Source organism: Streptomyces sp. SS1-1, assembly GCF_008973465.1.
Taxonomy (GTDB): domain Bacteria; phylum Actinomycetota; class Actinomycetes; order Streptomycetales; family Streptomycetaceae; genus Streptomyces.
Genome location: NZ_WBXN01000004.1, coordinates 2,283,124 through 2,340,289, shown reverse-complemented (window position 1 = coordinate 2,340,289; position 57,166 = coordinate 2,283,124). Strand labels below are relative to the sequence as shown.

Annotated in this window: 51 protein-coding genes and 1 pseudogene (2 of these 52 running past the window's edge); 31 read left to right on the top strand and 21 right to left on the bottom strand. The window is 72.3% G+C overall.

Annotation, left to right across the window (positions count from 1 at the left end):
- Nucleotides 1–272: the end of a DNA polymerase III subunit delta gene (gene holA, locus F8R89_RS11880; RefSeq protein WP_192806100.1), read on the top strand. The gene continues 718 nt to the left of window position 1, outside the view; the window shows 272 of its 990 coding nt (coding positions 719–990); its start codon lies off the left edge, out of view; its stop codon occupies nt 270–272.
- A gap of 121 nt (nt 273–393) precedes the next feature.
- Nucleotides 394–789: a nuclear transport factor 2 family protein gene (locus F8R89_RS11875; RefSeq protein ID WP_151783951.1), complete on the top strand. Its 396-nt coding sequence runs from the start codon at nt 394–396 to the stop codon at nt 787–789.
- 221 nt (nt 790–1,010) lie between these two features.
- Here the strand turns inward: F8R89_RS11875 and rpsT are convergent, their stop codons facing one another.
- Nucleotides 1,011–1,277 (bottom strand): 30S ribosomal protein S20, encoded by a 267-nt coding sequence (rpsT, locus tag F8R89_RS11870; RefSeq protein ID WP_015660447.1) that lies wholly within the window; start codon nt 1,275–1,277, stop codon nt 1,011–1,013.
- 239 nt (nt 1,278–1,516) lie between these two features.
- Here rpsT and lepA point away from each other — a divergent pair, with 239 nt between their 5' ends.
- On the top strand, nt 1,517–3,385 hold the full coding sequence (lepA, locus tag F8R89_RS11860; protein ID WP_151783949.1) for a translation elongation factor 4: 1,869 nt from the start codon (nt 1,517–1,519) through the stop codon (nt 3,383–3,385).
- A 240-nt stretch (nt 3,386–3,625) separates the two neighbouring features.
- Nucleotides 3,626–5,500 carry an AMP-dependent synthetase/ligase gene (locus F8R89_RS11855; RefSeq protein WP_151783948.1) on the top strand — a complete coding sequence of 625 codons (1,875 nt, stop codon included), beginning with the start codon at nt 3,626–3,628 and terminating at the stop codon, nt 5,498–5,500.
- 64 nt (nt 5,501–5,564) lie between these two features.
- Here the strand turns inward: F8R89_RS11855 and F8R89_RS11850 are convergent, their stop codons facing one another.
- Nucleotides 5,565–6,140 carry a two-component system response regulator gene (locus F8R89_RS11850; RefSeq protein WP_151783947.1) on the bottom strand — a complete coding sequence of 192 codons (576 nt, stop codon included), beginning with the start codon at nt 6,138–6,140 and terminating at the stop codon, nt 5,565–5,567.
- Between the two features lie 216 nt (nt 6,141–6,356).
- On the opposite strand from F8R89_RS11850, the gene F8R89_RS11845 reads away from it, so the two are divergent.
- From F8R89_RS11845 to F8R89_RS11835, 3 genes and pseudogenes are all read left to right on the top strand, one after another.
- Complete coding sequence (locus tag F8R89_RS11845) at nt 6,357–8,567, top strand: SpoIIE family protein phosphatase (protein WP_225994370.1); 2,211 nt, start codon at nt 6,357–6,359, stop codon at nt 8,565–8,567.
- 27 nt (nt 8,568–8,594) lie between these two features.
- Nucleotides 8,595–9,827 carry a radical SAM family heme chaperone HemW gene (gene hemW / locus F8R89_RS11840; protein ID WP_151783946.1) on the top strand — a complete coding sequence of 411 codons (1,233 nt, stop codon included), beginning with the start codon at nt 8,595–8,597 and terminating at the stop codon, nt 9,825–9,827.
- A 99-nt stretch (nt 9,828–9,926) separates the two neighbouring features.
- Nucleotides 9,927–10,440 (top strand): annotated as a pseudogene (locus F8R89_RS11835) (Uma2 family endonuclease).
- Here F8R89_RS11835 and F8R89_RS11830 read toward each other — a convergent pair.
- Nucleotides 10,409–11,230, bottom strand: coding sequence for a DUF3097 domain-containing protein (locus tag F8R89_RS11830; protein ID WP_151783945.1), 822 nt, complete (start codon nt 11,228–11,230; stop codon nt 10,409–10,411). The pseudogene F8R89_RS11835 and the gene F8R89_RS11830 overlap by 32 nt on opposite strands.
- Nucleotides 11,231–11,261: 31 nt before the next feature.
- Nucleotides 11,262–12,002: an MBL fold metallo-hydrolase gene (locus tag F8R89_RS11825; RefSeq protein WP_151783944.1), complete on the bottom strand. Its 741-nt coding sequence runs from the start codon at nt 12,000–12,002 to the stop codon at nt 11,262–11,264.
- Between the two features lie 167 nt (nt 12,003–12,169).
- On the opposite strand from F8R89_RS11825, the gene hrcA reads away from it, so the two are divergent.
- From hrcA to F8R89_RS11785, 8 genes are all read left to right on the top strand, one after another.
- Nucleotides 12,170–13,186, top strand: a complete 1,017-nt coding sequence (gene hrcA, locus F8R89_RS11820) for a heat-inducible transcriptional repressor HrcA (RefSeq protein WP_151783943.1) — start codon at nt 12,170–12,172, stop codon at nt 13,184–13,186.
- Nucleotides 13,187–14,323, top strand: a complete 1,137-nt coding sequence (dnaJ, locus tag F8R89_RS11815; RefSeq protein WP_151783942.1) for a molecular chaperone DnaJ — start codon at nt 13,187–13,189, stop codon at nt 14,321–14,323.
- Nucleotides 14,324–14,400: 77 nt separating this feature from the next.
- On the top strand, nt 14,401–15,483 hold the full coding sequence (locus tag F8R89_RS11810; RefSeq protein ID WP_151783941.1) for a nitronate monooxygenase: 1,083 nt from the start codon (nt 14,401–14,403) through the stop codon (nt 15,481–15,483).
- Nucleotides 15,480–16,226, top strand: a complete 747-nt coding sequence (locus F8R89_RS11805; protein ID WP_151783940.1) for a 16S rRNA (uracil(1498)-N(3))-methyltransferase — start codon at nt 15,480–15,482, stop codon at nt 16,224–16,226. Before F8R89_RS11810 ends, F8R89_RS11805 begins: the two co-directional genes overlap by 4 nt.
- A 59-nt stretch (nt 16,227–16,285) precedes the next feature.
- Nucleotides 16,286–16,819, top strand: coding sequence for a hypothetical protein (locus F8R89_RS11800; RefSeq protein ID WP_383655997.1), 534 nt, complete (start codon nt 16,286–16,288; stop codon nt 16,817–16,819).
- Between the two features lie 75 nt (nt 16,820–16,894).
- Nucleotides 16,895–20,110, top strand: coding sequence for a S41 family peptidase (locus F8R89_RS11795; protein WP_151783939.1), 3,216 nt, complete (start codon nt 16,895–16,897; stop codon nt 20,108–20,110).
- Nucleotides 20,111–20,213: 103 nt separating this feature from the next.
- Nucleotides 20,214–20,567 carry a histidine triad nucleotide-binding protein gene (locus tag F8R89_RS11790; RefSeq protein WP_151783938.1) on the top strand — a complete coding sequence of 118 codons (354 nt, stop codon included), beginning with the start codon at nt 20,214–20,216 and terminating at the stop codon, nt 20,565–20,567.
- Between the two features lie 6 nt (nt 20,568–20,573).
- Nucleotides 20,574–21,485: a ribonuclease Z gene (locus F8R89_RS11785; protein WP_151783937.1), complete on the top strand. Its 912-nt coding sequence runs from the start codon at nt 20,574–20,576 to the stop codon at nt 21,483–21,485.
- Here F8R89_RS11785 and F8R89_RS11780 read toward each other — a convergent pair.
- The gene (locus F8R89_RS11780; RefSeq protein WP_151783936.1) at nt 21,482–22,747 is read right to left on the bottom strand and encodes an MFS transporter; all 1,266 of its coding nucleotides are present in this window, start codon (nt 22,745–22,747) and stop codon (nt 21,482–21,484) included. The genes F8R89_RS11785 and F8R89_RS11780 overlap by 4 nt on opposite strands.
- Before the next feature lie 199 nt (nt 22,748–22,946).
- The gene (locus F8R89_RS11775; RefSeq protein WP_151783935.1) at nt 22,947–23,735 is read right to left on the bottom strand and encodes an IclR family transcriptional regulator; all 789 of its coding nucleotides are present in this window, start codon (nt 23,733–23,735) and stop codon (nt 22,947–22,949) included.
- A gap of 94 nt (nt 23,736–23,829) precedes the next feature.
- Between F8R89_RS11775 and F8R89_RS11770 the strand changes: the two genes are divergently transcribed.
- Nucleotides 23,830–24,831 carry a 5-dehydro-4-deoxyglucarate dehydratase gene (locus tag F8R89_RS11770; RefSeq protein ID WP_151783934.1) on the top strand — a complete coding sequence of 334 codons (1,002 nt, stop codon included), beginning with the start codon at nt 23,830–23,832 and terminating at the stop codon, nt 24,829–24,831.
- 89 nt (nt 24,832–24,920) lie between these two features.
- Entirely contained in the window at nt 24,921–26,078 is a 1,158-nt protein-coding gene (locus F8R89_RS11765) for a carbohydrate kinase family protein (protein WP_151783933.1), read from the top strand.
- Between the two features lie 49 nt (nt 26,079–26,127).
- On the opposite strand, the gene F8R89_RS11760 is transcribed toward F8R89_RS11765, so the two are convergent.
- Both F8R89_RS11760 and F8R89_RS11755 read right to left on the bottom strand, forming a co-directional pair.
- The gene (locus F8R89_RS11760) at nt 26,128–26,481 is read right to left on the bottom strand and encodes a cytidine deaminase (protein WP_151783932.1); all 354 of its coding nucleotides are present in this window, start codon (nt 26,479–26,481) and stop codon (nt 26,128–26,130) included.
- 28 nt (nt 26,482–26,509) lie between these two features.
- Nucleotides 26,510–27,328, bottom strand: a complete 819-nt coding sequence (locus tag F8R89_RS11755) for a helix-turn-helix transcriptional regulator (protein WP_151788080.1) — start codon at nt 27,326–27,328, stop codon at nt 26,510–26,512.
- Nucleotides 27,329–27,476: 148 nt separating this feature from the next.
- Here F8R89_RS11755 and F8R89_RS11750 point away from each other — a divergent pair, with 148 nt between their 5' ends.
- Complete coding sequence (locus F8R89_RS11750) at nt 27,477–28,928, top strand: MFS transporter (RefSeq protein ID WP_151783931.1); 1,452 nt, start codon at nt 27,477–27,479, stop codon at nt 28,926–28,928.
- On the opposite strand, the gene F8R89_RS11745 is transcribed toward F8R89_RS11750, so the two are convergent.
- From F8R89_RS11745 to era, 5 genes are all read right to left on the bottom strand, one after another.
- Nucleotides 28,890–29,249 (bottom strand): MmcQ/YjbR family DNA-binding protein, encoded by a 360-nt coding sequence (locus F8R89_RS11745; protein ID WP_151783930.1) that lies wholly within the window; start codon nt 29,247–29,249, stop codon nt 28,890–28,892. The two genes, F8R89_RS11750 and F8R89_RS11745, sit on opposite strands and share 39 nt — an antisense overlap.
- Complete coding sequence (locus F8R89_RS11740; RefSeq protein WP_151783929.1) at nt 29,246–30,553, bottom strand: hemolysin family protein; 1,308 nt, start codon at nt 30,551–30,553, stop codon at nt 29,246–29,248. The genes F8R89_RS11745 and F8R89_RS11740 overlap by 4 nt, the downstream gene beginning before the upstream one ends.
- A complete protein-coding gene (gene ybeY, locus F8R89_RS11735) occupies nt 30,550–31,047 on the bottom strand; it encodes an rRNA maturation RNase YbeY (RefSeq protein ID WP_062669419.1) in 498 nt (165 codons plus the stop codon). Before ybeY ends, F8R89_RS11740 begins: the two co-directional genes overlap by 4 nt.
- 13 nt (nt 31,048–31,060) lie before the next feature.
- The gene (locus tag F8R89_RS11730) at nt 31,061–32,134 is read right to left on the bottom strand and encodes a PhoH family protein (protein WP_151783928.1); all 1,074 of its coding nucleotides are present in this window, start codon (nt 32,132–32,134) and stop codon (nt 31,061–31,063) included.
- A 152-nt stretch (nt 32,135–32,286) separates the two neighbouring features.
- The gene (gene era / locus F8R89_RS11725; RefSeq protein ID WP_151783927.1) at nt 32,287–33,246 is read right to left on the bottom strand and encodes a GTPase Era; all 960 of its coding nucleotides are present in this window, start codon (nt 33,244–33,246) and stop codon (nt 32,287–32,289) included.
- 169 nt (nt 33,247–33,415) lie between these two features.
- Between era and F8R89_RS11720 the strand changes: the two genes are divergently transcribed.
- Nucleotides 33,416–33,754, top strand: coding sequence for a P-II family nitrogen regulator (locus F8R89_RS11720; protein ID WP_151783926.1), 339 nt, complete (start codon nt 33,416–33,418; stop codon nt 33,752–33,754).
- 3 nt (nt 33,755–33,757) lie between these two features.
- Here the strand turns inward: F8R89_RS11720 and F8R89_RS11715 are convergent, their stop codons facing one another.
- Nucleotides 33,758–34,606 carry a helix-turn-helix transcriptional regulator gene (locus F8R89_RS11715; protein ID WP_151783925.1) on the bottom strand — a complete coding sequence of 283 codons (849 nt, stop codon included), beginning with the start codon at nt 34,604–34,606 and terminating at the stop codon, nt 33,758–33,760.
- Between the two features lie 119 nt (nt 34,607–34,725).
- Here F8R89_RS11715 and F8R89_RS11710 point away from each other — a divergent pair, with 119 nt between their 5' ends.
- Nucleotides 34,726–35,580, top strand: a complete 855-nt coding sequence (locus tag F8R89_RS11710; RefSeq protein ID WP_151783924.1) for an NAD-dependent epimerase/dehydratase family protein — start codon at nt 34,726–34,728, stop codon at nt 35,578–35,580.
- A gap of 9 nt (nt 35,581–35,589) precedes the next feature.
- Here F8R89_RS11710 and F8R89_RS11705 read toward each other — a convergent pair whose 3' ends face one another.
- The 3 genes from F8R89_RS11705 to F8R89_RS11695 are packed head-to-tail and all read right to left on the bottom strand — an operon-like array spanning nt 35,590 to nt 38,358.
- Nucleotides 35,590–36,945, bottom strand: a complete 1,356-nt coding sequence (locus tag F8R89_RS11705; protein ID WP_192806357.1) for a GH1 family beta-glucosidase — start codon at nt 36,943–36,945, stop codon at nt 35,590–35,592.
- A gap of 55 nt (nt 36,946–37,000) precedes the next feature.
- Complete coding sequence (locus tag F8R89_RS11700; RefSeq protein ID WP_151783922.1) at nt 37,001–37,267, bottom strand: protealysin inhibitor emfourin; 267 nt, start codon at nt 37,265–37,267, stop codon at nt 37,001–37,003.
- A gap of 20 nt (nt 37,268–37,287) precedes the next feature.
- Nucleotides 37,288–38,358, bottom strand: coding sequence for a M4 family metallopeptidase (locus tag F8R89_RS11695; protein WP_151783921.1), 1,071 nt, complete (start codon nt 38,356–38,358; stop codon nt 37,288–37,290).
- Nucleotides 38,359–38,706: 348 nt separating this feature from the next.
- Between F8R89_RS11695 and leuA the strand changes: the two genes are divergently transcribed.
- The 6 genes from leuA (at nt 38,707) to F8R89_RS11660 (ending at nt 48,912) form a co-directional block, all read left to right on the top strand.
- Nucleotides 38,707–40,428, top strand: coding sequence for a 2-isopropylmalate synthase (gene leuA, locus F8R89_RS11685; RefSeq protein WP_151783920.1), 1,722 nt, complete (start codon nt 38,707–38,709; stop codon nt 40,426–40,428).
- Nucleotides 40,429–40,614: 186 nt separating this feature from the next.
- On the top strand, nt 40,615–41,313 hold the full coding sequence (locus tag F8R89_RS11680) for a TerB family tellurite resistance protein (protein WP_151783919.1): 699 nt from the start codon (nt 40,615–40,617) through the stop codon (nt 41,311–41,313).
- Between the two features lie 93 nt (nt 41,314–41,406).
- Nucleotides 41,407–45,432: a tetratricopeptide repeat protein gene (locus F8R89_RS11675; RefSeq protein ID WP_151783918.1), complete on the top strand. Its 4,026-nt coding sequence runs from the start codon at nt 41,407–41,409 to the stop codon at nt 45,430–45,432.
- 50 nt (nt 45,433–45,482) lie between these two features.
- Complete coding sequence (locus F8R89_RS11670; protein ID WP_055620961.1) at nt 45,483–45,893, top strand: VOC family protein; 411 nt, start codon at nt 45,483–45,485, stop codon at nt 45,891–45,893.
- A 58-nt stretch (nt 45,894–45,951) separates the two neighbouring features.
- Nucleotides 45,952–48,315, top strand: a complete 2,364-nt coding sequence (locus F8R89_RS11665) for an ATP-binding cassette domain-containing protein (RefSeq protein ID WP_151783917.1) — start codon at nt 45,952–45,954, stop codon at nt 48,313–48,315.
- An 81-nt stretch (nt 48,316–48,396) separates the two neighbouring features.
- Nucleotides 48,397–48,912: a helix-turn-helix transcriptional regulator gene (locus tag F8R89_RS11660; protein ID WP_151788079.1), complete on the top strand. Its 516-nt coding sequence runs from the start codon at nt 48,397–48,399 to the stop codon at nt 48,910–48,912.
- A 60-nt stretch (nt 48,913–48,972) separates the two neighbouring features.
- On the opposite strand, the gene F8R89_RS11655 is transcribed toward F8R89_RS11660, so the two are convergent.
- Both F8R89_RS11655 and F8R89_RS11650 read right to left on the bottom strand, forming a co-directional pair.
- Nucleotides 48,973–49,893, bottom strand: coding sequence for a hypothetical protein (locus tag F8R89_RS11655; protein WP_151783916.1), 921 nt, complete (start codon nt 49,891–49,893; stop codon nt 48,973–48,975).
- Nucleotides 49,890–50,414 (bottom strand): SigE family RNA polymerase sigma factor, encoded by a 525-nt coding sequence (locus tag F8R89_RS11650; RefSeq protein ID WP_151783915.1) that lies wholly within the window; start codon nt 50,412–50,414, stop codon nt 49,890–49,892. The genes F8R89_RS11655 and F8R89_RS11650 overlap by 4 nt, the downstream gene beginning before the upstream one ends.
- Nucleotides 50,415–50,495: 81 nt before the next feature.
- Here F8R89_RS11650 and F8R89_RS11645 point away from each other — a divergent pair, with 81 nt between their 5' ends.
- On the top strand, nt 50,496–50,933 hold the full coding sequence (locus F8R89_RS11645; RefSeq protein WP_151783914.1) for a protein phosphatase: 438 nt from the start codon (nt 50,496–50,498) through the stop codon (nt 50,931–50,933).
- 716 nt (nt 50,934–51,649) lie between these two features.
- Here F8R89_RS11645 and bla read toward each other — a convergent pair.
- Entirely contained in the window at nt 51,650–52,546 is an 897-nt protein-coding gene (gene bla, locus F8R89_RS11640) for a class A beta-lactamase (protein WP_151783913.1), read from the bottom strand.
- Between the two features lie 94 nt (nt 52,547–52,640).
- A complete protein-coding gene (locus tag F8R89_RS11635) occupies nt 52,641–53,174 on the bottom strand; it encodes a GNAT family N-acetyltransferase (protein ID WP_151783912.1) in 534 nt (177 codons plus the stop codon).
- A 181-nt stretch (nt 53,175–53,355) separates the two neighbouring features.
- Between F8R89_RS11635 and F8R89_RS11630 the strand changes: the two genes are divergently transcribed.
- The 4 genes from F8R89_RS11630 to F8R89_RS11615 all read left to right on the top strand — a co-directional run.
- On the top strand, nt 53,356–54,153 hold the full coding sequence (locus F8R89_RS11630; RefSeq protein WP_225994369.1) for an SCO2525 family SAM-dependent methyltransferase: 798 nt from the start codon (nt 53,356–53,358) through the stop codon (nt 54,151–54,153).
- Between the two features lie 72 nt (nt 54,154–54,225).
- Nucleotides 54,226–56,076: an SCO2524 family protein gene (locus tag F8R89_RS11625; protein ID WP_151783911.1), complete on the top strand. Its 1,851-nt coding sequence runs from the start codon at nt 54,226–54,228 to the stop codon at nt 56,074–56,076.
- A 3-nt stretch (nt 56,077–56,079) separates the two neighbouring features.
- Nucleotides 56,080–56,997: an SCO2523 family variant P-loop protein gene (locus F8R89_RS11620; RefSeq protein WP_151783910.1), complete on the top strand. Its 918-nt coding sequence runs from the start codon at nt 56,080–56,082 to the stop codon at nt 56,995–56,997.
- Nucleotides 56,994–57,166 carry the beginning of an SCO2522 family protein gene (locus F8R89_RS11615; RefSeq protein WP_151783909.1) on the top strand. 808 nt of this gene lie beyond the right edge of the window, so 173 of the gene's 981 nt are visible here — the first part of the coding sequence; its start codon is at nt 56,994–56,996; its stop codon lies beyond the right edge, outside the window. The genes F8R89_RS11620 and F8R89_RS11615 overlap by 4 nt, the downstream gene beginning before the upstream one ends.

Sequence of the window (57,166 nt, the reverse complement as noted above, 5' to 3'; positions counted from 1 at the left end):
TCGCGCAGGGCGTGCGGGCCATCGGCAAGCTGTCGTCCGCCCGTGGTGGCCGGCCCGCCGATCTCGCCCGTGAGCTGGGCATGCCGCCCTGGAAGATCGACCGGGTGCGTCAGCAGATGCGCGGGTGGACACCCGACGGTGTCGCGGTCGCGCTGCGGGCGGTCGCCGAGGCCGACGCCGGTGTGAAGGGCGGCGGGGACGACCCGGAGTACGCCCTGGAGAAGGCGGTCGTGACGATCGCCCGCGCCGCCCGCTCCCGGGGCCGCGCCTGAGACCCCACCCGCTCGCCCCCCGCTCCGGGGGACGCCCTGATCGGAACGACAGGTGTCACCGGGGCGAGGAGAATCGGACGTATCAGCTGGTGTCGCCGGACGGTGAAAGGTGGCGATCACGATGGCTGAGCATCCACACGCGGCTCTCGTCCGCGAGGGGTACGCGGCGTTCCAGCGCGGGGACATGGAGACCCTGCGCGGCATGATGACCGGGGACTGCACCCACCATGTGCCCGGTTCGCATCCGCTCTCCGGGGACCACAAGGGGTTCGACGCGGTCTTCGACTACTACGGCCGGCTGGGCTCGGAGACCGGCGGATCGTTCCGGGTGGAGCTGCGGGACGTGTTCGTCGACGGGCGCGGGCACGCCGTGGCCGCGCACCACTTCACCGCCGACCGGGGCGGCAAGCACATCGACCAGACCGGATGCATCGTCTTCCGGATCGTCGGGGACAAGATCACCGACCTCGACGAGTGCGTCGCGGACATCGACACGGCCGACGACTTCTGGAGCTGACCTGCTCCGAGAGGCAACCGGGGGAGCCGCGGAAGCCGAGCGGGCATGCCGAAGGCCCCGCCGCCCGCCCTGGGGAAGGTGGGCGCCGGGGCCTTCGGATCGAGCTGCTGGATCCGCACCCGCGTGGCGAACGCAGGCCGCGTGCGGATCCGGGGGTGCCGGACGGGAGCGGATGAGAGAGGGCCCGCTCGATTCCCTCCGGCGGTCAGATCAGGAAGATGTCAGCCCTTGAGGGACGCGACCTTCGAAGCAAGCGCCGACTTCTTGTTGGCGGCCTGGTTCTTGTGGATGACGCCCTTGGAGACGGCCTTGTCGAGCTGACGCGCGGCAGCGCGCTGGTACTCGGTGGCCTTCTCGACGTCACCCGCGGCAGCGGCCTCGCGGGCCTTGCGGATCGCGGTCTTCAGGGAGGACTTGACGGCCTTGTTGCGCAGCCGGGCCTTCTCGTTGGTCTTGATCCGCTTGATCTGGGACTTGATGTTCGCCACGAATGAGCCTTTTCAGGTTCAGGCACGGGCCAGGAGCCTCCCGAAGCGGAGACCGGTCCCGTACCAGGTGATTTCTTGAAGGTGTGTCTCGCGCTGAGAGGGCATGAGACACAGCCACCCAGACTAGCAGTGGGCCGAAGAATGGCCCAAACCCGCTCCAGGTCGCCGCCCATGGGACCATGGAACCTACGTATCGATCCGACCCGAGGCATAAGGCGCCTCAAGAGACAGGACCCTGCGTGCCCGCGACCCCTAACAATGTGCCCGAGCCGAGCCGTACCGACCCGGCTCTGATCCGCAATTTCTGCATCATCGCGCACATCGACCACGGCAAGTCCACGCTCGCCGACCGGATGCTCCAGCTGACCGGTGTGGTCGAGCAGCGGCAGATGCGTGCTCAGTACCTCGACCGCATGGACATCGAGCGCGAGCGCGGTATCACGATCAAGTCCCAGGCGGTGCGTCTGCCGTGGGCTCCCACCCACGAACCCGGCAACACGCACATCCTCAACATGATCGACACCCCGGGGCACGTCGACTTCACCTACGAGGTCTCGCGGTCGCTCGCCGCCTGCGAGGGGACCATCCTCCTCGTCGACGCAGCCCAGGGCATCGAGGCGCAGACCCTCGCCAACCTCTACCTGGCGATGGAGAACGACCTCACGATCATCCCCGTGCTGAACAAGATCGACCTGCCGGCGGCGCAGCCCGAGAAGTTCGCCGAGGAGCTCGCCAACCTGGTCGGCTGCGACCCCGACGACGTGCTCCGGGTCTCCGCCAAGACCGGCGTCGGCGTCGACGCGCTGCTCGACAAGGTCGTCCGGGACATCCCGGCGCCGGTCGGCGTCGCGGACGCCCCGGCCCGCGCGATGATCTTCGACTCGGTCTACGACTCCTACCGCGGTGTCGTGACGTACGTCCGTGTCATCGACGGGCAGCTCAACAAGCGCGAGCGCATCAAGATGATGTCGACCGGCGCCACCCACGAGCTGCTGGAGATCGGGACGAACTCGCCCGAGATGCTCGGCGCCGACGGCCTGGGCGTCGGTGAGGTGGGCTACCTCATCACCGGTGTGAAGGACGTCCGCCAGTCCAAGGTCGGTGACACCGTCACCAGCCAGCAGAAGGGGGCCACGGAGGCGCTCGGGGGCTACAAGGACCCCAAGCCCATGGTCTTCTCGGGCCTGTACCCGCTGGACGGATCGGACTACCCGGAGCTGCGCGAGGCCCTGGACAAGCTGCAGCTCAACGACGCCGCCCTGGTCTACGAGCCGGAGACCTCCGCCGCCCTCGGCTTCGGTTTCCGTGTCGGCTTCCTCGGGCTGCTGCACCTGGACGTGATCCGGGAGCGGCTGGAGCGCGAGTTCGGCCTCGACCTGATCGCCACCGCCCCGAACGTGGTCTACCGGGTGGTGATGGAGGACGGCACCGAGCACACCGTCACCAACCCGAGCGAGTTCCCCGAGGGCAAGATCAACGAGGTGTACGAGCCGGTCGTGCGCGCCACGATCCTCGCGCCGACCGAGTTCATCGGCTCGATCATGGAGCTGTGCCAGACCCGGCGCGGCACCCTGCTCGGCATGGACTACCTCTCCGAGGACCGGGTGGAGATCCGCTACACCCTGCCGCTCGCGGAGATCGTCTTCGACTTCTTCGACCAGCTGAAGTCCAAGACGCGCGGCTACGCCTCGCTGGACTACGAGCCCACCGGCGAGCAGACCTCCAGCCTGGTCAAGGTCGACATCCTGCTGCACGGCGACAAGGTGGACGCCTTCTCGGCGATCACCCACAAGGACGCCGCGTACGCGTACGGGGTGCGGCTCGTCGCCAAGCTGCGCGAGCTGATCCCGCGGCAGGCCTTCGAGGTGCCGATCCAGGCGGCCATCGGCTCCCGGGTGATCGCCCGCGAGACCATCCGCGCTATCCGCAAGGACGTCCTCGCCAAGTGCTACGGCGGTGACATCTCCCGGAAGCGCAAGCTGCTGGAGAAGCAGAAGGAAGGCAAGAAGCGGATGAAGATGGTGGGTTCCGTGGAGGTTCCCCAGGAAGCCTTCATCGCGGTGCTGAGCAGCGATGACAGCGCGGGGTCGGGCAAGGGCAAGAAGTGACCACGGGTAACCCCGTGTGACCCGGCAAATCGCCGCATCAGGGGGTCCGTCGTGCGAAAGCGCGACGGACCCTTCTGTGTGCGCGTCGTGACCATTCGGAGGAAGTGACAGGGCGCAGGCTCTTACGCGGGGGGCTGTCGACCTTTAACCTGATGCCTGCTCGATAGTTACTCGCGAGTTAAACAAGCGTGAGTGGAACGTGGAACCAGCCGCACCGTCGCGGGGCCCCCGGAGGATGTCGTGAGCGACACACAGACACTGATCGAGAACCGTCCGCCGAGCGTGGCGACCCTCTTTCTGGAGCGCGTGGCCGCCACGCCGGACGCCGAGGCGTACCGCTATCCGACACCGCCCGCGTCCGGGGAGGGCCCGGACGACTGGAAGTCGCTGAGCTGGGCGCAGGCCGCCGAGCGCGTGCACTCCATCGCGGCCGGCCTCATCGAGCTGGGGGTGCAGCCCGAGGAGCGGGTGGCGCTCGCGTCCTCCACCCGGATCGAGTGGATCCTCGCCGACCTGGGCATCATGTGCGCCGGCGCGGCCACCACCACCGTGTACCCGCAGACCAACGCCGAGGAGTCGGCGTTCATCCTCGCCGACTCCGAGAGCCGGGTGCTGATCGCCGAGGACGCGGCGCAGGTCGCCAAGGCCCGCGAGAAGCGCGCCGAGCTGCCGCAGCTGCTCCAGGTCGTCGTGATCGACGCGGCCGGTGTGGAGACCGACGACTGGGTCATCGGCCTCGCCGAGCTGGAGGCCCGCGGCGCGGCCCGGCTGGAGAAGGAGCCGGGCCTGATCAAGCAACGGGTCGGCGCGATCACCAAGGACCAGCTCGCCACCCTGATCTACACCTCCGGCACCACCGGCCGCCCCAAGGGCGTGCGCCTGCCGCACGACAACTGGGCGTACATGGCGAAGGCGATCGCCGCGACCGGCCTGGTCAGCGGGGACGACGTGCAGTACCTGTGGCTGCCGCTCGCGCACGTCTTCGGCAAGGTGCTCACCTCCGGCCAGATCGAGGTCGGGCACGTCACCGCCGTCGACGGCCGTGTCGACAAGATCATCGAGAACCTGCCGGTCGTGAAGCCGACCTACATGGCCGCCGTGCCGCGCATCTTCGAGAAGGTCTACAACGGGGTCGCCGCCAAGGCCCGCGCGGGCGGCGGCGCCAAGTACAAGATCTTCCAGTGGGCGGCCGGCGTCGCCCGCGAGTACGCCAAGGTCACCCAGGACAACTTCCGGCGCACCGGCACCCACTCCGCGCCGTTCGGCCTGGCCACCAAGCACAAGGTCGCCGACGCGCTCGTGTACGCCAAGATCCGTGAGGCCTTCGGCGGCAACCTGCGCGCCTGCGTCTCCGGCAGCGCGGCGCTCGCCCCGGAGATCGGCTACTTCTTCGCGGGCGCCGGCATCCACATCCTGGAGGGCTACGGCCTCACCGAGTCCTCCGCCGCGTCCTTCGTGAACCCCGGCGAGGCGTACCGCACCGGCACGGTCGGCAAGCCGCTGCCCGGCACCGAGGTCCGTATCGCCGACGACGGCGAGATCCTGCTGCGCGGCCCCGGCATCATGCAGGGCTACCACGGGCTGCCGGAGAAGACCGCCGAGGTCCTGGAGGCCGACGGCTGGTTCCACACCGGTGACATCGGCGAGCTGTCCCCGGACGGCTACCTGCGGATCACCGACCGCAAGAAGGACCTCATCAAGACGTCCGGCGGCAAGTACATCGCGCCCGCCGAGGTGGAGGGCCAGTTCAAGGCGGTCTGCCCGTACGTCTCGAACATCCTCGTGCACGGCGCCGACCGGAACTTCTGCACGGCGCTGATCGCCCTCGACGAGATCGCCCTGCAGGCGTGGGCCGAGGAGAACGGGCTCGGGGGCAAGCCGTACGCCGAGATCGTGGCCGCGCCGGAGACGGTCGCCATGGTCGACGCCTATGTGCAGCAGCTCAACGCCGGGCTGCAGAAGTGGCAGACGATCAAGAAGTTCCGGCTGCTGCCGCGCGACCTCGACGTGGAGCACGGCGAGATCACGCCCAGCCTGAAGCTGAAGCGCCCCGTCGTGGAGCGCGAGTACAAGGACCTCATCGAGGAGATGTACGCGGGGACGCGGGAGGCCTGACCCCTCCGGCCCCTTCCCGTGGTGGACCGCGCGGCGTGCCGCGCGGTCCACACGTCTGCCGGGGTCAGGAGCCGTGCGGCCCGTCCGCCAGCTCCCGCAGCTCCCGGACCCGGTCGCGCAGCGTCGCGGTGTCCGGGGGGTCCTCCCGGTCCAGGTCCCGGGCCAGGGCGTCCAGGCGCAGAAGGAACTCCGCGCCACGCGGCGGCCTGCGCGCCAGCAGCCGGGCCAGCTGCTGGTTCTTGCGGTGCAGCTCCAGGAACACACGGACCTTGGCCCGCAGCACCCACGGGTCGAACGGCTTCGTCAGATAGTCGGCGGCCCCCGTGGCATAGCCGCGGAACGCGAAGCCGGGCTCGTCGTCGGCGCCGGTCAGGAAGATGATCGGGACGTCCTTGGCCTCGTCGAGCCGTTTGATGTTCGCGGCGGTCTCGAACCCGTCCATGCCCGGCATCCGCACGTCGAGCAGCACCAGGGCGAACCGCTGCCGCAGCAGCGCCTCCATCGCCTCCTCACCCGACCGCGCCCGGACGAGAGGCTCGTCGAGGGAGGCCAGCACGGCCTCCAGGGCGATCAGGTTGTCCTCCATGTCATCGACCAGAAGGATGCCGGCACGCTCGTCGGCCGTTGCCTCATCGGTCATGGGAAAGCCTCATTCGGGGATGCCGCCGCGTCGAGCGGGAGGCGGCTCAGCCGCTCGAATTCGGTCGTCATCCGGTCCGTCTTCGAGCACGGGCGTAGCACGGTTCTCACTCATGGCGGCCCACTTCGGTAACTCGGTGCTTATGGGCGCGGCCAGTCTGTCACTGTGGCGGCGTCGGCTGAGGCGTATTCGTTCGAACTGCTCGGGGAGCTGTCCATGGGGGCCATTCCGGTGCAACGGGAGACCGTCACCCGTGCCTCTGATGCGCCCGCGCACCCGGGGGACGCGCCCCCGCGCGCCCAGGACGCGCCCGCGCACCCCCTGAGTGCGCCCGCGCACGCGAGTCCGCGCGGCCCTGCGCCCGCGCAGCACACGGACACGCCCGCGCACCTACCTGACGCTCCCGCGCACACCGGACCGCCCGGCGCGCAACCGGGTACGCCCGGCGCGCACACCGATCCGCCCGGCGTACACCCCGGTCCGCCCCCGGAGACCCGTGCTCTCCTCCCCGGCAGCTCCCTCTCCCCGGCCACCGCCCGGACCCTCGTCCGCTCCGCTCTGTCGGAGTGGGCGGCCTCCGGTCTCCCCGGCGCCGACCGTATCCAGGAGCGCCAGATCCAGGACGCCGTACTGGCCGTCAGCGAGCTCGTCACCAACGCCGTCGTGCACGCCGGCACGGACGTCCGGCTGACCTGCCGGCTGGAGCCGGACACCGGTGCCCTGGTCGTGGAGGTGCTGGACCACCACCCCTCGCGCGCCCCGCGCGACACGGAGGCGGAGGGCCCGTACGACTCCCCCGAGCACGGGCGCGGACTGCGCCTGGTGGCCCGGCTCGCCGAGTCCTGGGGCGTCACCTACCGCACCGGCTCCAAGACCGTGTGGGCCCGGCTGCCCCCCGAGGACCAGGCGGGAGAGGCGGACGGCCCGCGCCCCCACGGCGGGGAGCACGCGCCGGACGGCGGGTTGCGCGTCGCCGAGATCCTCGCGCCGGAGCCGCCCCCGCCCGACACGGCGCCGGAGCCGCCCGCCCCGTCCGGCACGGCGCCGGAGCCGCCCCCGTCCGCCCCGCCCGATACGGCGGGGGAGCACCCCCATCGCGGGGAGCGGGAGCGGGACTGGCTCAACCGGGGCGCCCTCTCCTTCCTCGCCGAGGCGTCCGACCTGCTCGCCGGGCAGCTCGACGAGAACCTGGTCGCCGCGCTCGCCGGCCAGCTGATCGTGCCGCGCCTCGCCGACTGGTGCGCGGTGTGGCTGGAGGACGAGGTCGCCGGGCGCTGGGGACACGGCGGCCCCGGCGAGAGCGGCCCGGTCGACGGCACCGGCCCCCGCCTGGCCCGCGTCTGGCACGCCTCGGAGAACCACATCGAGGACCTGCGCCGCGTCCTGGACAAGGAGCCCCCGCGCCCGGCGGACGCCCACCGCACCGGGCCCGTCACCCACCCCTGGCCCGGCGAGGCGCTCGGCGCGCGCGGCGCGCGGGGCACCGCGCTCGCGTACCGCCTGGTCGCCGGGGGCCGCCCGCTGGGCACGCTGGTCATCGGGCGGGCCGGCGTGACGAGCCTCCCCGACGAGATCACCGGGCTCGTCGAGGACCTCGCCCGGAGAGTGGCCCTCGCCATCGGCGCGGCCCGCCAGTACGCGCGGCAGGCCACCATCAGCCGGGTGCTCCAGCGCGGACTGCTGCCCGGCGCCGTCGCGGAGATCCCCGGCGTGGCCAGCGCGCTGGTGTACGAGCCGTGCGACAAGGGCGGCCCGAGCGGCGACTTCTACGACCTCTTCCCGGCCGGCGACGGCCGCTGGTGCTTCGCCATCGGCGACGTCCAGGGCAAGGGGCCCGAGGCGGCCGTGGTGATCGGCATCGCCCGCCCCTGGCTGCGGCTCCTCGCCCGCGAGGGCTACCGCGTCGCCGACGTCCTCGACCGCCTCAACCAGCTCCTCCTCGACGACGCCACCGAGGCCGCCGACGCCGCCGCCCGCGCCCTCGTCGGACCCGTCGTCCCCGGCGACGGCCCGCAGACCCGGTTCCTGTCCCTCCTGTACGGCGAGCTGACCCCGTTCGACGGCGGCGTGCGCTGCACGCTCGGCTCCGCCGGGCACCCGCTGCCCCTCCTGCTCGGCGCGGACGGCGAGGTCCACACCGCCGCCCAGCCGCAGACCCTGCTCGGGGTGTTCGAGGACGCCACCTACACCAGCGAGACCTTCGAGCTGCGCTCCGGCGAGACCCTGCTCTGTGTGACGGACGGGGTGACCGAGCGGCGCAGCGGCTCCCGCCAGTTCGACGACGGAGACGGCCTCGCGGCCGCGCTGGCCGGCTGCGCGGGCCTGAACGCCGACCTCATCGCGCAACGCATCCGCACGCTGGTGCACGAGTTCGGCGGGCGCCCGCCGGAGGACGATCTCGCGCTGCTGGTGCTCCAGGCCGAGTAGCCCGCGCGGTGCGGGACAATGGAGCCCATGCCCTCCGCACTCCCCGACGGCGAGCCCGTCCCCGCCGACGGCGCGCTGCCCCCGCAGGCGCTCACCGGCGCGGCCGACCGCCCCCTCGGCTTCTATCTGCACGTCCCGTACTGCGCGACCCGCTGCGGCTACTGCGACTTCAACACCTACACGGCGACCGAGCTGCGCGGCAGCGGCGGCGTCCTGGCGTCCCGCGACAACTACGCCGAGACCCTCGTCGACGAGATCCGCCTGGCCCGCAAGGTGCTGGGCGACGACCCGCGCGAGGTCCGCACGGTCTTCGTCGGCGGCGGTACGCCCACCCTGCTGGACGCCGGCGACCTCGTGCGGATGCTCGGGGCGATCCGCGACGAGTTCGGGCTCGCGGCGGGCGCCGAGATCACCACGGAGGCCAACCCGGAGTCGGTCGACCCGGGCTATCTGGCCACGCTCCGCGAGGGCGGCTTCAACCGGATCTCGTTCGGCATGCAGAGCGCGCGGCAGCACGTCCTGAAGGTCCTGGACCGCACCCACACCCCCGGCCGTCCCGAGGCGTGCGTGGCCGAGGCCCGCGCGGCCGGCTTCGACCATGTGAACCTCGACCTGATCTACGGCACCCCGGGGGAGTCCGACGACGACTGGCGGGCGTCCCTTCAGGCCGCGATCGGCGCCGGGCCCGACCATGTGTCGGCGTACGCGCTGATCGTCGAGGAGGGGACCCAGCTGGCCCGGCGCATCCGCCGCGGCGAGGTCCCGATGACCGACGACGACGTCCACGCCGACCGCTACCTGATCGCCGAGTCCGTCCTGTCCGAGGCGGGCTACGACTGGTACGAGGTGTCCAACTGGGCCACCACCGAGGCGGGCCGCTGCCTGCACAACGAGCTGTACTGGCGCGGCGCCGACTGGTGGGGCGCGGGCCCGGGCGCCCACTCCCACGTCGGCGGGGTCCGCTGGTGGAACGTCAAGCACCCCGGCGCCTACGCGGCGGCACTCGCGGAGGGACGCTCCCCGGGCGCCGGCCGCGAACTCCTCACCGTCGAGGACCGGCGCGTCGAACGCATCCTCCTGGAGCTGCGCCTGCGTGAGGGCGCCCCGCTGGACCTGCTCCACGAGGAGGGCCTGCGCGCGTCCCGCCGCGCCCTGTCCGAGGGGCTGCTGGAGCAGGGGCCGTACGACGAGGGACGCGCGGTGCTGACCCTGCGCGGCCGCCTGCTCGCGGACGCGGTGGTCAGGGATCTGGTGGACTGATCACTCCGGCGAGTGAATCCCCCCGGAACGCCGGTTCGGTCCTAACCTGGTTCGCAGGCTGCCGCCAAAAGGACGCGGCGGATGTGGAGGGCCACGGAGATGACCGCTGTGGACGAGCGTGGGATGACCAAGTACTTCGAGGAACTTGAGCCTCCCGAGGCGTCAGGGTCGAGCTTCTCCGGGGGGAAATCGTGATGATGGCGGCTCCCGATCTGGTGCACAACCGGATCGTGGCGGATGTGCAGGACCAGATTCCGCGGAAGCCCCGGGAGCGACTCCAGACGACGGACCTGGACATCGTCGACGAGGCCAGCGAGCCCATCCCGGACCTCGTGGTGCTGGAACGCGGTGTGGCTCGAGCGTCGACCGGGACTACGGGATGAAGCGTTCCATCTAAGCGGCGGGCAGGATCCCCGTCTACCTGATCATCGACCCGATCATGGCCCACTGCGTTCTCCTCACCGACCCCGTCGGGGAGGGAGATCAAGCTGACTATCGCGGGCAGTGGATCACGAAATTCGGTGATCCCGTGCTGCTCGAACCGCTCGGTGTGGAACTGGACACGGGCGAGTTCGGAACCCTCACGGGCGTCCGGCGTCACCGCCTGCCGTGACGAAGTCGATCAGCTCCTCCACCCGCCCCAGCAGCTCCGGCTCCAGGTCCCTGTAGGAGCCGACCCGCTTCAGGATCGCCTGCCACACCGCGCCGGTGTTGTCCGGCGGCCAGCCCAGGGCGCGGCAGACGCCCTTCTTCCAGTCCTGGCCGTGCGGCACCCGCGGCCACGCCTCGATGCCCAGGGAGGAGGGCTTCACGGCCTCCCAGATGTCGATGTACGGGTGGCCGACGACCAGCGCGTGCTCACTCGTCACCGCCTGTGCGATCCGCCACTCCTTCGAGCCCGGCACCAGGTGGTCCACCAGGACGCCCAGCCGCGCGTCGGGGCCCGGCGCGAACTCGTCGACGATCGTCGGCAGGTCGTCGACGCCCTCCAGGTACTCCACGACGACGCCCTCGACGCGCAGGTCGTCGCCCCACACCTTCTCGACCAGCTCGGCGTCGTGCCGGCCCTCCACGTAGATGCGCCCGGCGCGGGCCACCCGGGCCCGCGCGCCCGGGACCGCCACCGAGCCGGACGCCGTGCGCGCCGGGCGCGCGGGGCCCGCGGCCGGCTTCACCAGGGTCACCACGCGGCCCTCCAGCAGGAAGCCCCGCGGCTCCATCGGGAAGACCCGGTGCTTGCCGAAGCGGTCCTCCAGAGTGACCGTGCCCGCCTCGCAGCGGATCACCGCGCCGCAGAAGCCCGTACCGGGCTCCTCGACCACCAGCCCCGGCTCCGCCGGGACCTCGGGGACGGACGTGGGCTTCTTCCAGGGCGGGGTCAGATCCGGGGAGTACTGGCGCATTCGGATGACGATAGGAGAACCGGACGCCCGGTCACCGCGACACGCCGAATCTCGCGGCCAGCCCGTCGCGCTGCCGCCGTACGAACTCCGCGTCCACCACCGCTCCGTGACCGGGCACGTACAGCGCGTCCCCGCCGCCCAGGTCGAGGAGGCGGTCCAGCGCGTCCGGCCAGTGCGACGGCACGGCGTCCGGGCCGGCCTGCGGCTCCCCGGACTCCTCCACCAGGTCGCCGCAGAACACCACCTCCGGCTCGCCGGGGAGCCGGCCCGGCACCAGCACCACCAGGTCGTGGGCCGTGTGCGCCGGACCCACGTTCGCCAGCAGCACCTGGCGCCCGCCGCCCAGGTCCAGCGTCCACTCGCCGCTCACCGGATGGCGGGGCACCACCAGCGCGTCCGCCGCCTCCTCCGCCGCGCCCGCGTCCAGGCCGTGCCGCACCGCGTCCGCCCGCAGCTCCTCGCGCGCCCGCCCCTGGAGGACGGTCTCCACGCCCACCGGTCCGTAGACCTCGGCGCCCGCGAACGCCGCGGCGCCGAAGACATGATCGAAGTGGGGGTGGGTCAGCGCGAGATGGGTCACACGGTGACCGGTCAGCCACTGCGCCTGCGTCCGCAGCCGCGCCCCCTCCGCGAGGCTCGAACCGGCGTCCACGAGCAGGGCGGCCCCGTCGCCCGCGACCAGCCCCACCGTGCAGTCCCAGCCCGGCAGACGGCACCTGCCCACCCCGTCCGCCAACCGCTCCCACCCCAGCTCTTCCCAAGTCACCGTCATACCGCGACGCTATCGACAGCACCCCCGCCGAGCACGGAGGTGAAACCGACCGGCCTTGCCCGGGGTGTACCCCACCGCCGTACACTGGCCGGGGACGGCTGGCACTCGGACGGACAGAGTGCCAGGAACCGGCGTCAAGGGGACCGACCGCTGGAGGTGTGCGCGAGATGCTGAGTGAACGCAGGCTCCAGGTGCTGCGCGCGATCGTCCAGGACTACGTCGGGACGGAGGAGCCGGTCGGCTCCAAGGCGCTCACCGAGCGGCACAGCCTCGGCGTCTCCCCGGCGACCGTACGCAACGACATGGCGGCCCTGGAGGACGAGGGCTACATCGCGCAGCCGCACACCAGCGCCGGGCGCATCCCCACCGACAAGGGCTACCGGCTCTTCGTCGACAAGCTCGCCGGTGTGAAGCCGATGACCCCGCCCGAGCGGCGCGCCATCCAGAACTTCCTCGACGGCGCCGTCGACCTCGACGACGTCGTCGCGCGGACGGTACGGCTGCTCGCGCAGCTCACCCGGCAGGTCGCCGTCGTGCAGTACCCGTCGCTGACCCGGTCCACCGTCCGGCACGTCGAGCTGCTCTCGCTCGCCCCCGCGCGCGTGATGCTCGTGCTGATCACGGACACCGGCCGGGTCGAGCAGCGGATGATCGACTGCCCGGCACCCGTCGGCGAGGCCTCGCTCGCGGACCTGCGCGCCCGGCTGAACAGCAAGGTCGCGGGCCGGCGCTTCACCGACGTGCCCCGGCTCGTCGAGGACCTGCCCGAGGCGTTCGACGTCGAGGACCGCGGCACCGTCTCGACCGTGCTCTCCACCCTCCTGGAGACGCTCGTCGAGGAGAACGAGGAGCGGCTGATGATCGGCGGCACCGCCAATCTGACCCGCTTCACACATGATTTCCCCCTCACCATCCAGCCGGTGCTCGAAGCCCTGGAGGAGCAGGTCGTGCTCCTCAAGTTGCTGGGCGAGGCGGGGGATTCGGGCATGACCGTGCGCATCGGGCACGAGAACGCCTACGAAGGACTCAACTCCACGTCCGTCGTGTCGGTGGGCTACGGTTCGGGCGGCGAGGCAGTCGCCAAGCTCGGCGTGGTCGGACCGACCCGCATGGATTACCCGGGAACGATGGGAGCGGTACGCGCAGTGGCACGTTACGTCGGACAGATCCTGGCGGAGTCGTAGGTGGCCACGGACTACTACGCCGTGCTCGGCGTGCGTCGCGACGCGTCGCAGGAAGAGATCAAGAAGGCCTTCCGGCGGCTCGCCCGCGAGCTGCACCCGGACGTCAACCCGGACCCGAAGACCCAGGAGCGGTTCAAGGAGATCAACGCCGCCTACGAGGTGCTGTCGGACCCGCAGAAGAAGCAGGTCTACGACCTCGGCGGCGACCCGCTGTCCCAGGCGGGCGGCGGAGGCGCGGGCGGCTTCGGCGCCGGTGGCTTCGGCAACTTCTCCGACATCATGGACGCCTTCTTCGGCACCGCGTCCCAGCGGGGCCCGCGCTCGCGGACCCGGCGCGGCCAGGACGCGATGATCCGGCTGGAGGTCGAACTCGACGAGGCGGCCTTCGGCACCACGAAGGACATCCAGGTCGACACCGCCGTCGTCTGCAACACCTGCAACGGCGAGGGCGCCGCGCCCGGCACCTCCGCGCAGACCTGCGACATGTGCCGCGGCCGCGGCGAGGTGTCGCAGGTGACCCGGTCCTTCCTCGGCCAGGTCATGACCTCGCGCCCCTGCCCGCAGTGCCAGGGCTTCGGCACCGTCGTCCCCACACCGTGCCCGGAGTGCGCGGGCGACGGACGCGTGCGGTCCCGCCGCACGCTCACCGTCAAGATCCCGGCCGGCGTCGACAACGGCACGCGGATCCAGCTCGCGGGTGAGGGCGAGGTCGGCCCCGGCGGCGGTCCCGCCGGCGACCTGTACGTGGAGATCCACGAGCTGCCGCACTCCACCTTCCAGCGGCGCGGCGACGACCTGCACTGCACCGTCACCATCCCGATGACGGCGGCGGCGCTCGGCACCAAGGTCCCGCTGGAGACGCTGGACGGCATGGAGGAGGTCGACATCCGGCCCGGCACCCAGTCCGGCCAGTCGATCCCGCTGCACGGCCGCGGTGTGACGCATCTGCGCGGCGGGGGCCGCGGCGACCTCGTCGTGCACGTCGAGGTGCAGACCCCCACCAAGCTCGACCCCGAGCAGGAGCGCCTGCTGCGCGAGCTGTCCAAGCTGCGCGGCGAGGAGCGGCCCCAGGGCCAGTTCCAGCCCGGTCAGCAGGGGCTGTTCTCGCGGCTGAAGGACGCCTTCAACGGTCGGTGACCGAGCGGCCCGATCCCTTCCGCCGCAAGGGGAAGGGCCGATTCGGACTTGTTCGGAGGACGTGACACCATGCGGGCATGTCCTCCGCACTGACCGATCTCCTGCCGCACCCGATCGTGCAGGCCCCCATGGCGGGCGGTGTCTCCGTGCCGCAGCTCGCCGCTGCCGTGTCCGAGGCGGGAGGGCTGGGCTTCCTGGCCGCCGGGTACAAGACCGCCGACGGGATGTACCAGGAGATCAAGCAGCTGCGGAGCCTCACCCAGCGCCCCTTCGGCGTGAACCTCTTCATGCCCCAGCCGGAGCAGGCCGACCCGGCCGCCGTGGACGTCTACGCCCATCAGCTCGCCGGTGAGGCCGCCTGGTACGAGACCGAGCTGGGGGACCCCGAGAGCGGCCGCGACGACGGCTACGACGCCAAACTCGCCGTGCTGCTCGACAACCCGGTGCCGGTCGTCTCCTTCCACTTCGGGGTGCCCGGCGCCGACGTGCTGGAGTCCCTGCGCCGCGCCGGGACCTTCACCCTCGTCACCGCCACCACCCCCGACGAGGCCCTCGCCGTCGAGCGGGCCGGGGCGGACGCCGTGATCGCCCAGGGCGTCGAGGCGGGCGGCCACCAGGGCACCCACCGCGACAACCCCGAGGCCGAGTGCGCCGGACTCGGTGTGCTCACCCTGGTCTCCCAGATCCGCGAGACCGTGGGCCTCCCCGTCGTCGCCGCCGGGGGCATCATGCGGGGCGGCCAGATCGCCGCCGTCCTCGCCGCCGGGGCCGCCGCCGCCCAGCTCGGCACCGCCTTCCTGGCCACCCACGAGTCCGGCGCGAACGCCGTGCACAAGCAGGCGCTCACCAACCCCCTGTTCACCCGCACCGAGCTGACCCGTGCCTTCTCCGGCCGCCCGGCCCGCGGCCTCGTCAACCGCTTCCTGCGCGAGCACGGGCCGTACGCGCCCGCCGCCTACCCCGAGATCCACCACCTGACCGCGCCGCTGCGCAAGAAGGCCGCCGCCTCCGGCGACCCCCAGGGCATGGCGCTGTGGGCCGGGCAGGGCCACCGCCAGGCCCGCGAACTGCCCGCCGGTCAGCTCGTGGAGGTCCTGGCCGCCGAACTGGAAGCCGCGGCGACAGCGTTGTCCGCCCACCCGAAGGGACCCACCCGATGACCGCGCCCGTCTTCGTCGTCGACTCCCTGGAGCACGCCGGCGGGCCGTACGTCCTCGACGGGCCCGAGGGCCGGCACGCCGTGTCCGTGAAACGGCTGCGGGCCGGCGAGGAGGTCGTCCTCACCGACGGGCTCGGGCACTGGGCCGAGGGCGTCGTCGCCGCCGCCGAGGGCAAGGACCGGCTGGTCGTCGACCTCGGCGCGGTCGCCGAGGAGCCCGAGCCCCGGCCGCGGATCACCGTCGTCCAGGCCCTGCCCAAGGGCGACCGGGGCGAACTGGCCGTCGAGACCATGACCGAGACCGGCGTCGACCGGATCGTGCCGTGGACGGCCGCCCGCTGCATCACCCAGTGGAAGGGCGAGCGCGCGGCGAAGGCCCTCGGCAAGTGGCGGGCCACCGCCCGCGAGGCCGGCAAGCAGTCCCGCCGGGTGCGCTTCCCCGAGGTCACGGAGGCGGCCACCACCAAGCAGGTCGCCGCCCTCCTCGCGGGAGCCGCGTTCGCCGCCGTCCTGCACGAGGACCGGGACTACGGCAGCGCGCCGCTGGCCACCGCCGAACTGCCCGCCGAGGGCGACCTGGTGCTCGTCGTCGGTCCCGAAGGCGGCGTCTCCCCCGAGGAGTTGGCCGTGTTCGAGGAGGCCGGCGCACGCGCCCACCGCCTCGGCCGTTCCGTGCTGCGCACCTCGACCGCCGGGACCGCCGCGACGGCCCTGCTGCTGGGGCGCACCGGCCGCTGGTCCTGACACGGCATGGCCGTATGCGCCCTACCGCGACACGCGGGACAGTGGCAGGCTGCCCTTCCATGGGGGTTTCGCACAGGATCCGGGGCCGTGCGGCGCGAGGGGTCGCCGTGACGGCGCTCGCCGCGCTGGGAGCCGGCGGTATGACCGCCTGCGATCCGGGCGGCCTGAGCGCCGCGTCCGTGGCGTTCACGACCGACCAGACCGTCACCAAGGAGCTGGAGCGGCAGAAGGCCGACGTCCAGTGGCTCAACTGCACCGGCTCCTACGACGGCGGCAGCGGCGGGAGTTCGCCGAGGGCCGACGAGCGGACGGTCGTCAAGGTGGACTGCGAGGGCGAGACCTCCGACGGCAAGGACATCACCGTCACCGGCCGCATCACGCGGGCCGTCAGCGGCTCCTGCGTACGTGGCGACCTCGTGGCGAAGGTCGGCGGCAAGCAGTGGTTCCACGTCAACGGCCTCGGCAGGTGCGACGCCACGCCGTCCCCGGTGGGGCCCGGCGACGGCGGGCGGCCCGGCCCGACCGTCACCGTGACCGTCACGAAGACCGTCTACTGCCAACAGCGCCCGAACTGCTGGCCGGAGGGCAAGTGAACGGTCGGCCACCGGACCGTGGGGAATGGCCCCGAAGCCCTGTCCGCGGCCCCCACCCTTCCCTAGGGTGATCGCGTGACACAGCCCGCGACCTCCACCCCGGTCCCGCCCGCCTATCTGCGCCACCCGCATCTGCACGGCGACCTCGTCGCGTTCACCGCGGAGGACGACGTCTGGCTCGCCCCGCTCGACGGCGGCCGCGCCTGGCGGGTCAGCGCCGACAACGTCCCCGTCACCTCGCCGCGCATCTCGCCCGACGGCACGACCGTCGCCTGGACGTCCACCCGCGACGGGGCGCCCGAGGTGCACATCGCGCCGGTCGACGGCGGCCCCTCCACCCGCCTCACCCACTGGGGCAGCCAGCGCACCCGGGTGCGCGGCTGGACGCCGGACGGCCGGGTCCTCGCCATCAGCACCTGGGGCCAGGGCGGCAGCCGCCGCACCTGGGCGCACGCCGTCCCGCTGGACGGCGGCCCCGCCACCACCCTGCCGTACGGACCCGTCGGTGACGTCGTGCACGGGCCGCGCCTGCTGCTCGCCTCCGCGCCGATGGGGCTGGAGGCCGCCCGCTGGAAGCGCTACCGGGGCGGCACCGCGGGCAAGCTGTGGATCGACCGGGAGGGCGACGGCGACTTCGTCCGGCTGCACGAGGACCTCGACGGGAACCTGGAGTGCCCCCTGTGGGCGGGCGACCGGGTCGCGTTCCTCTCCGACCACGAGGGCGTCGGCGCCGTGTACTCCTCCCTCGCCGACGGCTCCGACCTGCGCCGGCACACACCCGTCGACGGCTTCTACGCCCGGCACGCCTCCGGGGACGGCACCCGCGTCGTCTACGCGAGCGCCGGTGAGCTGTGGCTGCTGGACGACCTGGACACGGCCGAGCCGCGCCGCCTCGGCGTCCGGCTCGGCGGGCAGCGCACCGACCGCCGGCCGTACCTCCTGAACGCCGCCCGCTGGTTCGGCTCCGCGTCCCCCGACCACACCGCGCGCGGCAGCGCGGTCGCCGTCCGCGGCAGCGTCCACTGGGTCACCCACCGCTCCGGCCCCGCCCGCGCGCTCGCCGCCGAGCCCGGCGTCCGCGCCCGGCTGCCGCGCACCTTCCGCGCGGACGGCGAGGAGTGGGTGGTGTGGGTGACGGACGCGGAGGGCGAGGACGCCCTTGAGTTCGCCCCCGCGACCGGCCTCGCGCCCGGCGCCACCCCGCGCCGGCTCGCCGCCGGACGGCTCGGCCGGGTGCTGGAGCTGGCCGTGGCGCCCGACGGCAGCCGGGCCGCGGTCGCCGCGCACGACGGACGGCTCCTGTTCGTCGAGCGGGAGAGCGGCGAGGTCCGCGAGGTGGACCGCAGCGCCGACGGCCCCGTCTCGGGGCTGGTGTTCTCGCCGGACTCGGCCTGGCTGGCCTGGGCGCACCCCGGCCCCGACCCGCTGTCCCAGCTGAAGCTCGCCAACACCACCGACCTGTCGGTGTCCGAGGCGACCCCGCTGCGGTTCCGGGACTACGCGCCCGCGTTCACGCTCGACGGCAAGCACCTGGCGTTCCTGTCCACCCGGGCCTTCGACCCCGTCTACGACGAGCACGTCTTCGACCTGGCGTTCGTCGTGGGCTCACGGCCGCACCTGATCACCCTCGCCGCGACCACGCCGTCCCCGTTCGGCCCGCAGCGGCACGGGCGGGCCTTCGACGCCCCGGACAAGGACGAGACCCCCGACAGCGAGGGCACCCCGGCCACCCGGATCGACCTGGAGGGGCTCGCCGACCGGATCGTGCCGTTCCCGGTCGAGGCCGCCCGCTACGGGCATCTGCGGGCCGCCAAGGACGGGGTGCTGTGGCTGCGGCACCCGGTGCGCGGCGTGCTCGGCGCGGCCCGGGCCGGACTCGACGACCCCGAGCCGAAGACCGAGCTGGAGCGCTACGACCTCGTGCGGCGGCGCGTGGAGCATCTCGCCGACGACGCCGACCACTTCGAGGTCAGCGGTGACGGCAAACGGGTGCTGCTGTGGACGGACGGGCGGCTCAGGGTCGTCCCGAGCGACCGGCGCCCCTCCGGCGACGAGGACGGCGACTCCAACGTCGCCGTGGATCTCGGCCGGGTGCGGCAGCGCGTCGACCCGTCGGCGGAGTGGCGGCAGATGTTCGAGGAGACCGGCCGCATCATGCGCGACCACTTCTGGCGGGCCGACATGAACGGCGTGGACTGGGCGGGCGTCCTCGACCGCTACCGGCCGCTGCTGGACCGGGTGGCCACCCACGACGACCTGGTCGACCTGCTGTGGGAGGTGCAGGGCGAACTGGGCACCTCGCACGCGTACGTCGGCGGGCACGGGCACGGCGGCGGCCCCGGGCAGGGCCTGCTCGGCGCCGACATCTCGCGCCATGAGGACGGCAGTTGGCGGATCGACCGGATCCTGCCGTCGGAGACCTCCGACCCGGAGGCCCGGGCTCCGCTGGCCGCGCCGGGTGTCGCGGTGCGCCCCGGTGACGCGATCGCCGCGGTGGCCGGGGTGCCGGTGGACCCGGTGACCGGGCCAGGGCCGCTGCTCGTCGGCACCGCGGGCAAACCGGTGGAGCTGACGGTCTCACCGGCCGGCGGCGGGGACGCCCGGCACACCGTCGTCGTGCCGGTCGCCGACGAGCAGCCGCTGCGCTACCACGCGTGGGTCGCGGACCGGCGGGCGTACGTCCACGAGCGGTCCGGCGGCCGGCTCGGCTATCTGCACGTGCCCGACATGCAGGCGCCCGGCTGGGCCCAGATCCACCGCGACCTGCGGGTCGAGGTGGCCCGCGAGGGCCTCGTCGTGGACGTCCGGGAGAACGGCGGCGGGCACACCTCGCAGCTGGTCGTGGAGAAGCTCGCCCGGCGCATCGTCGGCTGGGAACTGCCGCGCGGCATGCGGCCGTACAGCTATCCGCTGGACGCGCCGCGCGGTCCCGTGGTGGCCGTGGCGAACGAGTTCTCCGGCTCCGACGGCGACATCGTCAACGCGGCCATCAAGGCGCTCGGGCTCGGGCCGGTCGTCGGCACCCGCACCTGGGGCGGGGTCATCGGCATCGACAGCCGGTACCACCTGGTCGACGGCACCCTGGTCACCCAGCCCAAGTACGCCATCTGGCTGGAGGGGTACGGCTGGGACGTGGAGAACCACGGGGTCGACCCGGACGTGGAGGTCGTCCAACGCCCGCAGGACTGGGCGGCGGGCCGGGACGCCCAGCTCGACGAGGCGATCCGGATCGCGCTGGAGGCGCTGGAGACCACGCCCGCGAAGACTCCGCCCACCCTGCCCGAGCGCTGAGGGACCGCCGAGGGACCGCCGCGCGATCACCCTCCGCGCGGCGGCACCCGGCGGCGATACGATGCCCCGGTCACACCGTCGCCGTCCAACGCCCGGAGGGACCATGGCTGGGGAGCCGCAGGACGACTGCCTGTTCTGCAAGATCGTCGCGGGGCATGTCCCGGCGACCATCGTGCGGGAGACCGAGACGACCGTCGCCTTCCGCGACATCAACCCGCAGGCGCCCACCCACGTCCTGATCATCCCCAGGGCCCACTACAAGGACGCGGCCGCGCTCGCCACCGCCGAACCGGCGCTCGCCGCCGACCTCCTGCGCGAGGCCCAGGCCGTGGCGGACGAGGAGAAGCTGGACAGCTACCGCATCGTGTTCAACACGGGTGCGGGCGCCGGCCAGACGGTCTTCCACACGCACGCCCACGTCCTCGGCGGCCGCGGTCTCGAGTGGCCCCCCGGATAGGCCGTCGTGTCCGTCCGTGAACTGGTCGTCCTCGGGACGGCGAGCCAGGTCCCGACCCGGCACCGCAACCACAACGGCTATGTGCTGCGCTGGGACGGCGAGGGCATCCTGTTCGACCCCGGCGAGGGCACCCAGCGGCAGATGCTGCGGGCCGGGGTCGCCGCCCACGACCTGAACCGGATCTGTGTCACCCACTTCCACGGCGACCACTCGCTGGGACTCGCCGGGGTGATCCAGCGGATCAACCTGGACCGGGTGCCGCACCCCGTCACCGCCCACTACCCGCGCTCCGGGCAGCGTTTCTTCGACCGGCTGCGGTACGCCACGGCCTACCGGGAGACCGTCGAGATCACCCAGGCCCCGGTCGACGCCGACGGGCCGGTCGCCGACACCGGCGCGTACACGCTGCACACCGCCCGGCTGTCGCACCCCGTCGAGTCGTACGGCTACCGCCTGGTCGAGCCCGACGGCCGCCGGATGCTGCCCGAGCTGCTCGCCGCGCACGGCGTGAGGGGCCCGGACGTCGGCCGGCTCCAGCGGGACGGCGTGCTCGGCGGGGTCACGCTCGACGATGTCAGCGAGGTCCGGCGCGGCCAGCGGTTCGCGTTCGTCATGGACACCCGGCTGTGCGACGGGGTGTACGCCCTCGCCGACGGCTGCGACATGCTCGTCATCGAGTCCACGTTCCTGGACGAGGACGTCGCCCTCGCCGAGGAGCACGGGCATCTGACCGCCGGTCAGGCCGCCCGCGTGGCGCTCGACGCCGGGGTGGGGCACCTGGTGCTCACCCACTTCAGCCAGCGCTACACCGACCCCGCGGAGTTCGAGCGGCAGGCGCGGGCCGCCGGTTTCGACGGCGACCTGACCGTGGCTCACGACCTGCTGAGGGTCCCCCTCCCCAAGCGCCGCACCCCCTAGCTGGCGGGGGCCAGGCGCTCCGGGGCGGCCGGGACGGCCTCGGTGGTGTCCAGCGGGATGGCGACGACCTCGACGTCCGCGGCCGTGGCCGGCTCCGGAGTGCGGCGGCCCAGCGCCACCACCGTCAGCGGCACGGCGACCAGCAGCAGCCCCGCCGCGAGGATCACGCCCATCACCGGGAAGCCCGCCCCGGCCGACAGCACGCTCCCGGTGAGCGGGCCCGCGGCCGTGCCCAGCGACGACGCCGAGCCGACGAGCACCGCCCAGCGGCCCCGGCCGTCGAGGGAGGCGGCCAGGCCGATGACGTACGACAGCACGATCGGGTAGACCGTGTTCCAGGCGATCTCGCCGGTCGCGAACGTCGTCAGGTCCGTCGCGGACGCGCTCAGCGCGATGCACACGGCGATGAGGACGGTGCCGCCGCCGACGGGCAGCGCGCGGCCGAGCCGGGGCCCGAGCGCGCCCGCCCCGGTCACCCCGAGCAGCCCGGCGCCCAGCGCCACGGCGAACACCGCGCCCACGGCGGCCTCCGTCAGGTGCGCCTGGTTCAGGCCGATCCGGCCGCTGACGCCCCACAGGGAGTTCTGCGCGAGGGACCACAGGAGCATGCAGCCGGCGAGGATCAGGCCGTGCCGACGATGCGGGAGCGGGGCCGGGGGCCGCACCGCGGCCGACTCCGACGGGACCTCGGCGGCGGTGAGCCGGCCGGTGAGCGGCCACACCGCGAGCGCGGTGAGCGCGATCGCCGCCAGCGGCCGGTCGTGGCCGGGACCGAGGTGCGGGACCGTCAGATAGAGGGCGCCCGCGAGGGCGGAGACCCCGAGCAGGCCCGCGGTGGTGACCCGGTGCGGGTCGGTGCGCCAGGTCCCGCGTCCCGTCCGGGCCGGGTCCGCCCCGAGGGCGGCGATCCGGGTGGCGGCGACCGCGGTGACGGTGCCCGACCCGAGGCCGCCGGCCATGACGCCGAGGACGACGGCCGGTACGGCGTGCGCGAGCGCGGCCCCGCCGTAGCCGAACAGGGCCAGGGCCAGCCCGGTCCGGGCGAGGCGGCGCGCGCCGAGGCGTTCGACGCGGGAGGCCAGCAGGAAGCCGGCCGCCGCCGAACTCAGCAGCAGGGCACTGCCGATGGCGCCGGCCTGGGTCGGGGTGAGCGGAAGGCCCGAGTCGAGCCGGCCGACGACGGTCGGCAGCAGATACGGGGCGAGGTACCCGGCCGTGAAGAGGGCGACGAGGGGCCAGGGGGTGGTGCGAGGGGCGAACACGGGCGTTCCCAGGGCATGCGAAAGGAAAGGCACGGAAGGGGGAGGGGCGCAGGCCGTCGACGGACAGGAACGCGCGGGCAATTTGTATCAAGCACGGAGACGTGCGAAGAAGGCCGGGCGGTGTGATCTGAGGCACGTTCCGTTTGGAGCGGGTGAAGCGGGGTAGCAGCGGTGCCTCATCAGGCCCCGCCGGCGCCTCTCACCTGCGCCAGTGCACCGTGCCGCCCGCCGCTCCGGGGGCCGTCGCCTCGATCTTCGTCCGGATCTCCCGCATCACCGCGACGATCCGCTCCTCGTGGCGGGGCGACCAGCGGGCCACCGGCACCGAGCAGCTGATCGCGTCCTGCGCGGGGGTGTCGTAGCGCAGGGCGAAACCGAGGCCGATGATGCCGGGGACGCTCTCCTCGCGGTCCACCGACCAGCCGCGTGCGCGCACCTCGGCGAGGTCGGCGGCCAGGGACGCGCGCGTGGTGTGGGTGTGGGGCGTCAGCGCCGGATACGGGCCCTCGGGGAGGGCGGAGTCGGGGCGTTCGGCGAGCAGCGCCTTGCCCAGGGCGCCCGCGTGGGCCGGGAGGCGGCGGCCGACCCGGCTGAGGGTGCGCGGGTACGTGTGCGACTCGCGGGTGGCCAGATAGGCGACGTCCGGGCCGTCCAGCCGGGCCAGGTGGACCGTCTCGCCGAGCGCCTGCGACGCCTCGTCGAGATAGGGCCGGACGAGACGGACGCGCGGGTCGGAGTCGAGGTAGTTGGTACCGGTCAGCAGGGCGTGGATGCCGATGCCGTACAGGGAGCCGGTGACGTCGGTGCGTACCCAGCCCCGTGCGATCAGGGTCTGGAGCAGGGCGTACATGGAGCTGCGCGGCACGGCGAGGGCGTCGGCGAGCTCCTGGAGGCGGGCCGGGCGGTCCCCGCGCGCGGCGAGGAGTTCCAGCAGCTCGACCGTGCGCGCCGCGGACTTCACCTCGCGGACGCCGCCTGTATCCGACATGGGGCGATCGTAATCGGCGGGTCCGGCCGTTGACGGTCCGCCGTTCACGCACCTAATCTGCGTTCTCATACATGGACGGCATTCACAAGGGGAGATGATCGGCGTGGGCCTCGCCACGAGCACGGACAACGACACGGACACCGACACGGACACGGCCGGCGAACGGGCCACGGACACCGTCGGACGGCTGCGGGACGGCATGGCCCGCGGTGTGCTGTCCTTCCCGCTCACGAGCTTCCACGCCGACGGCTCGCTCGACGAGGACGGCTTCCGCGCGCACCTGGCCGTCCAGCTGGCGTCCGGACCGGGCGCCGTCTTCCCGGCCTGCGGCACCGGCGAGTTCTTCTCCCTGGACGAGGACGAGTACCGGGCCGTCGTCACCGCCGCCGTCGAGGAGACCGCCGGACGCGTGCCCGTCGTCGCCGGCGTCGGCTACGGCTGGGCGCAGGCCGCCCGGTTCGCCCGCGTCGCCGAGGAGGCCGGCGCCGACGCCCTCCTCGTGCTGCCCCACTACCTCGTCGCCGCCCCGCAGGACGGCCTCGTCGCCCAGCTGGAGGCGCTCGCCGCCCGGACCCGGCTGCCGCTCATCGCCTACCAGCGCGGACCGGTCGCCTACAGCCCCGACGCGCTGCGCCGCATCGCCCGAGTCCCCGGGGTCGTCGGCCTCAAGGACGGCCACGGCGACCTCGACCGGCTCCAGCGCCTCACCCTCGCCGCCCCCGAGGGCTTCCTGTTCTTCAACGGCGCCTCCACCGCAGAACTCCAGGCCCGCGCCTACGCCGCCGTCGGCGTCCCCGCCTACTCCTCCGCCGTCCACGCCTTCGCCCCCGAGATCGCGAACGCCTTCTTCGCCGCGCTCCGGGACGGCGACGACGGCACCACCACCGCCCTGCTGCGCGACTTCTACGGCCCGCTCGCCGGGATCCGCGACCGCGTGCCCGGCTACGCCGTGTCCCTGGTCAAGGCCGCCGCCCGGCTGCGCGGGCGCCCTGTCGGGCCGGTCCGCGCCCCGCTGACCGACCCGTCCCCCGCCGACCTGGCCGAGCTGCGCGCCCTCCTCGGCACCGGGCTCGCCGTCGTGGGCGCGACCCCGTGACCTGACGGTCGCGCCGGGCGGGGAACACGTGGCGTTGTCCGTGGCGTGGTGCACACTGGCCAGATCAGGACCACGCCAGGGAGCGCACCGTGACCACGCCCACCGCGCCCACCGGAGAGGGACCCGCGCCGCAGGGGCCGCCGCCCCCGGTCAAAGGGCCGTACCGGCGGGCCCAAGTCGACCCCCTCGCGGGCCTGCGGGAGCCCGCCGACCCGCCCTGGGACGTGTATCTGACCGGCACGGTCTTCCTCGACATCATCTTCACCGGCCTCGACTCGGCCCCGGTGCGCGGCACCGAGTCCTGGGCGCGCGGCATGGGCTCCAGCCCCGGCGGCGTGGCCAACATGGCGACCGCGCTCGCCCGCCTCGGCCTGAAGACGTCCCTCGCCGCGGCCTTCGGCGACGACCACTACGGCGACTACTGCTGGGACGCGCTGGAGCAGGGCGAGGGCATCGACCTCTCGCCCTCGCGCACGGTCCCCGGCTGGCACTCCCCGGTCACCGTCTCCATGGCGTACGAGGGGGAGCGCACCATGGTCTCCCACGGGCACGAACCGCCCCCGGAGGAACCCGCGCCGGACTGCCCGCCCCGCGCCCGGGCCGCCGTCGCCTCCCTGGTCCCCGGCACCCGGGCCCCCTGGATCGCGCAGGCCGCGAGCAAGGGCACCCGGGTCTTCGCCGACGTCGGCTGGGACGACACCGGCGCCTGGGACCTGGCGGGACTCGCCGACCTGGAGCACTGCGAGGCGTTCCTGCCCAACGCCGAGGAGGCCATGCGGTACACCCGCACACGGTCCCCGCGGGAGGCCGCCCACGCCCTCACCGAGCATGTGCCGGTCGCCGTGGTCACCCTCGGCGCGGAGGGCGCGTACGCGGTCGACGGGCGGACCGGCGAGACGGCCGTCGTGCCCGCGATCGCCGTCGAGGCGCTGGACCCGACCGGCGCGGGCGACGTCTTCGTGGCCGGGTTCGTCACCGGCACCCTCGCGGGCTGGCCGCTCGCCGACCGCCTCGCCTTCGCCGGACTGACCGCCGCCCTCTCCGTCCAGGAGTTCGGCGGCTCCCTGTCGGCGCCGGGCTGGGCGGAGATCGGCGCCTGGTGGCGCCAGGTCCGCTCCCTGGAGAGCCAGGACCGCGAGGCCCTGCGCCGCTACGCGTTCCTAGCGGACCTGGTGCCGGAGGACGCGGGCCGCCCCTGGCCACTACGCCGAGCGGTCCCGACGATCGGCTTCCGCCGCTCGGCGTGAGGGGGGCGCGGGCCTGAGCGAGTCGCTCGGCCCGACCGGCGGATCGGTCTCAGTCCGCCTGGACCGTCGTGTGTACCGTGCCGTCCGGGCCCGCCACCAGGACCGGGGTGCCGGGGCCGCCCAGGTCGCGTACCGCCGCCAGGTCCTCGGTGCGGGCGGCCGCGTCCTCGGTCACGATCGCCGCCGCCTCCAGGGACTGCGCGCCCGACGCCACCGCCATCGCCACCGCCGTGCGCAGCGCGCTCAGCTTCAGGGAGTCCAGGGCGACGGTTCCGGCGACGTACGTCCGGCCGGTCTCGTCGCGTACGGCCGCGCCCTCGGGCACGCCGTTGCGGGCCCGCGCGGAACGGGCCAGGGTGACGATCTTGCGGTCCTCGGGGTCGAGCGCGTTGCTGTCGGTCATGATCCGAGCATACGGAGCACCGGCGGACTCACCCGGCCACGGGGTACATCGCCCCGCGCCGCGCCTCCGGCGAGGCCAGCCACCGCAGCTTCGCCGCCGTCGCCTCGTCCAGCGGGGTGTGCAGCACGATCGACAGATCCGGGCGCACCGGCATCTGCATCACGCTCGACTCCATCGTCAGCACCCCGACCAGCGGATGGTCCAGCTCCTTGCGGATCTGCCCCGCATCCTCGATGTCCCGCCGCTCCCACAGCTCCGCGAACTCCGGGCTGGACGCCCGCGCCTCGGCCAGCACCTCCTGGAACCCCTCGTCGTCGGGGTTGGCCATGCACAGGGCGCGGAACTGGGCGACGACCGTCGAGGCGTTCTCCTCCCAACTCCGGGACCGAACGCGGTACATGGGGTCCGTGAAGAAGTCGATCAGGCAGTTCCAGCGCAGACCCGGCCGCATGCCCAGTACGGTCGAGGCGGCCTCGTTGTACATCACGCCGTTGTAGTAACGGTCCATGATGTGCGCCGGGTTCGGCATCCACGTGTCGATCAGCCGCCGCAGGCCCTCGCACATCTCCCGCTTGTCCGGGGCGACTTCGGCCGCCGGCGGGTTGAGCCCGGCCAGCACGTACAGATGCCGGCGCTCGGCGTTGCTCAGCCGCAGCACCCGCGCCACGGAGTCCAGGACCTGCGGGGAGACCGAGATGTCCCGGCCCTGCTCCAGCCACTGGTACCAGGAGGCGCCCACGCCCGCGAGCACGGCGACCTCCTCGCGCCGCAGCCCCGGAGTGCGGCGCCGCGCACCGCCGTCGGGCAGCCCGGCCTCGCCCGGGGAGACCCGGGCCCTCCTGCTCATCAGGAACTCGCGCAGCTCGCGCCGCCGATGACTCTTCAGCGTGCCCCCGGACACGTGCCGATCCCCCCTGTCACGCCGGCTGGTGGTGCCACCACCAGGACAACTTGCCGCTCCCCACGACTATTCCGCGACCCCGAAGCTCATGTCCATGGCGATCGACACCGACCTCACCCGCACCAAGTCCCCAGCGCCCGGCACCCCCCGGATGTCGCGGCGCGACAAGCTCGTCCTGTTCGTCCTGTGCGCCGCCCAGTTCATGGTGGCCCTCGACTTCTCCGTCCTGAACGTCGCCCTGCCCGTCCTCGGGGCCGACCTCGGCATGGACCGGTCGGCGCTCCAGTGGGCGGTCACCGCGTTCGCCCTGCCGTCCGGCGGCTTCCTGCTCCTGTTCGGCCGCATCGGCGACCTGTTCGGCCGCCGCCGCCTCTTCCTCACCGGGCTCGGCCTGTTCGCCGCGGCCTCCGTGCTCGCGACCCTCGCCTGGGACCCGGCGTCCTTCCTCGCCGGACGGGCCCTGCAGGGCCTCGGCGCCGCCATGATCGTGCCGACCGGCATGTCCCTGCTGACGACGACCTTCGCCGAGGGCCCCGCCCGCGACCGGGCGCTCGGCATCTCCGGCACGCTGATGTCCCTCGGCTTCACCATCGGCGTCGTCGCCGGCGGCGTCCTCACCGACACCCTCGGCTGGCGCTCCACGATGGGCCTGCTCGCCCTGTTCGCGCTGGTCGTCCTGCCCCTCGCACCCGGCCTGCTGCCGGAGTCCCGCACCCCCGCGCGGCCCCACCTGGACGTGCCCGGCGCGGTCACCGTCACCGGCGGTCTGCTGGCCCTGATCTACGCCCTGACGACCGCCGCCGACCACGGCTTCGCCCACGCCGACGTCCTCGCCACCCTCGTCCTGGGCGCCGCCCTGCTCACGGCGTTCGCGGTGATCGAGTCCCGCACCCCGGAGCCGCTGGTCTCCCTGCCGATGCTGCGCCGCCGCACGGTGGCCTGGGGCAACCTGGGGGGTCTCGTGACCTTCTCGATGATGTCGACGGTCGTCTTCGTCCTCACCCTGTACCTGCAGGGTGTCCTCGGCCTGACCGCCTGGGAGACCGGCCTCGTCTTCGGCGTCCAGGGCATCGCCTCGGTGGCCGCCGGATCGCTCACGCCGCGCTTCGTCAGCCGGCTCGGCGCACGCCGTACGCTCGTCGTCTCCCTCGCCGGACAGGGCCTGTTCACCGGCGGACTGCTGCTCCTGGACGCCGACTCCTGGTCCGTGTGGCTCGCCACGGCGGCCGTGTCGGTGGCCAGCATGTTCCACCTGGGCGCGATCATCTCCTACGGCCTGACCGTCACCTCGGGCGTCCCCGACGAGGCACAGGGCCTGGCCACCGGCCTGGTCACCTCCACCCAGCAGGTCGGCATCACCGTCGGCGTCCCACTGCTCGGCGTCCTCGCCACCACCTCCGGCGACCTGCTCGGCGGCACCCGCACGGTCATGGCGCTGGACACCGGCATCGTGCTGGCCGCCGCCGCCCTCGTCGCCGTCGGTCTGCGCACCCGCCGGACGCCGGTCTCAGGGACGGTCGAGACGCAGCCGCTCGGCACGCGGTAGACCGGCCACGACCAGGTCGTACGAGTCCTCCACGAGCTCCCGGACCAGCCGGTCCGGGAGCTCGCCGTCCACCGTCACCGTGTTCCAGTGCCGCTTGTTCATGTGGTAGCCGGGGACGACCAGGCCGGGGTGGTCGGCGCGCAGCCGCACCGCGTCCTCCGGGTCGCACTTCAGGTTCACCGTCAGGGGCCGGGCGTCCAGGTTCGTCAGCGCGAACAGCTTGCCGAGCACCTTGAAGACGGAGGTGTCCGGGTTGAACGGGAACTCCTCCACCACGGCGTCGAACGACAGGCACAGCGCCCGCAGCTCCTGAGGTGTCACTCCCGACCCGTCTCCTCCGCGGGGGCCTTCACCGGCTCCACAGGCTCCACGAGCACGGTCACGATCTTGTTCCGCCGGCCGGCCGCGGCCTCCGCCGTCAGCCGCAGCTCCCGCCCGTCGGGCAGCTCCACCGTGGACGACGCCTCGGCGATCGGCACCCGGCCCAGCGCCTTCGCGAGCAGACCGCCGACCGTCTCCACGTCCTCGTCGTCGTACTCGTCGAGGCCGTACAGCTCGCCCAGGTCGGTGATGTCCAGCCGGGCGGTCACCCGGTAGCGGTCGTCGCCGAGCACCTCCACCGGGGGCAGCTCACGGTCGTACTCGTCGGTGATCTCGCCGACGATCTCCTCGAGGATGTCCTCGATGGTGACGATGCCCGCGGTGCCGCCGTACTCGTCGATGACGACGGCGACGTGATTGCGTTCCTTCTGCATCTCGCGCAGCAGGTCACCGGCGTTCTTGGTGTCCGGCACGAAGACCGCCGGGCGCATCGCGGTGGACACCAGCTCGCTCTCCGCGTCCCGCGAGATGTGCGTCTTGCGGGCCAGGTCCTTCAGGTACACGATCCCGACCACGTCGTCCTCGCTCTCCCCGACGACCGGGATCCGGGAGAACCCGGAGCGCAGGGCGAGCGTGAGGGCCTGCCGGATCGTCTTGTACCGCTCGATCACGATCAGGTCCGTGCGCGGGACCATCACCTCGCGCACCAGGGTGTCGCCGAGCTCGAAGACCGAGTGCACCATCCGGCGCTCCTCGGCCTCGATCAGCGACTCCGCCTCCGCAAGGTCGACCAGCGCGCGCAGCTCCGCCTCGGAGGCGAAGGGGCCGCGGCGGAAGCCCTTGCCGGGGGTGAGGGCGTTGCCGACGAGGATCAGCAGCGACGGGATCGGGCCCATGATCCGCGCGAGTGGCAGCAGCACGTACGCCGCCACCGTCGCCGTGTTCAGCGGGTGCTGCCGGCCGATGGTGCGCGGCGAGACGCCGACGGCCACGTACGAGACGAGGACCATGACGCCGATGGCGACCAGCAGGGCCTGCGTCGTCCCGGAGAACTCCTGGAGGCAGGCGTACGTGACGATGGCGGCCGCCGCCATCTCGCAGGTGACGCGGACGAGCAGCGCCACGTTCAGATAGCGGGTCGGGTCGGCGGCGACCTGGGCCAGCTTCGCGCTGCCGCGCCGGCCGCCGCGGACGGCCTCCTCGGCGCGGAAGCTGGAGACGCGCGCCAGGCCCGCCTCCGCGCAGGCGGCGAGCCAGGCGACGACGACCAGGGCGATCGCGCCTGCTACGAGCGGCGCACTCATGACACGGTCGGCGCCGGGGAGGGGCCGGTCAGCCCCTTCTCCGCGCGCCAGCCGTCCACGATGGCGGCCTGCAGGCCGAACATCTCGGCCTTCTCGTCGGGCTCCTCGTGGTCGTAGCCGAGCAGATGCAGCACACCGTGGACGGTGAGCAGCTGCAGCTCCTCGTCCATGCTGTGCTGCGTGGGCGCCTCGGCGCCCTGCTTCGCGGCGACCTCCGGGCACAGCACGATGTCGCCGAGCAGCCCCTGCGGCGGCTCGTCGTCGTCCTTGGACGGGGGCCGCAGCTCGTCCATGGGGAACGACATGACATCGGTGGGCCCGGGCAGGTCCATCCACTGGATGTGGAGCTGCTCCATGGCGTCGGCGTCCACCACGATCACCGAGAGCTCGGACAGCGGGTGGATGCGCATCCGCCCCAGGGCGTAGCGGGCGATGTCGAGGATCGCCTGCTCGTCGACCTCGGTGCCGGACTCGTTGTTGACGTCGATCGACATGCTGGTGCTCGGTCTACTTCCCCTTGTGCGCGGACTTGCCCCGGTTCGGGCCCTTGTGGGTGCCGTTCTGAGTGCCGTGCGTGCTGTCGTACTTCTCGTACGCGTCGACGATACGGCCGACCAGCTTGTGCCGGACGACATCCTGCGACGACAGACGCGAGAAGTGGACGTCGTCGACGCCGTCCAGGATGTCCTGCACCTGCCGCAGACCGGACTTGGTGCCGTCCGGGAGGTCGACCTGGGTGACGTCACCGGTGATGACGATCTTCGAGTCGAAGCCCAGGCGGGTGAGGAACATCTTCATCTGCTCGGGGCTCGTGTTCTGCGCCTCGTCCAGGATGATGAAGGCGTCGTTCAGCGTGCGGCCGCGCATGTAGGCGAGCGGCGCGACCTCGATCGTCCCCGCCGCCATCAGCCGCGGGATCGAGTCGGGGTCGAGCATGTCGTGCAGCGCGTCGTACAGCGGGCGCAGATAGGGGTCGATCTTCTCGTAGAGCGTGCCCGGGAGGAAGCCCAGCCGCTCGCCCGCCTCGACCGCGGGCCGGGTCAGGATGATGCGGTTGACCTGCTTGGACTGCAGGGCCTGCACCGCCTTGGCCATGGCCAGATAGGTCTTGCCCGTACCGGCGGGGCCGATGCCGAAGACGATCGTGTGCTTGTCTATGGCGTCGACGTACCGCTTCTGGTTGAGCGTCTTGGGGCGGATGGTGCGGCCGCGCGAGGACAGGATGTTCTGCGTGAGCACCTCGGCCGGGGTCTCCTGGCCGTCCCCCTCGCCGTTGTCACTCGCTCTGAGCATGGCGATCGAGCGTTCCACTGCGTCCTCCGTCATCGGCTGCCCGGTGCGGAGCACCAGCATCATCTCGTCGAACAGGCGCTGGATGAGGGCGACCTCCGCGGCGTCGCCGACCGCGCTGATCTCATTGCCCCGGACATGGATGTCGGCCGCCGGGAAGGCCTTCTCGACCACGCGCAGCAGGGAGTCGCCGGACCCCAGCACGGTCACCATGGGGTGCTGGGCGGGGACGGTGAACTGTGCTCTCGCCTGCCCCTGCGCGGGTGTGTGAGCTGTGGGTGTCTGAGTCATGGGCCGGCTCTGAAGGCCTTGCTCGTCCTCCTCGAAACGACTCGCCCGCCACTCGGGCGGCCTGGCGTTTCCAGGGTACGCCGGGGGACCGACAACGCCGTAGGGCTTTTCCCGGGGCTGCCGTGAGAAGACGTGGGAAGAGGGGGAGGGCCTCAGAACCCCAGCTTGCGCAGCTGGCGGGGGTCCCGCTGCCAGTCCTTCGCCACCTTGACGTGCAGGTCCAGGAAGACCGGCGTGCCCAGCAGCGCCTCGATCTGCTTGCGGGACTTGATGCCGACCTCCTTCAGGCGCTTGCCCTTCGGGCCGATGATGATGCCCTTCTGGCTGGGGCGCTCGATGTAGACGAAGGCGTGGATGTCCAGCAGCGGCTTGTCGGCGGGCCGGTCCTCGCGGGGCAGCATCTCCTCCACGACGACGGCGATGGAGTGCGGCAGCTCGTCGCGGACGCCCTCGAGCGCGGCTTCGCGGATCAGCTCCGCGATCATGACCTGCTCGGGCTCGTCGGTGAGCTCGCCGTCCGGGTAGAGGGCGGGGCCCTCCGGCAGCAGCGGGACGATCAGGTCGGCCAGCAGGTCCACCTGCGTGCCGGAGACCGCCGACACCGGGATGATCTCCGCCCACTCGAAGCCCAGCTCCTTGCCGAGCTGGTCGATCGCGATGAGCTGCTCGGCGAGCGCCTTGCCCTCCACCAGGTCGGTCTTGGTGACGATCGCGATCTTCGGCGTCTTCTTGATCGACGCGAGCTCCTTGGCGATGAAGCGGTCGCCGGGACCGAGCTTCTCGTTCGCCGGGAGGCAGAAGCCGATCACGTCGACCTCGGCCCAGGTGGTGCGGACGACGTCGTTCAGGCGCTCGCCCAGCAGGGTGCGCGGCTTGTGCAGCCCGGGGGTGTCCACCAGGATCAGCTGCGCGTCCGGCCGGTGCACGATGCCACGCACGGTGTGCCGCGTGGTCTGCGGCTGGTTTGCGGTGATCGCCACCTTCTGGCCGACCAGAGCATTCGTCAGCGTGGACTTGCCCGCGTTGGGACGGCCCACGAAGCAGGCGAAGCCCGCGCGGTGCGGGGCCTCGGACGGGGCCGACGACTCGGAGGACTTGCTGCGAACGCTCATGGCGCCCATTGTCCCTGATCCCCGGAGCGCCGCCGCACACCAGGACCCTCCCGTGCCCTTACGCCGCGCGCCGCGGAGCGCCTACGATCACGGGGCCCGGCGCCCCAGGCGCCCCCCGCCCCCACACGCCCCGTGTCCGCCACCCCGCCCGGAAGGCCTCCCAGCAGGCATGAAGCTGATCACCGCGGTCGTCAAGCCGTACCGGCTCGACGAGGTCAAGAGCGCCCTGCGGGAGCTCGGCGTGCACGGTCTGACCGTGACGGAGGCGAGCGGCCACGGCCGCCAGCGCGGGCACACCGAGGTGTACCGGGGCGCCGAGTACCAGGTCGACCTGGTGCCGAAGACACGGATCGAGGTGGTCGTCGAGGACGCGGTCGCCGACGACGTCGTCGAGGCCGTCCTCGAGGCCGCGCACACGGGGAAGATCGGCGACGGCAAGGTCTGGGTGCTGCCCGTCGAGACCGTCGTCCGGGTCCGCACCGGCGAGCGCGGCCCCGACGCCCTGTAGTCCCTACCTCGTGCCGGCCGTCATGTCCTGCAACCCCACCACCCGCAGCAACTGAAGGCGTTCGTGGGCCTCCGTGCCGGGGCGGGCGGAGTGCACGACCAGCAGGTGCCGGTGCTGGTGGCTGACCATGACCTCGCAGTCCAGCTCCAGCAGACCGACCAGCGGGTGCACGAACCGCTTGGTCGCGTGCTCGCGCCGCGCCACCTCGTGCTCGTCCCACAGCCGGGCGAACTCCGCGCTGCCCGCCAGCAGTTCGGCGACCAGCCCGGCCGGCTCCGGGTCGTCGGGGCGGGCCGCGGCCACCGCGCGCAGATTGGCCACCTGCGAACGCGCGATCGCCTCGTGGTCCTCGGGCGGGAAGAGGGTGCGCGCGGCCGGGTCGAGGAAGAAGCCGCGGGTCAGGTTGCGCTCCCGCCGCGGGCGGGACATCGCGTCCCCGGACAGCGCCCTGGCCATCGCGTTCTGCGCCAGCACCTCGCCGTAGTCGGTCACCACCTGGGCCGGTGTGTCGTGCAGCCGGTCCAGGATCAGCAGCAGCCCCGGGCGCACGTGCTCCGACCCCGTCGTGGCCCGCGGCGGCTCCTCGCCGGCCAGGTGGAACAGATGGTCCCGCTCGTCGTCCGTCAGCCGCAGCGCGCGGGCCAGCGCGGTGAGCATCTGCCGGGACGGACGCGGGCCCCGCGACTGTTCCAGCCGGGTGTAGTAGTCCACCGACATGCCCGCCAGCTGCGCCACCTCCTCCCGGCGCAGGCCCGGCGTACGGCGCCGGGAGCCGGGCGTGAGACCCACGTCCGGCGGGGCCAGCCGGGCCCGGCCGCGGCGCAGGAAGTCGGCGAGTTCCGCTCGGTTCATGCCTCCAGCGTGCGCCATGGCGCGTCCCGTATCCAGGGACCGCCGATCCCCTGATCGACGGGTCTCTCCCGCCCGCGCCGGGCCCGACCCAGGGTGGAGGGAGACGAGAGGAGCAGATCATGCAGACATTGGTGACGGGTACGACGGGACAGGTCGGCCGGCGCTTCGTGCCGAGGCTGCTGACGCAGGCGGCGGCGGGGGACCGGATCAGGGTGCTGGTCCGGGACGAGGCCCGGGGTGAGCGGTTCGCCGAACTGGGCGCCGAGGTCGTCGTCGGCGATCTGCGGGACACCGAGGCGCTCGGCAAGGCGGTCGCCGGCATCGACGCGGTCGTCAACGTCGCGGCGGCCTTCAGGGGCGTGCCCGACGAGGAGGCGTGGGCGGTCAACCGGGACGCCGCGGTGGCGCTCGGGCAGGCCGCGCGGGCGGCCGGGGTGGAGCGGTTCGTGCAGATCAGCACGAACAACGTGTACGGCACCGGCCGCGGGCGCCCGCTGGTCGAGGAGGACGAGAGCAGGTCCGGCGGACACATGTGGGGCGCGTACCCCGCCTCCAAGGTGGAGGCCGAGCGGGCGCTGCTGGCGATGGACGGCCTGGACGTGCGCATCGCCCGGCTGCCGTTCGTCTACGGCGAGGGCGACCCGCACCTGGCGGACGCCATGGCGTGGGCGCCGCGCTGGGCCCCGCAGCAGCGGCTGCACATGGCCCACCACGCGGACGTCGCCCAGGCCCTGCTGCGGCTGCTGCACACGCCGGGCATCGCGGGCCGGATCTACAACGTCGGCGACGACGCCCCCGTCACCACCGTGGAGCTGTACCAGCTCAACGGCATGGAGGTGCCGGCCGGGCTGTACGACAACACCGACCCCGACCCCTGGCACAACATCGTGGACACCCGGCGCATCCGCCGCGAGCTCGGCTTCCGGCCGATCTACCCGAGCGTGTGGACCGCCCGGGACGCCGGGGCGCTGTGACGACTCCGGTCAGCCGGCCGGGGTCCCCGCCTGCCGCTGGGCCCGCAGCAGATCGCGGAACCAGCGGTAGGACGCCTTCGGGGTGCGCCGTTGCGTGGCGAAGTCGACGTGCACCAGGCCGAAGCGCCGCGCGTAGCCCTCGGCCCACTCGAAGTTGTCCAGCAGGGACCACACGAAGTAGCCGCGCACGTCGACGCCCGCCTCCACGGCCCGGTGCAGCGCGCGGACGTGCCCGTCGAGGTAGGCGATCCGTTCCTGGTCGTCGACGCCCTCGTAGGAGCAGCCGTTCTCGGTGACGACGACCGGCGGGAGGCGGTCGCCGTAGCGGTCCCGGAAGCCGGTGAGGAGTTCCGTCAGGCCCTCCGGGACGACCGGCCACCCGAAGTCGGTCGTCGGCACGCCCTCGATGTCCCGTACGGAGAACGGCAGTTCGGCGGGCATGGTGATCCCGCCGAACTCGATCTCGGTGCCCTGCGGCGCCCCCACCCGGGTCGGCGCGTAGTAGTTGACGCCGTAGAAGTCGAGCGGCTCGGCGATGACCTTCAGATCGGCCTCGACGTCCCCCGGCATCAGCGCCTCGATGCCGTCCGGGTAGCGGCCGAGCAGCAGCGGGTCGGCGAACAGCCGGTTCAGCAGCAGGTCGTAGAAGTCCGCCGCCTCCAGGTCCGCCTGCTCCCGCGACGCCGGCCAGGTCGGCCCGTGCGAGTTCGTGATCCCGACGTCCGTCGCGCCGGCCGCGCGCAGCGCCCGTACCGCGAGCCCGTGCGCGAGCAGCTGGTGGTGGGCGACCGGCAGCGCGTCGAACAGGAGCCGCCGGCCGGGCGCGTGGGTGCCCAGGGCGTGGCCCAGCAGGGTGTGCTCGGCCGGTTCGTTCAGGGTGATCCAGGTGCCGACCCGGTCGCCGAGGCGGCCGGCGACCCGGGACACGTGCGCGGCGAACCGGTCGGCCGTGTCCCGCTCCAGCCAGTCCAGCGCGACGGGCAGGTCCCAGTGGAAGAGCGTCGGCACCGGGCGTACGCCCGCCGCGCACAGCTCATCCACCAGACGGTCGTAGAAGTCCAGCCCCTGCGGGGAGTTCACCCGAGGCCAGGAGATCGAGAACCGGTAGGCGTCCACGCCGAGCCCGGCGAGCAGTGCCACGTCCTCGCGGTAGCGGTGGTAGTGGTCGCAGGCCACCTCGGCCGTCGAGCCGTCCTTCACACGCCCCGGCTCGGCCGTGAACGCGTCCCACACGGACCGCTCGCGCAGCTCCGCCGCCCCCTCGATCTGGTGGGCCGAGGTGGACACCCCCCACAGGAAGCCGTCCGGGAAACGGGGTACCGGCCGGGTCGCACCGCGCTCGTCGATCGCCATGCGCCGGATCATCGGCACCGGCGGCACGCCAAGTCAACGCCCTGACGGGAACCGGCCGTTCCCCGTACTAGGCGCCCTCCTTCAGCACGCGGGAGACGAGCGCGCGCTGCGCGTCGGTGAGCCGGGGGTCGGCGCAGTACACCGTCCGGCCGTCCACGGTGATCTCGTAGCCGAAGCCGTCCGGCACCCCGGCGGGCGGGGTGCCCCGGCCGGACGCGAGGGCGCCCTCGGCCAGGGCGTGCCACTCCTCGGCGTCCGGCCGCCCCGCGGTGTCCACCTCCGCGTGCCGCTCGATGCCCGCGAACCCGCCCGTGCGCCGTACCTGAATACGCATGGGACCTGTCTATTACGCCGCTACGGGATCCGCACCCCCACCTGCTCCCACGCCTTCGCGACGGCCCGGAACTCGTCACCGGCGTCACCGAAGCGCTCCCGCGCCGCCTTCACGGTGAGCGCCGCGAAGTCGGTGAACATCGCCCGGTCCGGCAGCTCGCCGCCGGTGAGGACGTCGAACCAGATCTGCCCCGCCCGTTCCCAGGCGTTCCCGCCGAGCGCGGTGGCGGCCAGGTAGAAGGCGTGGTTGGGGATGCCGGAGTTGATGTGGACGCCGCCGTTGTCCCGGCCGGTGCGGACGTAGTCGTCCATCGTGGCGGGCTGCGGGTCCTTGCCGAGGACGTCGTCGTCGTACGCGCTGCCCGGCTCCTTCATCGAGCGCAGCGCCTTGCCGGTGACGCCGGGGGCGAGCAGGCCCGCGCCGATCAGCCAGTCGGCCTCGGCGGCGGTCTGGCCGAGCGTGTACTGCTTGATCAGGGCGCCGAAGACGTCGGACATCGACTCGTTCAGCGCGCCCGGCTGCCCGTAGTAGGTGAGGTTGGCCGTGTACTGGGTGACGCCGTGGGTGAGTTCGTGGCCGATGACGTCGATCGGGATGGTGAAGTCGAGGAAGATCTCGCCGTCCCCGTCGCCGAACACCATCTGCTCGCCGTTCCAGAAGGCGTTGTTGTAGTCCTCGTCGTAGTGGACGGTGGCGTCCAGCGGCAGCCCGTCGCCGTCGATGGAGTGCCGGCCGTACGCCTTCAGGAACAGCTCGAAGGTGGCGCCGAGCCCCGAGTAGGCGCGGTTGACCGTGGCGTCCCGGCCGGGGGCGTCCCCCTCGCCGCGGACCTTCGTGCCGGGCAGGGCGGTGCCGTGCCCGGCGTCGTAGACGGTGCGCAGCGGCTGGTCCGACGGCGCCTTGGCGAGTGGCGCCGACGCGAGCGCGAACTCGGTCGTCACCCGGCGCCTGCCGCGCAGCTCGCTGTCGCGGACCAGGGTCCGGCGGGCCGGGCCGGAGAGCGCGGGGTCGTCGTTCCGGGCCAGCCGGTCGAGGACGTGCGGCGGCACGACGGTGCAGAAGACGGGCTCGAAGCCCCCGTTGGTGGTCATGTGCCGCACCATGGCACTGCGTAGGGGTGATGTCACTAGCAGCGACCATGATTGGTGAAATAAGCGGATCTGGTCACCCTCCGTGGTCGCTCTGTGTTATGCGCCGGTGCCCGGATTGTGGCTTTTCGCACAGGCTCCCGGGGCTGTTCCGAGGTCCCCGGTCCCGCATACTGATATGGACCGCCGCATACCGGAGAGCTCGGCTAGCATGCTTCGCATCATGCTTTTCGGGCTGCTTCTTCTTAGCTGCCGCGGCGAGGGCCTGTAGTCCAGGTCGACTCCCTCCCCGCGGAGCTTCGCGTTGCGTCGTCGGCCGTCCTTCCGGACATCCTGAGGAGCCCCGCAGACATGGCGAACCGCCAGCAGCCCAGCACCATGCCGATCCACAAGTACGGCCGCTACGAGCAGGTCGACATCCCCGACCGGACCTGGCCGGACCAGCGCGTCACCACCGCTCCCCGCTGGCTCTCCACCGACCTGCGCGACGGCAACCAGGCCCTGATCGACCCGATGTCGCCCGAGCGCAAGCGCCGGATGTTCGACCAGCTGGTCAGGATGGGCTACAAGGAGATCGAGGTCGGCTTCCCCGCCTCGGGCCAGACGGACTTCGACTTCGTACGGTCCATCATCGAGGACCCCGAGGCCATCCCGGACGACGTCACCATCTCCGTACTGACCCAGGCCCGCGAGGACCTGATCGAGCGCACGGTGGAATCCCTGAAGGGCGCGAAGCGCGCCACCGTCCACCTGTACAACGCCACCGCCCCCGTCTTCCGCCGCGTGGTCTTCCGCGGCTCCAAGGACGACATCAAGCAGATCGCCGTCGACGGCACCCGCCTGGTGATGGAGTACGCCGAGAAGCTGCTGGGCCCCGAGACCGAGTTCGGCTACCAGTACAGCCCCGAGATCTTCACCGACACCGAGCTGGACTTCGCGCTGGAGGTCTGCGAGGCGGTGATGGACGTCTACCAGCCCGGCCCCGGCCGCGAGATCATCCTCAACCTGCCCGCCACCGTGGAGCGTTCGACGCCGTCCACGCACGCGGACCGCTTCGAGTGGATGCACCGCAACCTGTCCCGCCGCGAGTACGTCTGCCTGTCCGTCCACCCGCACAACGACCGCGGCACCGCCGTCGCCGCCGCCGAGCTGGCGCTGATGGCCGGCGCCGACCGCGTCGAGGGCTGCCTGTTCGGGCAGGGCGAGCGCACCGGCAACGTCGACCTGGTCACCCTGGGCATGAACCTGTTCTCCCAGGGCGTCGACCCGCAGATCGACTTCTCCGACATCGACGAGATCCGCCGTACGTGGGAGTACTGCAACCAGATGGAGGTCCACCCGCGCCACCCGTACGTGGGCGACCTGGTCTACACGTCCTTCTCCGGCTCCCACCAGGACGCCATCAAGAAGGGCTTCGACGCCATGGAGGCCGACGCGAAGGCCAAGGGCGTCACCGTCGACGACATCGAGTGGGCCGTCCCGTACCTGCCGATCGACCCCAAGGACGTCGGCCGCTCCTACGAGGCCGTCATCCGCGTCAACTCGCAGTCCGGCAAGGGCGGTGTCTCCTACGTCCTGAAGAACGACCACAAGCTGGACCTGCCGCGCCGGATGCAGATCGAGTTCTCCAAGATCATCCAGGCGAAGACGGACGCCGAGGGCGGCGAGATCACCGGCGCCGACATCTGGGCGACCTTCCAGGACGAGTACCTGCCGAACCCGGAGAACCCCTGGGGCCGGCTGCAGGTCAGGAACGGCCAGTCGACGACCGACACCGACGGGGTGGACACCCTCAAGGTGGAGGCGACCGTCGACGGCACCGACACGATCCTGGAAGGCAGCGGCAACGGTCCGATCTCGGCCTTCTTCGACGCCCTGGCGAAGGTCGGCATCGACGCGCGGCTGCTGGACTACCAGGAGCACACGATGAGCGAGGGCGCCTCCGCGCAGGCCGCCTCGTACATCGAGTGCGCCATCGACGGCCAGGTGCTGTGGGGCATCGGCATCGACGCCAACACCACCCGCGCCTCGCTGAAGGCGGTCGTCTCGGCCGTCAACCGGGCCGCCCGCTGACCGTCCCCCACACGGGGAACCGTGGCCCCGCCCGCCGTGCTCCGGCGGGCGGGGCCACGGCCATTTCCGGCCAGCAGAACGTGCAGGTCACGGAGAGGTCTCGTCCGGGGTACTGACTCCACGTCCAGGATGTGGCTAACATCACGCAAGCGCGGCGATGTTGCCGTGGCGTTACGGAGGTGCGACGTGCTGCCAGGACGGGGACGAGACGGCCGTGCCGCCAGGCTTGCGCGCCTCGTGGGCACCCGCACCGTGTGGACGGCCGCCGGCGACGGCGAGTTCTTCTGCCCGGGGTGCGGAGGCGACCGCAACTACCAGCGGCTGACCGGACACCGGCGCTTCACCCTGCTCGGCGTCCCCGTGCTGCCACGCGGCGAGACCGGCCCCGTCGTCGAGTGCGCCGCCTGCCGCCGCCACTTCGGCACCGACGCCCTGGACCACCCGACCACCACCCGCTTCTCCGCGATGCTCCGCGACGCCGTGCACACCGTCGCCCTCGCGGTGCTGTCGGCGGGCGGCACCGGCGCCCGCCCCGCCCTGGAGACCGCCGCGGCCACCGTGCGCGCGGCCGGCTTCGACGACTGCACCGAGGAACAGCTCAGCGCCCTCGTGGACGCGCTGGCCGCCGACACCGGCCGGGTCCTGTCCGAGCCGTGCGGCCCCGGGCTCGCCATAGAGCTCCACGAGGCCCTGGACCCGCTCGCCCCGCACCTCGCCCCCGCCGGCCGCGAGTCGATCCTCCTCCAGGGCGCCCGCATCGCCCTGGCCGACGGCCCCTACACCCCCGCCGAACGCGACACCCTCGCCACGGTCGGCGCCGCCCTCACCCTGTGCACGGACGACGTGGCGGGCCTGCTGGCGGCGGCGGCACGAACGCCCTCCTGAGCCTCGGCCGCCGATTCTTCGGTCCGCCTTCCTGAGCTGCCCGCCCTACCGGACAATCGTGCCGTCGGAGGGCTGTGCTCGAAGGGGGACGCGATGCGGCCGGGAGTGCGCTGGGCCATGGGCATCGGACTGGCCCTCCTCGGCTTCGGAGCCGTCTTCGCGCTCTTCTACACCGCTCCCCTGCCACTGATGCCCACGGAGGAGGGCGACCGTGCCTCTGTGGGCATCGGTGCCGGCTCCGTTGTCGCCGCCGTGGTCACCGCCTGGAGTACCTGGTTCGCCACCCCCCGAGCCGAGACTGCCGACACCCCCGTCGGAACGGGCCGCTCGGAGCCGGCCCTCCAGGCAGCACCCGACGATGGGGCCGCGGCGCCCGCCGGACCCGTGGTGCGCATGGGGGACCTGCCCCGTCGTCCCGTCGGCTTCCAGCCTCGCGACGAACTCGTCGCCGAACTCGCCGCGAGCGCGGCGGATCACCGCCTCGCGGTCGTCCGGACGGTGACCGGGACCAGGGGAGTGGGCAAGACCCAGCTCGCGGCCGCGTACGCGCGTCGTCGCATCGAGGACGGGTGGCCCGTGGTCGCCTGGATCAACGGCGAGACCCGCGGCCTGCTGGTGTCCGGACTGTCCGAGCTGGCTGCACAGCTCGGTGTCCGCGACCCGGGCGAGGACGCCGAGACCTCGGCGCGTGCGGCGCTGACCTGGATCGGCCGTGCCGAGGAACAGTGCCTGCTGGTCATCGACAACGCCGTTGCACCGGACGAGGTCGCCGAGTGGCTGCCCACGGCGGGCCGGGCGGAGGTGGTGGTCACCACGACCTCCCGTGCATTCGAGAACCTCGCTCCGGGCGGCCAGGTGGAGGTCGGGGTCTTCAGCGTCGGTGAGACGCTCGCCTTCCTGCGGGAGCGGACCGGGCTCGACGACGAAGAAGGGGCGCGTGCGCTCGGTGACGAGCTCGGCCGGCTGCCGGTCGCCCTCGCGCAGTCCGCAGCCGTGATCAAGAGCGAGCACATCGGATATGAGGGCTGTCTGCAGCGGCTGCGGACCATGTCCGTGGAGCAGTTGCTGCCGGCGGTCCCGGGCGAGCGGTATCCCCATCGGACGGCCGAGGTCGTGCTGTTCTCCGTCCAGCAGGCCGAAGCGCATGACGAGACGGGTCTGGCCCGGCCCCTGCTGGACGCCCTCGCTCTGCTGTCGCCGTCGGGTGTGCCCGGCGGTCTGCTGCGCGCGGTCGCCCTGCGTCACGGTCATGACTCGGGCACGGCGGTCGAGCGCGCGGTCGGCCGGTTGGTCGAGGCATCGCTGGCGAACCGGATGGGTGCCGACAGCATCGCGCTGCATCGCCTCACCCGACGGGTGCTGCGCGACCGGGTCAGGGCGGCGGGTGCGCTTGCGGAGACGGCCACGGTGGTCGGGGAGTGTCTCGCGGAGGACCTGATCGCGCTGCATGAAGCATGGGAGAGGAAGGAAGAGGGAGGTCAACTTGTCGGCCAGGTAGAGGCGTTGTGGAGTGCGGTGGTGCCCGACCTCGTCGGCCTGCCGGAGCCCTGCATCACGCTCCTCGTGGACCTGCGGGACTGGATGGCGCGGTACCTGGACATGGTCGGCGAATCCGCCCGGGCCCTGGAAGCCGCCGAGGAGACGCTGCTGCGGTCGGAGTCGAGAGGAGAGCCCCGGTCGGCGGCCGTGCTCCAGGCCCTGCGTCTGCTGGCGGACATCCGGCACGGGAACGGACGGGCCGAGGGGGCCGTCTCGGCGTTCCAGCGGCTCCTAGAACTCACCGAGGAGACCGAGGGCCCTGACTCACCTCAGGTACTCACCGTTCGTGCGGACCTGGCTGAGGCACATCGTTCGGCGGGCCACTTCGACGTGGCCGTGTCCATGACCGAACGCCTGGTCATGGACTTCGAGCGCCTCGCCGGCCCCGACCACAGCCACACCCTTCGAGCCCGGGCCGACCTCGCGGACGTGTACGCCGAGGCAGGACGGCTGACCGAGGCCGTGGCGGTGTCGGAGTCCCTGCGTGAGCGCCTGATGCCCGGCGAATCGGTGGACCCGGTCCGTAACGCCGGTGAGCTGAGTCGCCTGGCAGACTTCTACGATTCGGTCGGCCGCGCCTCCGAAGGCGTGGACCTGCTGCGGCGACTGCTCGTCGAGCGGGAGTCCGGCGAAGGCAGGGACGAGTCCGAGACGGTCTGGATCAGAGACCGTCTGGCGGACGCCTGCCTGTCGGCGGGTCTGTACGACGAGGCCCTGGAAGTGGCCCGGCAAGCGCTGGACGAAGCGGAACGCCTCTTCGGTGACGCTCCGGCCGAGATAGCGACGGTCCGGGCGACATGGGCGGAGGCGTTGGCGCGGCAGGAGCGCTACGACGAGGCGCTCCGTGAAGTGCGCCGCGCCATCGACGACCTGACGGCGCCGAACGGCCCGGACCACCCCGATGTCCTGGTCGCCCGCAGCCGGTTGGTCCGCACCCTGCACAGCGCGTCGAAGTACCAGCAGGCGTACGAGGAGGCGAGACAGCTCCTCACTGACTACGAGCGGCTGCTGGGGACCGACTCGACGGCCACACTTCGTGCCCGGCGGCTGTACGCCGACGTCTGCGCCGACGCCGGACGGCACACCGAAGCGGTCGATCTGGCACGTCGGGTCCTGAGGGACGCGGAGCGGATCCACGGGGAAGGGCATCCGTGGACGCTGGGCCGCCGCATCGATCTCGCATCGGAGCTCAACGGCATCCGCGCCCACGACGAGGCGTTGGCCCTGCTGCGGAGAACGCGGTCGGACATCGCACACCACCTCGGCCGGCGGCACCCGTTGCTCTTCCGTCTGGACGAGGCGACGGCCTGGGTACTCCTGACCGCGAACCGAAACCAGGAAGCCCGTGACCTGCGGGCCCGTGTTCTGCGGGAACGGATCGAGCAGCAGGGCGCCGACGCTCCCTCCATCCCGTGGCTCTCCGCGATGGTCGGACAGGCCGAGTTGTGGCTCGCCGACTACGACAGTGCTCTGGCCCGCTACCAGGACGCGCTGGCGACGGTGGAGCAGAGCCATGGACCGGGACACCTGCACACGATCGTCATGCGGCGACGGCTGGCCGCCGCGTACGGCAGCGCCCAGCGCGTCCAGGAGTGGCTGGCGGCCACGGAGCGGACGGTGGAGGACTTCTCGCGGTTCTACGGCGACGATCACCACTGGACGTTGGTCGCGCGGTCCGAGTACGCCGACGCGGTACGCCGCTCAGGGCGTCGCAGACAGGCACTCCACCTGCGGCGGGCGCTCTATCCCGGCTATGTCCGAACCCTCGGTCCTGATCATCCGTACACCGTCGATCTCCTGCGGGGCCTGGCCAACGACTACCGCGGGGTCAACCGCCGGATCAAGGCGCTCGGTGTCCGGCGACGGATCCTCGCCCTCGAGATCGCGCGGACCGGGGAGGACAGCTCCGAGAGTCTCACGGCGTGGCGGGCGTTGGGGCAGGCCTCCTGGTCCGCGGGCCTCGTGTGGAGATCAGCCGCCGTGCATCGGCGTGTGCTCGAGCGCATGCTGGCCCGTTTCGGCCCGGACCATCCGGAGGTGCTGGTCCAGCGCTGGTGCGTGGCGGGAAGCCTGCGTGCCACGGGCCGACTGAGGAAGGCCCTTGCCGCCTACCGACGGGTGGTGGTCGAGCACGAGAGGATCTACGGTCCTGATCACGTCGAGACGCTCGGCGCCCGGGGCGGAGAGGCATGGGCGCTCCGTCTGTGCGGACGTGTCCGCAAGGCGGTTCGGGCCTACACCGAACTCGTCACGGACACCGCCCGCGTGCACGGTGCCGATCACATCGTGACGTGGCAACGACGGGGCCTTCACGCCTATGCGGTCCTGTGGTCCGGCCACCCCGGGCGCGCCCTCGACCTGGCCCTTCGCGTCCACACCGACGGTGTCCGGGTTCTCGGCGCCGACCATCCCGACGTACGCAGGCTGAGGCGCCGACTGGTTCTCCTCGCCCTGGCGAGCGGGCGCCTGCGCACGGCCTGGGACGTCTTCGGTACGAGGACGCCCGGACACGCGGCCGCGGCAGCCGGCCGGCCCGGACCGCAGGGCGGCGGGAGGGACGCGGACCGCACGCGAACGTGAGGTCAGGAATCGAGAAGCGCCGCCCCCCGCCCGCCGCTAGCGTGACGGGCATGGACATCAGCATTCACGCCAGCTTCATCCCGCACGACGATCCGGAGGCCTCCCTGGCCTTCTACCGTGACGTCCTCGGCTTCGAGGTCCGCAACGACGTCGGGCAGGGCACGATGCGCTGGATCACCGTGGGGCCGCCCGGGCAGCCCGACACCTCGCTGCTGCTCGCACCGCCCGCCGCCGACCCCGGCGTCACCGACGACGAGCGCCGGGTCATCGCCGAGATGATGGCCAAGGGCACCTACGGCTGGCTGCTGCTGGCCACCGCCGACGTCGACGAGACCTTCGAGAAGGTGCAGGCCGCCGGCGCCGAGGTCGTGCAGGAACCCACCGACCAGCCGTACGGCATCCGCGACTGCGCCTTCCGCGACCCCGCGGGGAACCTCATCCGCATCCAGGCCAGGGGCTGAACCGCCCGAGCACCCCCGGACGACGTTCCCTCACCCAGCCGCAGATGGAGACCTCACGATGACCGAGCCGCACGTCGCCGACAGCCACGATCTGATCCGTGTGTACGGGGCGCGGGAGAACAACCTGAAGGACGTCAGCATCGAGATCCCGAAGCGCCGGCTGACGGTGTTCACCGGCGTCTCCGGCTCCGGCAAGAGCTCGCTGGTGTTCGACACCATCGCCGCCGAGTCGCAGCGGCTGATCAACGAGACGTACAGCGCGTTCCTCCAGGGCTTCATGCCGAACCTGGCCCGGCCCGAGGTCGACGTCCTCGACGGACTGACCACCGCCATCACCGTCGACCAGCAGCGCATGGGCTCCGACCCGCGCTCCACCGTCGGCACCGCCACCGACGCCAACGCGATGCTGCGCATCCTCTTCAGCCGGCTCGCCGAGCCGCACATCGGGCCGCCCTCCGCCTACTCCTTCAACGTGGCCTCCGTCTCCGCGAGCGGCGGCCTCACCGTCGACCGCGGCGCCGACCGGACGAAGACCGAGAAGGTCACCTTCAGCCGCACCGGCGGCATGTGCACCCACTGCGAGGGCCGCGGCCGGGTCTCCGACATCGACCTCACCCAGCTCTACGACGACTCCAAGTCGCTCGCGGAGGATCCCTTCACCATCCCCACCTACACGGGAGACGGGTGGGTCGTGCGGGTGATCACCGAGTCCGGCTTCTTCGACAAGAACAAGCCGATCCGCGAGTACACCAAGAAGGAACGGCACGACTTCCTCTACCGGGAGCCCACCAAGGTCAAGATCAACGGCGTCAATCTGACCTACGAGGGCCTGATCCCCAAGCTGCAGAAGTCCTTCCTGTCCAAGGACCGCGAGTCGATGCAGCCGCACATCCGCGCCTTCGTGGACCGCGCCGTCACCTTCGCCGTCTGCCCCGAGTGCGACGGCACCCGGCTCAGCGAGCAGGCCCGCTCCTCCACGATCGAGGGGCGGAGCATCGCCGACGCCTGCGCCATGGAGATCCGCGACCTCGCCGAGTGGGTCCGCGGCCTCGACGAGCCGTCCGTCGCGCCCCTGCTCGCCAAACTCCGGCACACCCTCGACTCGTTCGTGGAGATCGGCCTCGGCTACCTCTCCCTGGACCGGGCCTCCGGCACGCTCTCGGGCGGCGAGGCGCAGCGCACCAAGATGATCCGCCACCTCGGCTCCTCGCTCACCGACGTCACCTACGTCTTCGACGAGCCCACCGTCGGACTGCACCCCCACGACATCCAGCGCATGAACAACCTGCTGCTGCGGCTGCGGGACAAGGGCAACACGGTCCTCGTCGTGGAGCACAAACCGGAGACCATCGCGATCGCCGACCACGTCGTCGACCTCGGCCCCGGCGCGGGCACGGCCGGCGGCACCGTCTGCTTCGAGGGCACCCTCGACGGCCTGCGGCAGTCCGACACCGTCACCGGCCGGCACCTGGACGACCGCGCCAAGCTCAAGGACACGGTCCGCACCCCCACCGGCACCCTGGAGATCCGCGGCGCCACCGCCAACAACCTCCAGAACGTCGACGTCGACATCCCGCTCGGCGTGCTCTGCGTCGTCACCGGAGTCGCCGGCTCCGGCAAGTCCTCCCTCGTGCACGGCTCGATCCCGGCACCCGAGGGCGTCGTCTCCGTCGACCAGACGCCGATCCGCGGCTCGCGCCGCAGCAACCCCGCGACCTACACCGGGCTGCTGGAGCCGGTCCGCAAGGCGTTCGCCAAGGCCAACGGCGTCAAGCCCGCCCTGTTCAGCGCCAACTCCGAGGGCGCCTGCCCCACCTGCAACGGCGCCGGCGTCGTCTACACCGACCTGGCGATCATGCAGAGCGTCGCCACCACCTGCGAGGACTGCGGCGGCAAGCGGTTCGACGCCTCGGTGCTGGAGTACCGCCTCGGCGGCCGGGACATCAGCGAGGTGCTCGCGATGTCCGTGACCGAGGCCGAGGAGTACTTCCGCGAGGGCGAGGCCCGTATCCCCGCCGCGCACCGGATCGTCCAGCGGCTCGCGGACGTCGGGCTGGGCTACCTCACCCTCGGCCAGCCGCTGACCACCCTGTCCGGCGGTGAGCGCCAGCGCCTCAAGCTGGCCGTGCACATGGCCGACAAGGGCGGCGTCTACGTCCTCGACGAGCCGACGACCGGTCTGCACCTGGCCGACGTCGAGCAGCTGCTCGGCCTCCTCGACCGGCTGGTGGACTCCGGCAAGTCCGTGATCGTCATCGAGCACCACCAGGCCGTCATGGCCCACGCCGACTGGATCATCGACCTCGGGCCCGGCGCCGGTCACGACGGCGGCCGGATCGTCTTCGAGGGCACCCCCGCCGACCTGGTCGCCGCCCGCTCCACCCTCACCGGTGAGCACCTCGCCGCCTACGTGGGAGGCTGAGCGCCGATGTGCCTGACCGGATCACCGGCCAGGGCCCTGCTGACGTACCGCTCCCGCCTGCTGCGGGAGTGGACGTCCCCGATGGTGCCCGGCCAGGATGGGAGGGTGACGACCCACCGCTCCACCTCCGACGAACAGCGCCTGCGCACCCTGGTCGCGCTGCGCCGCGTCCGCGACCGGATGGACCGGGAGTACGCGCAGCCGCTCGACGTGGAGGCCCTCGCCCGGGGCGTCCACATGTCGGCCGGCCACCTCAGCCGCGAGTTCAAGGCCGCCTACGGCGAATCGCCCTACGGCTATCTGATGACGCGGCGCATCGAGCGCGCGATGGCCCTGCTGCGCCGGGGCGACCTCAGCGTCACCGACGTCTGCTTCGAGGTCGGCTGCTCCTCCCTGGGCACCTTCAGCACCCGCTTCACGGAGCTGGTCGGCATGTCGCCGAGCGCCTACCGGCGGCAGGAGACCGGCGCCGTGGCCGGCATCCCGTCCTGCGTGGCCAAGCAGGTGACGCGGCCGATGCGGAACCGGGAGGCGCCGTTCTCCCTGGCCGCCGCGGTCAACGGCACCGCACCGGCGGGCGCCCGCGCCACGACGTGACGAGGGCCGGGGGCGCCCTCCCCGGCACGGCGCCCCCGGCCCCTCCTTCCGCGGTACGTCCTACGGCAGGGTGCTTTCCCAGTACTTGTCGTCGTCGGAGTCGTAGACCAGCTCGCCCCCGGCGTCGTAGCCCTTGATGTGCGGGGCCCTCATGACCTGCTCGTTCAGCACGCCGGACGCGACGAACCGGCCGTCGCGCACGGTGGCCTCCGCGCCGGAGTCGCCGTAGGAGACGGTCACCCGCGCCACCGACGGCTTGGCCGTGCCGACCACCGCCCAGCGGAACGGCAGCTTCCAGCGGCCGTGGTCCAGGACCGTCTGCTTGAAGAGGCGGTTGCTGTTGGGGTTCACCAGCACCGCGCCCGCGTCCGCGATCTCGTCGCTCTCGTCGGGGAACCCGGTGATGCCCTGCGTCACCCCGTCCTCGAGCCGGCAGATCAGCGAGGACCGCTCCTCGTCGTCGGCCTCCGCGACCACGAAGACGCCGTCGCCGCCCGTGTTGGAGTCGCCGGTGCTGCGCATCGCCAGCACGATCGCGTACGCGTCCGGCGGGGCGAGCCCCGGGCGGCCGGGCCGGTCACGGGTGAACTCCGAGTCAAGGCAGTCCTCCAGCCCGTCCCTGGCCTGCCGGTACGTGATCCCGTCGAACAGGGCCGCCGTCGCCCGGTCCGGCTCGGCGCTCGGCGTCGGGGGCGCCGACGGCGTGGCCGTGCGCGAGGGCGTCGGCGCCGCCGCCGTGCTGCCCTGCGCGCTCCCGGCGCCCAGCCCGTACACCGCCGCCGGTACCGCCGCCAGCGTCGCAAGGGCCGCGCCCGCCACCGCCACCCGGCGCCGCCGCTCCAGCGCGCCCCGCCGCCGGATCTGCGGATAGGGGGCCGCGGACGGCCGGATCGTGTAGGCGTCCTCGGCGAGCAGCTCCCTCAGTTCGTCCTCGAACTCCCGCTCATCGCTTGCCGCTTGCCGCTTCTCGTCGTCGTTCACCGGTTGCCTCCCTGACCGGACGGGGTCCTCCGGGCGAGCCCCGGATACGTACGCAACTTCGCCAGCCCCTTGGACGCCTGGCTCTTGACCGTTCCCACGGAGCAGCCGAGGAGATCGGCGACCTCCGTCTCGGACAGGTCCTCCCAGTACCGCATGACCACCACCGCCCGCTGCCTGGGCGGCAGTTGGGCCAGGGCGCCGAGCAGCGCACCGCGCTCGTCGACCCCCGCGTAGCCCTCGTCGCGTCCCGCGCGTTCCGGCGGGGCGTCGGTCAGCGACTCGGAGACCCGCCGCTTGCGGAACCGGTCGCTGTTGCAGCTGACCAGCATCTTCCGGACGTAGGCCTCCGGGCTGTCCGCGCGCGACACCCGCCGCCATGAGCGGTACGCCTTCGCCAGAGCCGTCTGGGTCAGGTCCTCCGCGTGGTGCGCGTCGCCTGTGAGGAGATACGCGGTCCGCACGAGGTGCGACCATCGCGCTCTGACGAATTCCTGGAACTGGGCCTCTGGTTCGGCCTGCATCAAGCACCCTCCCTCGCCCCACAGACCACCACCGCCCCGGAATCGGTTGCCCGGCGCGCGCCGCCCGGTTCGAATGGGACGGTGGAGACCGCGAAGCAGTGGCACGAGGGCGATCCGGGGGTGCTGAGGCTGCCGTCCGGGCGGCTCGTGCGGGGGCGCGCCCTGCGCCGCCCCCTCGACCCGGCGGCACCGCCGCCCACCTACGGCGTCTACCTGCTGGGCCGCAGGCCGCCCGAGGTCGCCTGGGAGGCCGACTGGATCCGCTGGCCCGACTTCCGCCTCCCCACCGACCGGGCCGCCGCCCGCGCGACGCTCGCGGCGGCCTGGGAACGGGCCCCGCACGAGCGCGTCGAGATCGCCTGCGGCGGCGGCCGAGGCCGCACGGGAACGGCCCTGGCCTGCCTCGCGGCCCTGGACGGCGTCCCGCCCGAGGAGGCCGTGCACTTCGTACGCCGGCACTACGACCGCCACGCGGTGGAGACGCCGTGGCAGCGGCGGTACGTGCGGACGTTCAGGTGAGCGCTGTCCGGCTGCGGCTTGGGTGGCCGGTGCGGGGGCACGCCCTGCGGCGCACGCTCGCCCCGGCGGCACCGCCGCCCACGTACGGCGACCGCCTGCTGGGCCGCCGCCCGCACGGCGCTGGCGGCGGTCGGCCGGGGGCCGTGGGGGTTCGTGCCACGGCACCACGACTGGCGCGCCGTGGAGGCGCCGTGGCGGTGGCGGTATGTGCGGACGTCCAGGTGAGCGACGTCCGTCTGCGGCCTGGGCGGCTGGTGCGCGGGCGCGCCCTGCGGCGCATGCTCGGCGCGGCGGCTCCTTCGCAACCCGCGTGCTGCTGGACGGCGTGGCAGCGGCGGTACGTGCGGACGTCCAGGTGAGCGACGCCCGCCTGCCGCCCCAGCGGTTCGTGCGGGGGCGGCGCGTCGTGCTCCGCCCGTTCGGCCCGGCGCCACCGTCGCCGCCGCGTGCTGCTGGACGGCGTGCCGGCCGGGGAGGCCGCAGGCCTTATGCGGCGGCGCCACGACCGCCACGCGGTGGAGACGCCGTGGCAGCGGCGGTACGTGCGGACGTTCAGGTGAGCGACGCCGGCCTGCCGCCCCGGCGGGTCCCGCGGGGACGCCCCCCGCGTCGCCCCCCCCGCCCCGGCGGCTCCTGCGGGGGACGCCCCCCGTCGCCCCCCGCCCCGGCGGCACCGCCGCCCACCTACGGCGTGTATCTGCTGGGCCTCAGGCCGGTCAGGTGAGTGTGTCCGCCACCAGGCGTGTCGCCTCGGCGATCAGTTCGTGGTCGTATGCCGCGTCCTGCTCGGGCCGGGTCGTCATGACCGCGAGGACGAGTGGGACGCCCGACTCGGTCCAGGCGATCCCGGCGTCGTTGTTCGCGCCGTAGGAGCCGCCGCCCGTCTTGTCGGCGACCGTCCACGGCGGCGGCAGGACCGCGCGGAACCGGTTGCCGCTGGTGGTGTTGTGCAGCATCCAGTGCGTCAGCCGGGCCCGGTCGCGGGCGTCGAGGGCGTCGCCGAGGAGCAGCCGGGCGTAACTCCGGCCGATCGCGCGCGGGCTGGTGGTGTCGGTGACCCGCCACGGCTCTGCCGAGTTCAGCTCGGTCTCCCAGCGGTCGAGCCGGGTCACCCGGTCGCCGATCGAGCGCGCGAAACGGGTCACCGCCGTGGGGCCGCCGATCTGGCGGAGCAGCAGGTTGCCGGCCGTGTTGTCGCTGAACCGGATGGCCGCGTCCGCGAGTTCGGCGACCGTCATGCCGGTCTCCAGGTGCGCCCGGGAGACGTCGGAGTTGTCCACCAGGTCGGCCTCGGTGTAGTGGATCCGCCGGGCCAGGACCTCGCCGTCGCGGTCCAGGTCGCGCAGCACCGCCGCGACGGCGAGCGGCTTGAACAGGGAGCACACCGGGAAGCGTTCGTCGGCGCGGTGGGCCACGGTCCGGCCGGTGGCCACGTTGTGGGCGAACACGCCCAGCCGGGCGCCGTGGCCGCGCTCCAGCTCGCGCAGCCGCGCCCGGACGTCACCGCCGGTGGTGGCGTGGGCCGGCCCGGCGGCCAGGGCCGCGGCAGCGGTGCCCGCCGTGAGGAGCAGGGCGCGGCGGCGGCTGAGGGGGGAGGGGGTGGGGGAGGAAATCGTGCTCTCCTTCGGTCGAGGGACGTCGACGATCTATTGATCATGGACGCCGCCCGCCCGCCCCGTGGTTCCGCCTCGTTCCCGGAGGCCCTTCTCAGCCCGGCCCCATCTCCAGCACCATGATGAGCCGGTCCTCACCCGGCCCCAGGTAACCCCGGTGCACGCGGCCGTCCGTGGAGAAGCCCAGGGTGCGGTACAGCGTGATGGCCGCCGCGTTCGTCGGCTCCACGGTCAGCCGCACCTCGTGCACCCGCTCCCGGCGCAGCTGCCGCAGCACCTCCAGCATCAGCCGCTTGCCGAGGCCCCGGCCCCGCTGGTCGGCGCTCACGGCGAGGCTGAGGACCCAGCACACATAGCCGTCCGAGGTGGTCACGAACAGCACGTAGCCGTGCAGGCACTCCCCGTCGTCCAGGACGAGGATGCGGTCCCCGTGGACGTCGATGTGCTGCCGGAGGACGAAGTACGGGTACGGCTCCTCGGGGAAGACCTCCCGGTCCACGCGCAGCAGCTCGGGCAGATCGGCCTCGGTGACGCCCCGCATGGTCAGGGGCCGTTCGGCGCGGTCGGCGAAGAACGCCTGGTCGGTGTGGTGTCCCGAGAAAGGGAAACGTTCCTCCGGTAGCGCCATCAGCCGCCCCCTGTGTGATGGAATGCCGTCACTCGTGCAGGTGAGTACCCGTTGCCCGCCGTTTCAGGTGCTCACCGAGGTCCGCCCCATCTTGAGCAGCGCCGTTCCCGCTGGACAAGACCGCACTGTGCCTATGCCCCAACGCGCTCCCGATGCGCCTCCTTTTGGTACCGTTGGTGGAATGACCCAGAGATCGTCGGGGGGCGTCCAGGTGATGAATGCCGATGTGCCATGGGACGCGGCATTCGACTCGATCGCCTACCTTGATCACAATTACCGCGCCTTACAGGCGGAGGACGCGGAGATCCTGCACATCATCCGGGACCATTTCGGCGACCATTTCCGGAAGCAGGGCGTCGGACCGGTCAGCGGGATCGACGTGGGAGCGGGGGTGAACCTGTACCCGGCCCTGGCGATGCTGCCCTGGTGCGACGAGATCACCCTCTTCGAGCGCTCGGCGTCCAACGTGGACTATCTGACGAGCCAGATCGACGGCTACGACGAGACCTGGGACACCTTCTGGTCCGCCCTCTGCCGCAAGGACTGCTACCGCTCCCTGGACATGGACCCGCGTGAGCGCTTCCGCAAGGTCGTCCGGGTCGAGCAGGGCGACATCTTCGACCTCGGGCAGCACGAGGGACGCTGGTCCGTGGGCACCATGTTCTTCGTCGCCGAGTCGATGACCGCCGTGCACGACGAGTTCCGGCTCGGCGTCGAGAGATTCATGCGCGCCCTCGCCCCGGGCGCCCCCTTCGCCACGGCCTTCATGGAACATTCGAAGGGCTATCACGCGGGAGAGCATTTCTTCCCGGCGTGTGACGTGGGAGAATCCGAGGTGCGCGCGAGCCTCGAGGCATTCGCGGGTGACTTCAAGGTCCAACGACTCGAATCCGCGGCAGCCGTACGCGACGGATATTCGGGGATGATCGTCGCCTACGGCTGGCGCGCGAATTCGGATTCGGCCATTCCGGTCGGCTGATCGACGAGGCTTCACAACAGCACAGCGGTATTCCTCAAGTGATGGCAGTGCGGCCTGTGTGAGGGGCATGGGATGCAGATCAAGCCACGCCAGCATCTGCTGGACATCTGGCAGGCGATTGCCCGCCACTCTTTCGACGGGGGAGAGTGGCAATGGGGTGACTGGGGCAAGGAGAGCAGCGTCGCCGACGCCGAGCGGCTGCTCTGCCTGCTCTATCCCGCCACCGAGATCCCCGCCTTCCGGCTCGACGATCCCGACACCACACAGGAGGACGTCCAGCAGGTCCTGAAAAAGGCCGGAGGACGCCTGGACATCCCCGCCAACCTCGTGACCGCCGCGGCCGATTTCATGCGGACGCACACCGGTGAGGACAAGAGGCCCACCTTCGCGGGCGGCTACTACTTCGGCTCCGCGGACAAGAAGAGGGAACTCACCGAGGAACAGCGCCAAGTGGGCGTGGTCGACTCCTACTCCATGTCGATCACCCTGTGCCTCGCCCTGCTCGGTTTCCTCAAGGTCTACGAGACCAGGACCCGGCGCGGCGACATCAGGGAGACCATCGCCGAACTGCGCACCGCCACCAGCAACCGCCTCACCGCCGCCATGGTGAGCCTGCTGCGCTCCTTCGTCGTCAACGTCTTCGACACCGAGTCCTCCCAGGGCCGCACCCTCACCGAACTCCTCGGCCAGCAGCGGATGTCGCAGCGCCAGGTGCTGAACAAGTTCCAGACGCGCTTCCGTCCGCTGCGCGCGGCGATCAACGAGAGCGTGTTCCTCGGCATCGACGTCCAGGAAGGCCTCAAGGACGAGAACCAGCTCTTCGAGTGCGGCTTCTCCTGGACCATGGTCAAGGACGCCCCCGAGGTCGAGACCACCGAACCCATCGGGCCGCAGCCCGACGGCGTCGCCAACCCGGTGCCGTACCTGTACTTCACCGTGGTCGCCCTCGACGGCATCCAGGACCTGTTCTCCGACCGCACCCTCACCCTCGGCCTGCTCAACACCGAACAGCAGAGACTGGCCGAGTCGCTGCGCCTGCGATGGGAGCTGACCCAGCAGTACTGGTCCGGCATCGCCCGCTTCGACGCCGACCGCTGGCCCCTGGAGGACATCCCCTGGCGCACGACCGGACAGAAACTGGAGTCCGAGTACTTCTCCCTCTCCGTCGCCGCCATCCTCGTGCACGACCTCATGCGTCGCCGGGCCACCGACGACGACCTGACCCGCACCGTCGGCGTCATGGAGCGCCTCGCCGAACGCGGGCGCATCACCAGCCGCATGGTCCGCGACGACCCGATCGTCCACGAACTGCACAACGTCGGCGTCGCCCTGCCCCTCCAGGGCAGCGAACGCCTCGGCCCGCCCATGACCTGGGCCATGACGGACTTCTCCGCCCAGCTCCTCAAGCGGACCGTCCAGCTGTGCACCCTCTCCCGCAACCTGGCCTCCCACGACCGGCTGCTCCGCCTCGCCGAGGACGTCTTCGACCACGTGTGGCGCCGGCGCATCCGCGACGGCGAGGGCGTCGGCCTCTGGGACAACATCCACGCCGCCTACCCGGAGGCCGAGATCCACCAGCGGCGCGTCCCGGTGTCCTGGAGCATCACCGAGCGGGTCACCGAGGTCATGGTGCAGGCCAACGTCATGTACCGGCAGCCCCCGATCCGCAGCAACGAACTGACCGACCTGGCCCGGGCGCTGCTCAGCGAGTCCGCCCACCTGCTGGGCAACGAGCAGATGGAGCCCGCCCCCGCCGACGCCGGCCGGCACGGCATGCAGCTGCGCACCATCGAGGTCAAGCTGCGCCGCGCCCGCAGCCTCGTCGAGGAGCAGCCCGGCACCGCGTACGCCCTCACCCTCGACGTCCTCGGACAGCTCGACGCGCTCGCCCGCGCCCGTGAGGCCGCGGACCGGGGAGTGTGAGACGTGCTGATCTTCTCCGCCTCCGACAAGGGGGGCACCGGCCGCTCGGTGACGAGCGCCAACCTGGCCTACCACCGCGCCATGGCCGGTGACGACGTCTGCTACCTGGACTTCGACTTCGGCTCGCCGACCGCGGCGGCCGTCTTCGACGTGGCCGACGCCCGCCAGGCCACCGAGGACCACGGCCTGCACGCCTACCTGATAGGAGAGGTCGGCGAACCCGCCCGGATCGACGTCTGGGCCGAGACCGAGCACCAGGTGCTGCGCTTCCCGCCGCCCGGCTCCGGCCGGCTGGTGCTGATGCCCGGCGACGTCAGCGGCGGCGAGTTCGCCACCAGCGAGGACAACCTGCACCGCTGCGTCGACCTCCTGATGAACCTCTCCTACGAGTTCGACCTGGTCATCGTCGACCTCAGCGCCGGCCGCTCCTACGCCGTCGACATGGTCCTGGAGGCCACCGCACAGCCCGAGATGAGCGAGGTCACCGCCCGCTGGCTGGTCTTCCACCGCTGGACCCGCCAGCATGTCGCGGCCGCCGCGAGCCTGGTCTTCGGCAAGCGCGGCATCCTCGCCGGCGGCGTGGAACGCGGCCACGGCGAGGAGGAGCTGCGCAACGCCATCCGCTTCGTCCGGGCCGCCGTACCCGACCCCGAGTCGCCGCTGTGGTCCCAGGTCTCGCCCACCCAGTCGGCGTGGATGCGCAAGACCGACGGCGACCTCAAGCAGCTCGCCTCCACCCACGGCATCGGCTACAGCATGGTCCTCGGGTCCGTGCCGCTCGAACCGGTCCTGCAGTGGCGGGAGCAGCTCATCACCGACGAGGACGTGCTCGACAGCCAGATCGCCAACCAGGAGACCTGGCAGGCCCTCAGCCGCCTCGCCGAACGCCTGACCGACGACAAGTACTGGGAGCCGGCATGAGCGACGCCGTCTTCCAGGAGACCACCGCCCAGCCGCGCACCCAGTCCGTGCCGCTGGCCCATCTCTCCCTGGAGATCGGCCACCTCTACATGGAGGACTACGAGGCCGGTCCCAAGCGGCTGGGCGAGCACTTCGCGGAGGTCCGCGTCTGGGCGGACGCCGTACGGGC

Coding starts and splice junctions, on each gene's coding strand:
- F8R89_RS11875 (WP_151783951.1), top strand. CDS start 394: ATGGCTGAGCATCCACACGCGGCTCTCGTCCGCGAGGGGTACGCGGCG.
- F8R89_RS11850 (WP_151783947.1), bottom strand. CDS start 6,140: ATGACCGATGAGGCAACGGCCGACGAGCGTGCCGGCATCCTTCTGGTC.
- F8R89_RS11845 (WP_225994370.1), top strand. CDS start 6,357: ATGGGGGCCATTCCGGTGCAACGGGAGACCGTCACCCGTGCCTCTGAT.
- hemW (WP_151783946.1), top strand. CDS start 8,595: ATGCCCTCCGCACTCCCCGACGGCGAGCCCGTCCCCGCCGACGGCGCG.
- F8R89_RS11830 (WP_151783945.1), bottom strand. CDS start 11,230: ATGCGCCAGTACTCCCCGGATCTGACCCCGCCCTGGAAGAAGCCCACG.
- F8R89_RS11825 (WP_151783944.1), bottom strand. CDS start 12,002: ATGACGGTGACTTGGGAAGAGCTGGGGTGGGAGCGGTTGGCGGACGGG.
- hrcA (WP_151783943.1), top strand. CDS start 12,170: ATGCTGAGTGAACGCAGGCTCCAGGTGCTGCGCGCGATCGTCCAGGAC.
- F8R89_RS11810 (WP_151783941.1), top strand. CDS start 14,401: ATGTCCTCCGCACTGACCGATCTCCTGCCGCACCCGATCGTGCAGGCC.
- F8R89_RS11805 (WP_151783940.1), top strand. CDS start 15,480: ATGACCGCGCCCGTCTTCGTCGTCGACTCCCTGGAGCACGCCGGCGGG.
- F8R89_RS11800 (WP_383655997.1), top strand. CDS start 16,286: ATGGGGGTTTCGCACAGGATCCGGGGCCGTGCGGCGCGAGGGGTCGCC.
- F8R89_RS11790 (WP_151783938.1), top strand. CDS start 20,214: ATGGCTGGGGAGCCGCAGGACGACTGCCTGTTCTGCAAGATCGTCGCG.
- F8R89_RS11775 (WP_151783935.1), bottom strand. CDS start 23,735: ATGTCGGATACAGGCGGCGTCCGCGAGGTGAAGTCCGCGGCGCGCACG.
- F8R89_RS11770 (WP_151783934.1), top strand. CDS start 23,830: ATGATCGGCGTGGGCCTCGCCACGAGCACGGACAACGACACGGACACC.
- F8R89_RS11760 (WP_151783932.1), bottom strand. CDS start 26,481: ATGACCGACAGCAACGCGCTCGACCCCGAGGACCGCAAGATCGTCACC.
- F8R89_RS11755 (WP_151788080.1), bottom strand. CDS start 27,328: ATGAGCAGGAGGGCCCGGGTCTCCCCGGGCGAGGCCGGGCTGCCCGAC.
- F8R89_RS11750 (WP_151783931.1), top strand. CDS start 27,477: ATGGCGATCGACACCGACCTCACCCGCACCAAGTCCCCAGCGCCCGGC.
- F8R89_RS11740 (WP_151783929.1), bottom strand. CDS start 30,553: ATGAGTGCGCCGCTCGTAGCAGGCGCGATCGCCCTGGTCGTCGTCGCC.
- ybeY (WP_062669419.1), bottom strand. CDS start 31,047: ATGTCGATCGACGTCAACAACGAGTCCGGCACCGAGGTCGACGAGCAG.
- F8R89_RS11730 (WP_151783928.1), bottom strand. CDS start 32,134: ATGACTCAGACACCCACAGCTCACACACCCGCGCAGGGGCAGGCGAGA.
- era (WP_151783927.1), bottom strand. CDS start 33,246: ATGAGCGTTCGCAGCAAGTCCTCCGAGTCGTCGGCCCCGTCCGAGGCC.
- F8R89_RS11720 (WP_151783926.1), top strand. CDS start 33,416: ATGAAGCTGATCACCGCGGTCGTCAAGCCGTACCGGCTCGACGAGGTC.
- F8R89_RS11715 (WP_151783925.1), bottom strand. CDS start 34,606: ATGAACCGAGCGGAACTCGCCGACTTCCTGCGCCGCGGCCGGGCCCGG.
- F8R89_RS11710 (WP_151783924.1), top strand. CDS start 34,726: ATGCAGACATTGGTGACGGGTACGACGGGACAGGTCGGCCGGCGCTTC.
- F8R89_RS11705 (WP_192806357.1), bottom strand. CDS start 36,945: ATGATCCGGCGCATGGCGATCGACGAGCGCGGTGCGACCCGGCCGGTA.
- F8R89_RS11700 (WP_151783922.1), bottom strand. CDS start 37,267: ATGCGTATTCAGGTACGGCGCACGGGCGGGTTCGCGGGCATCGAGCGG.
- F8R89_RS11695 (WP_151783921.1), bottom strand. CDS start 38,358: ATGACCACCAACGGGGGCTTCGAGCCCGTCTTCTGCACCGTCGTGCCG.
- leuA (WP_151783920.1), top strand. CDS start 38,707: ATGGCGAACCGCCAGCAGCCCAGCACCATGCCGATCCACAAGTACGGC.
- F8R89_RS11675 (WP_151783918.1), top strand. CDS start 41,407: ATGCGGCCGGGAGTGCGCTGGGCCATGGGCATCGGACTGGCCCTCCTC.
- F8R89_RS11670 (WP_055620961.1), top strand. CDS start 45,483: ATGGACATCAGCATTCACGCCAGCTTCATCCCGCACGACGATCCGGAG.
- F8R89_RS11665 (WP_151783917.1), top strand. CDS start 45,952: ATGACCGAGCCGCACGTCGCCGACAGCCACGATCTGATCCGTGTGTAC.
- F8R89_RS11660 (WP_151788079.1), top strand. CDS start 48,397: ATGGTGCCCGGCCAGGATGGGAGGGTGACGACCCACCGCTCCACCTCC.
- F8R89_RS11650 (WP_151783915.1), bottom strand. CDS start 50,414: ATGCAGGCCGAACCAGAGGCCCAGTTCCAGGAATTCGTCAGAGCGCGA.
- F8R89_RS11635 (WP_151783912.1), bottom strand. CDS start 53,174: ATGGCGCTACCGGAGGAACGTTTCCCTTTCTCGGGACACCACACCGAC.
- F8R89_RS11630 (WP_225994369.1), top strand. CDS start 53,356: ATGACCCAGAGATCGTCGGGGGGCGTCCAGGTGATGAATGCCGATGTG.
- F8R89_RS11625 (WP_151783911.1), top strand. CDS start 54,226: ATGCAGATCAAGCCACGCCAGCATCTGCTGGACATCTGGCAGGCGATT.